The 57072-nt window shown below is 66.5% G+C and carries 55 protein-coding genes and 1 pseudogene (2 of these 56 cut by a window edge); 33 read left to right on the top strand and 23 right to left on the bottom strand.

Annotation, left to right across the window (positions count from 1 at the left end):
• From ABZ942_RS01115 to ABZ942_RS01095, 5 genes are all read left to right on the top strand, one after another.
• Window positions 1-88 carry the end of an acetyl-CoA C-acyltransferase gene (locus ABZ942_RS01115; RefSeq protein ID WP_357377780.1) on the top strand. 1082 nt of this gene lie to the left of the window's left edge, so 88 of the gene's 1170 nt are visible here — the last part of the coding sequence; its start codon lies off the left edge, out of view; it ends in the stop codon at window positions 86-88.
• Between the two features lie 40 nt (window positions 89-128).
• The gene (locus tag ABZ942_RS01110) at window positions 129-1148 is read left to right on the top strand and encodes a phosphotransferase family protein (RefSeq protein ID WP_357377778.1); all 1020 of its coding nucleotides are present in this window, start codon (window positions 129-131) and stop codon (window positions 1146-1148) included.
• Window positions 1145-1885: an SDR family oxidoreductase gene (locus ABZ942_RS01105; protein ID WP_357377775.1), complete on the top strand. Its 741-nt coding sequence runs from the start codon at window positions 1145-1147 to the stop codon at window positions 1883-1885. The genes ABZ942_RS01110 and ABZ942_RS01105 overlap by 4 nt, the downstream gene beginning before the upstream one ends.
• Window positions 1886-1989: 104 nt before the next feature.
• Window positions 1990-2568: a pyridoxamine 5'-phosphate oxidase family protein gene (locus ABZ942_RS01100; RefSeq protein WP_357377772.1), complete on the top strand. Its 579-nt coding sequence runs from the start codon at window positions 1990-1992 to the stop codon at window positions 2566-2568.
• Between the two features lie 53 nt (window positions 2569-2621).
• The gene (locus tag ABZ942_RS01095; protein ID WP_357377770.1) at window positions 2622-2831 is read left to right on the top strand and encodes a TOBE domain-containing protein; all 210 of its coding nucleotides are present in this window, start codon (window positions 2622-2624) and stop codon (window positions 2829-2831) included.
• An 8-nt stretch (window positions 2832-2839) separates the two neighbouring features.
• Here ABZ942_RS01095 and ABZ942_RS01090 read toward each other — a convergent pair whose 3' ends face one another.
• From ABZ942_RS01090 to ABZ942_RS01080, 3 genes are all read right to left on the bottom strand, one after another.
• Entirely contained in the window at window positions 2840-4783 is a 1944-nt protein-coding gene (locus ABZ942_RS01090; RefSeq protein ID WP_357377768.1) for an MFS transporter, read from the bottom strand.
• 315 nt (window positions 4784-5098) lie between these two features.
• Entirely contained in the window at window positions 5099-5422 is a 324-nt protein-coding gene (locus ABZ942_RS01085) for a transglycosylase family protein (RefSeq protein WP_357377766.1), read from the bottom strand.
• A gap of 427 nt (window positions 5423-5849) precedes the next feature.
• The gene (locus ABZ942_RS01080) at window positions 5850-6317 is read right to left on the bottom strand and encodes a YiiD C-terminal domain-containing protein (protein ID WP_357377764.1); all 468 of its coding nucleotides are present in this window, start codon (window positions 6315-6317) and stop codon (window positions 5850-5852) included.
• Window positions 6318-6563: 246 nt separating this feature from the next.
• Between ABZ942_RS01080 and ABZ942_RS01075 the strand changes: the two genes are divergently transcribed.
• The 3 genes from ABZ942_RS01075 (at window position 6564) to ABZ942_RS01065 (ending at window position 11285) form a co-directional block, all read left to right on the top strand.
• Window positions 6564-7511, top strand: a complete 948-nt coding sequence (locus ABZ942_RS01075; protein WP_357377762.1) for a hypothetical protein — start codon at window positions 6564-6566, stop codon at window positions 7509-7511.
• Between the two features lie 141 nt (window positions 7512-7652).
• Window positions 7653-10352, top strand: coding sequence for a discoidin domain-containing protein (locus ABZ942_RS01070; protein ID WP_357377760.1), 2700 nt, complete (start codon window positions 7653-7655; stop codon window positions 10350-10352).
• 54 nt (window positions 10353-10406) lie between these two features.
• On the top strand, window positions 10407-11285 hold the full coding sequence (locus tag ABZ942_RS01065) for a hypothetical protein (RefSeq protein ID WP_357377758.1): 879 nt from the start codon (window positions 10407-10409) through the stop codon (window positions 11283-11285).
• Here ABZ942_RS01065 and ABZ942_RS01060 read toward each other — a convergent pair.
• The 5 genes from ABZ942_RS01060 to ABZ942_RS01040 form a co-directional block, all read right to left on the bottom strand.
• A complete protein-coding gene (locus ABZ942_RS01060) occupies window positions 11267-13033 on the bottom strand; it encodes a gamma-glutamyltransferase (protein WP_357377756.1) in 1767 nt (588 codons plus the stop codon). The genes ABZ942_RS01065 and ABZ942_RS01060 overlap by 19 nt on opposite strands.
• A gap of 122 nt (window positions 13034-13155) precedes the next feature.
• A complete protein-coding gene (locus ABZ942_RS01055) occupies window positions 13156-13773 on the bottom strand; it encodes a PIN domain-containing protein (RefSeq protein ID WP_357377754.1) in 618 nt (205 codons plus the stop codon).
• Between the two features lie 64 nt (window positions 13774-13837).
• On the bottom strand, window positions 13838-14311 hold the full coding sequence (locus tag ABZ942_RS01050) for a helix-turn-helix domain-containing protein (RefSeq protein ID WP_357377752.1): 474 nt from the start codon (window positions 14309-14311) through the stop codon (window positions 13838-13840).
• A gap of 95 nt (window positions 14312-14406) precedes the next feature.
• Window positions 14407-15042, bottom strand: coding sequence for a response regulator transcription factor (locus ABZ942_RS01045; RefSeq protein WP_357377750.1), 636 nt, complete (start codon window positions 15040-15042; stop codon window positions 14407-14409).
• Window positions 15039-16217 carry a sensor histidine kinase gene (locus ABZ942_RS01040; protein ID WP_357379311.1) on the bottom strand — a complete coding sequence of 393 codons (1179 nt, stop codon included), beginning with the start codon at window positions 16215-16217 and terminating at the stop codon, window positions 15039-15041. Before ABZ942_RS01040 ends, ABZ942_RS01045 begins: the two co-directional genes overlap by 4 nt.
• 207 nt (window positions 16218-16424) lie before the next feature.
• On the opposite strand from ABZ942_RS01040, the gene ABZ942_RS01035 reads away from it, so the two are divergent.
• Window positions 16425-17960, top strand: a complete 1536-nt coding sequence (locus ABZ942_RS01035) for a multicopper oxidase domain-containing protein (RefSeq protein ID WP_357377748.1) — start codon at window positions 16425-16427, stop codon at window positions 17958-17960.
• 13 nt (window positions 17961-17973) lie between these two features.
• On the opposite strand, the gene ABZ942_RS01030 is transcribed toward ABZ942_RS01035, so the two are convergent.
• From ABZ942_RS01030 to ABZ942_RS01010, 5 genes are all read right to left on the bottom strand, one after another.
• Complete coding sequence (locus ABZ942_RS01030; protein WP_357377746.1) at window positions 17974-18720, bottom strand: NYN domain-containing protein; 747 nt, start codon at window positions 18718-18720, stop codon at window positions 17974-17976.
• Between the two features lie 89 nt (window positions 18721-18809).
• Complete coding sequence (locus tag ABZ942_RS01025) at window positions 18810-19625, bottom strand: RNA polymerase sigma factor SigF (RefSeq protein ID WP_357377744.1); 816 nt, start codon at window positions 19623-19625, stop codon at window positions 18810-18812.
• Window positions 19615-20046, bottom strand: coding sequence for an anti-sigma factor (locus ABZ942_RS01020; RefSeq protein WP_357377742.1), 432 nt, complete (start codon window positions 20044-20046; stop codon window positions 19615-19617). The genes ABZ942_RS01025 and ABZ942_RS01020 overlap by 11 nt, the downstream gene beginning before the upstream one ends.
• A gap of 129 nt (window positions 20047-20175) precedes the next feature.
• Entirely contained in the window at window positions 20176-21783 is a 1608-nt protein-coding gene (locus ABZ942_RS01015; protein WP_357377740.1) for an ABC transporter substrate-binding protein, read from the bottom strand.
• A gap of 119 nt (window positions 21784-21902) precedes the next feature.
• Window positions 21903-22835 carry a LysR family transcriptional regulator gene (locus ABZ942_RS01010; RefSeq protein WP_357377738.1) on the bottom strand — a complete coding sequence of 311 codons (933 nt, stop codon included), beginning with the start codon at window positions 22833-22835 and terminating at the stop codon, window positions 21903-21905.
• A gap of 115 nt (window positions 22836-22950) precedes the next feature.
• Here ABZ942_RS01010 and ABZ942_RS01005 point away from each other — a divergent pair, with 115 nt between their 5' ends.
• The 10 genes from ABZ942_RS01005 to ABZ942_RS00960 all read left to right on the top strand — a co-directional run bounded on the left by ABZ942_RS01005 (window position 22951) and on the right by ABZ942_RS00960 (window position 32935).
• Complete coding sequence (locus ABZ942_RS01005; protein WP_357377736.1) at window positions 22951-23763, top strand: inositol monophosphatase family protein; 813 nt, start codon at window positions 22951-22953, stop codon at window positions 23761-23763.
• A 38-nt stretch (window positions 23764-23801) separates the two neighbouring features.
• Window positions 23802-24407, top strand: a complete 606-nt coding sequence (locus ABZ942_RS01000) for an NAD(P)-binding domain-containing protein (RefSeq protein WP_357377734.1) — start codon at window positions 23802-23804, stop codon at window positions 24405-24407.
• Window positions 24408-24578: 171 nt separating this feature from the next.
• Window positions 24579-25133, top strand: a complete 555-nt coding sequence (locus ABZ942_RS00995) for a hypothetical protein (protein ID WP_357377732.1) — start codon at window positions 24579-24581, stop codon at window positions 25131-25133.
• Window positions 25134-25247: 114 nt separating this feature from the next.
• Window positions 25248-26174, top strand: coding sequence for a BadF/BadG/BcrA/BcrD ATPase family protein (locus tag ABZ942_RS00990; protein WP_357377730.1), 927 nt, complete (start codon window positions 25248-25250; stop codon window positions 26172-26174).
• Window positions 26175-26247: 73 nt separating this feature from the next.
• On the top strand, window positions 26248-27777 hold the full coding sequence (locus ABZ942_RS00985; RefSeq protein WP_357377728.1) for a sodium:solute symporter: 1530 nt from the start codon (window positions 26248-26250) through the stop codon (window positions 27775-27777).
• A complete protein-coding gene (locus ABZ942_RS00980) occupies window positions 27777-28949 on the top strand; it encodes an anhydro-N-acetylmuramic acid kinase (RefSeq protein ID WP_357377726.1) in 1173 nt (390 codons plus the stop codon). The genes ABZ942_RS00985 and ABZ942_RS00980 overlap by 1 nt, the downstream gene beginning before the upstream one ends.
• Window positions 28936-29811, top strand: coding sequence for a MurR/RpiR family transcriptional regulator (locus ABZ942_RS00975; protein WP_357377724.1), 876 nt, complete (start codon window positions 28936-28938; stop codon window positions 29809-29811). The genes ABZ942_RS00980 and ABZ942_RS00975 overlap by 14 nt, the downstream gene beginning before the upstream one ends.
• Window positions 29812-29858: 47 nt before the next feature.
• Window positions 29859-30761: an N-acetylmuramic acid 6-phosphate etherase gene (gene murQ, locus ABZ942_RS00970; protein WP_357377722.1), complete on the top strand. Its 903-nt coding sequence runs from the start codon at window positions 29859-29861 to the stop codon at window positions 30759-30761.
• 53 nt (window positions 30762-30814) lie between these two features.
• Window positions 30815-31378, top strand: a complete 564-nt coding sequence (locus ABZ942_RS00965; protein WP_357377720.1) for a phospholipase D-like domain-containing protein — start codon at window positions 30815-30817, stop codon at window positions 31376-31378.
• 54 nt (window positions 31379-31432) lie between these two features.
• Window positions 31433-32935 (top strand): alpha/beta hydrolase, encoded by a 1503-nt coding sequence (locus ABZ942_RS00960; protein ID WP_357377718.1) that lies wholly within the window; start codon window positions 31433-31435, stop codon window positions 32933-32935.
• Between the two features lie 10 nt (window positions 32936-32945).
• Here ABZ942_RS00960 and ABZ942_RS00955 read toward each other — a convergent pair whose 3' ends face one another.
• Window positions 32946-33821: an alpha/beta hydrolase gene (locus ABZ942_RS00955; RefSeq protein WP_357377716.1), complete on the bottom strand. Its 876-nt coding sequence runs from the start codon at window positions 33819-33821 to the stop codon at window positions 32946-32948.
• 346 nt (window positions 33822-34167) lie between these two features.
• A complete protein-coding gene (locus ABZ942_RS00950; protein ID WP_357377715.1) occupies window positions 34168-34353 on the bottom strand; it encodes a hypothetical protein in 186 nt (61 codons plus the stop codon).
• A gap of 591 nt (window positions 34354-34944) precedes the next feature.
• On the opposite strand from ABZ942_RS00950, the gene ABZ942_RS00945 reads away from it, so the two are divergent.
• Window positions 34945-35445, top strand: coding sequence for a hypothetical protein (locus ABZ942_RS00945; RefSeq protein WP_357377713.1), 501 nt, complete (start codon window positions 34945-34947; stop codon window positions 35443-35445).
• Between the two features lie 121 nt (window positions 35446-35566).
• On the opposite strand, the gene ABZ942_RS00940 is transcribed toward ABZ942_RS00945, so the two are convergent.
• From ABZ942_RS00940 to ABZ942_RS00930, 3 genes are all read right to left on the bottom strand, one after another.
• On the bottom strand, window positions 35567-35983 hold the full coding sequence (locus tag ABZ942_RS00940) for a hypothetical protein (RefSeq protein WP_357377711.1): 417 nt from the start codon (window positions 35981-35983) through the stop codon (window positions 35567-35569).
• Between the two features lie 178 nt (window positions 35984-36161).
• Complete coding sequence (locus ABZ942_RS00935) at window positions 36162-37130, bottom strand: ATP-dependent DNA ligase (protein WP_357377709.1); 969 nt, start codon at window positions 37128-37130, stop codon at window positions 36162-36164.
• 88 nt (window positions 37131-37218) lie between these two features.
• Window positions 37219-38400, bottom strand: coding sequence for a cytochrome P450 (locus ABZ942_RS00930; RefSeq protein WP_357377707.1), 1182 nt, complete (start codon window positions 38398-38400; stop codon window positions 37219-37221).
• A gap of 94 nt (window positions 38401-38494) precedes the next feature.
• Between ABZ942_RS00930 and ABZ942_RS00925 the strand changes: the two genes are divergently transcribed.
• Window positions 38495-39304 (top strand): SAM-dependent methyltransferase, encoded by an 810-nt coding sequence (locus ABZ942_RS00925; RefSeq protein WP_357377705.1) that lies wholly within the window; start codon window positions 38495-38497, stop codon window positions 39302-39304.
• On the opposite strand, the gene ABZ942_RS00920 is transcribed toward ABZ942_RS00925, so the two are convergent.
• Window positions 39305-39799 carry a DUF5994 family protein gene (locus tag ABZ942_RS00920; protein WP_357377703.1) on the bottom strand — a complete coding sequence of 165 codons (495 nt, stop codon included), beginning with the start codon at window positions 39797-39799 and terminating at the stop codon, window positions 39305-39307.
• Window positions 39796-41088 (bottom strand): acyl-CoA desaturase, encoded by a 1293-nt coding sequence (locus ABZ942_RS00915; RefSeq protein WP_357377701.1) that lies wholly within the window; start codon window positions 41086-41088, stop codon window positions 39796-39798. The genes ABZ942_RS00920 and ABZ942_RS00915 overlap by 4 nt, the downstream gene beginning before the upstream one ends.
• Window positions 41089-41282: 194 nt before the next feature.
• Here ABZ942_RS00915 and ABZ942_RS00910 point away from each other — a divergent pair.
• Window positions 41283-41900 (top strand): annotated as a pseudogene (locus ABZ942_RS00910) (TetR/AcrR family transcriptional regulator C-terminal domain-containing protein); the annotation flags it as partial.
• Window positions 41901-41995: 95 nt separating this feature from the next.
• Here the strand turns inward: ABZ942_RS00910 and ABZ942_RS00905 are convergent.
• Complete coding sequence (locus tag ABZ942_RS00905) at window positions 41996-42727, bottom strand: TetR/AcrR family transcriptional regulator C-terminal domain-containing protein (protein ID WP_357377699.1); 732 nt, start codon at window positions 42725-42727, stop codon at window positions 41996-41998.
• Between the two features lie 177 nt (window positions 42728-42904).
• On the opposite strand from ABZ942_RS00905, the gene ABZ942_RS00900 reads away from it, so the two are divergent.
• Both ABZ942_RS00900 and ABZ942_RS00895 read left to right on the top strand, forming a co-directional pair.
• On the top strand, window positions 42905-43753 hold the full coding sequence (locus tag ABZ942_RS00900; RefSeq protein WP_357377697.1) for a slipin family protein: 849 nt from the start codon (window positions 42905-42907) through the stop codon (window positions 43751-43753).
• Between the two features lie 105 nt (window positions 43754-43858).
• The gene (locus ABZ942_RS00895; protein ID WP_357377695.1) at window positions 43859-44779 is read left to right on the top strand and encodes an aldose 1-epimerase family protein; all 921 of its coding nucleotides are present in this window, start codon (window positions 43859-43861) and stop codon (window positions 44777-44779) included.
• Window positions 44780-44788: 9 nt separating this feature from the next.
• Here the strand turns inward: ABZ942_RS00895 and ABZ942_RS00890 are convergent, their stop codons facing one another.
• Both ABZ942_RS00890 and ABZ942_RS00885 read right to left on the bottom strand, forming a co-directional pair.
• The gene (locus ABZ942_RS00890; RefSeq protein WP_357377693.1) at window positions 44789-45391 is read right to left on the bottom strand and encodes a hypothetical protein; all 603 of its coding nucleotides are present in this window, start codon (window positions 45389-45391) and stop codon (window positions 44789-44791) included.
• Between the two features lie 11 nt (window positions 45392-45402).
• Window positions 45403-46398: a hypothetical protein gene (locus ABZ942_RS00885; protein ID WP_357377691.1), complete on the bottom strand. Its 996-nt coding sequence runs from the start codon at window positions 46396-46398 to the stop codon at window positions 45403-45405.
• Window positions 46399-47131: 733 nt separating this feature from the next.
• On the opposite strand from ABZ942_RS00885, the gene ABZ942_RS00880 reads away from it, so the two are divergent.
• From ABZ942_RS00880 to atpB, 9 genes are all read left to right on the top strand, one after another.
• Window positions 47132-47848, top strand: coding sequence for a hypothetical protein (locus ABZ942_RS00880; protein WP_357377689.1), 717 nt, complete (start codon window positions 47132-47134; stop codon window positions 47846-47848).
• Window positions 47849-47996: 148 nt separating this feature from the next.
• Complete coding sequence (locus ABZ942_RS00875; RefSeq protein WP_357377687.1) at window positions 47997-49139, top strand: metallophosphoesterase; 1143 nt, start codon at window positions 47997-47999, stop codon at window positions 49137-49139.
• Window positions 49140-49277: 138 nt separating this feature from the next.
• Window positions 49278-50372, top strand: coding sequence for a BMP family ABC transporter substrate-binding protein (locus ABZ942_RS00870; protein ID WP_357377685.1), 1095 nt, complete (start codon window positions 49278-49280; stop codon window positions 50370-50372).
• 24 nt (window positions 50373-50396) lie between these two features.
• Window positions 50397-51908, top strand: coding sequence for an ABC transporter ATP-binding protein (locus ABZ942_RS00865; protein ID WP_357377683.1), 1512 nt, complete (start codon window positions 50397-50399; stop codon window positions 51906-51908).
• A complete protein-coding gene (locus ABZ942_RS00860; protein ID WP_357377681.1) occupies window positions 51905-53068 on the top strand; it encodes an ABC transporter permease in 1164 nt (387 codons plus the stop codon). Before ABZ942_RS00865 ends, ABZ942_RS00860 begins: the two co-directional genes overlap by 4 nt.
• Window positions 53068-54345 (top strand): ABC transporter permease, encoded by a 1278-nt coding sequence (locus tag ABZ942_RS00855; RefSeq protein ID WP_357377679.1) that lies wholly within the window; start codon window positions 53068-53070, stop codon window positions 54343-54345. The genes ABZ942_RS00860 and ABZ942_RS00855 overlap by 1 nt, the downstream gene beginning before the upstream one ends.
• Window positions 54346-55197: 852 nt before the next feature.
• Complete coding sequence (locus ABZ942_RS00850) at window positions 55198-55773, top strand: DUF2165 domain-containing protein (RefSeq protein ID WP_357377677.1); 576 nt, start codon at window positions 55198-55200, stop codon at window positions 55771-55773.
• Between the two features lie 404 nt (window positions 55774-56177).
• Window positions 56178-56579, top strand: a complete 402-nt coding sequence (locus ABZ942_RS00845) for a hypothetical protein (RefSeq protein ID WP_357377675.1) — start codon at window positions 56178-56180, stop codon at window positions 56577-56579.
• Between the two features lie 119 nt (window positions 56580-56698).
• Window positions 56699-57072 carry the 5' portion of a F0F1 ATP synthase subunit A gene (atpB, locus tag ABZ942_RS00840; RefSeq protein WP_357379309.1) on the top strand. It continues 301 nt past the right edge of the window, so the window shows 374 of its 675 coding nt (coding positions 1-374); the start codon lies at window positions 56699-56701; the stop codon falls past the right edge of the window.

The raw sequence follows: 57072 nt of genomic DNA, 5'->3' as shown, positions 1-57072 counted from the left end.
CGAGCAGACCGGCGGCCGCTACGCCCTGCAAACCATGTGTGAGGCAGGCGGATTGGCGAACGCCACCATTATCGAGCGCCTCGGATGACGCCCGCTGTCAGGCGACGGCCCCTGGGCAAGGCGAACCGATGACGGCGGCCCTGGCCGGCCTCGATCTGCCCGCGCTGCAACGGTATTTCGAGGCCCACGTGCCGCAGACCGCCGGACCGCTCACCGCTTCGCTACTGAAAGGCGGCAAGTCCAACCTCACCTACCGCCTGAACGACGGAACGAACGACTGGGTGCTGCGCCGCCCACCGCTCGGCCCGCTCACCCCGACCGCGCACGACATGGCCCGCGAATACCGCATCGTCGCGGCCCTGCAGGACACGAATGTCCCTGTCGCACAGGCGATCGCGTTGTGTGAAGACATCGCGGTGATCGGCGTGCCGTTCGCGGTGGTTTCCTTCGTGGACGGCCACGTCCTCCAGGACGGTGATCAGACCGCCGCACTCGGCACCGACCAGGCTCGCGCCTGCTCGGAAGCCCTGATCGACACCCTGGCCGCATTGCACGCGGTGGACTACACCGCCGTCGGTCTCGCCGAATTCGGCCGTCCCGCCGGCTATCTCGCCCGCCAGGTCAAACGCTGGCGTGGCCAGTGGGACCGGGTCGCCACCCGCGAACTCGACGCCCTCGACCGGCTCACCGACGCACTGCGCACCGCACTGCCGGAACAGGCGGCCGAAACCATCGTGCACGGCGACTACCGCCTGGACAATACGATCGTCGACCGCAACGACTTCGGCGCGATCGCCGCCGTGGTCGACTGGGAGATGGCCACTCTCGGCGACCCGCTCGCCGATCTCGGACTGCTCCAGGTCTATTGGGACGCCCGCTGCGAGCCGGTGCTCGGCGTCCGGCACGCCCCGAGCGCCAACCCCGGCTTCCTGTCCGCCGACGAGATCGCCGAACGCTACGCCACCGCAACGGGTTACCCGCTCGAGCACCTCCCCTTCTACCGCGCCCTCGGCTACTTCAAGCTGGCGGTCATCGCGGAGGGTATTCACCAACGCTTCCTCGCGGGCAAGACGGTAGGCGACGGCTTCGCCACCATCGGCGCGGCCGTGCCGCTGCTGCTCGACGCCGGACTGGAGATGCTCGGATGACCGTGCGCAGCGCCCTGGTGACCGGCGGCTCCCGCGGCATCGGCGCCGAGGTGGCCCGCCGCCTGGCCGGCGAGGGGTACCAGCTGACCATCGCGGCCAGGAACAAGGACGTGCTCACCGACACCGCGACCCGGCTGCACGACGAGACCGGCGTCGAGGTGAATCCCGTTGTCGCCCAGATGAACGACCTCGACCAGGTGCGCGCGCTGGTCCAAGCGCACGCCGACCGCTTCGACGGCCTGCACGCCCTGGTTCTCAGCGCGGGCACCGGCACCGCGGGCACCATCGCCGACATGCCGGTGAAAACCTACGAACGCATGCTCGACGTCAACTTCCGCGCACCGATCACCCTCATCCAGGCCGCACTTCCGCTGCTACGCAAGAGCGCACAGGACGAACCGCACCGTGGCGCGAAAATCATTGCCCTGGCCTCCATCACGGGTGTCGCGGGCGAAGCGGGTCTGGCCGCGTACGGCGCGACCAAGGCCGCACTGATCTCGCTCTGCGAAACCCTCTCGCTGGAGGAGTCGGCCAACGGCGTCAGCGCGACCGCCATCTCCCCCGGCTACGTCGACACCGATATGACCGCGTGGAAACGCGACGTCCTCGATCAGTCGGCCATGCTGACCACCGGCGACATCGCCGAGATGGTCCTCGCGATCACCCGGCTCTCCCGCAACGCGGTGGTGCCGAACATCGTCCTCTCCCGCGCGGGAGACCAACTCTGGCGGGCCTAGCCCCCGACCACGTGATTTGAGCCTCAGCCGCCCATCTGGACCTGGCCCGGAGTTACGCTCGAAACTCGAGTCCTGTTCATGGGACGACTAGGGAAGGGGCCCCGATGGCGAAGGTCTTCTCGCATCTCGATGACGCGCTACGCAAGTTCATCAGCGAGCAGTCGATGTTCTTCGTAGCGACCGCGCCGGTCGAAGGCGGACTGGTCAACCTGTCCCCCAAGGGTTATCGCGACACCTTCGCCGTCCTCGACGATCACACCGTCGCCTACCTCGACCTGTTCGGCAGCGGCTCGGAAACCATCGCGCATCTGCGCGAAAACGGCCGCATCACCGTCATGTTCTGCTCGTTCGACCGCACCTCGAAGATCCTGCGTCTCTTCGGCACCGGCCGGGTGGTGCGCCCCGACTCCGCCGAATTCGCTACCCTGCGACCGCATTTCGGCCTGCAGCACCCCGGCTTGCGCGCCGCCATCGTGATCAGCGTCGAGCGCATCGCCGACTCCTGCGGCTACTCGGTCCCCTACTTCGACCTCGTCGACGAACGCCCGGTGCTCGACGCGCTGCACAACCGCCGTACCGACGAGGATTTCGCACGCCGCATCGCGGGCGACAATTCGGTCAGCCTCGACGGCCTGCCCGCGCTCGAGCCGGACCACCCGCTGCCCTCGGCCATTCCGCGGTAGACACCGGTCGCATATCCCGTCCCGCCAGGGGCGGGCTGCGTATGCTCGCCGACATGCGACTGAGCACCCGCAATCAGATGGACGGCACCGTCATCTCGGTCACCCGCGGCGAGGCCATGGCGGTGGTCCGGGTCCGCCTCGCGGGCGGCGACGAGATCACCTCCTCGATCACCCGCGACGCCGTCGACGACCTCCGACTCACCGACGGCGTCCGGGTAAAGGTGCTGATCAAGTCCACCGAGGTGACCCTCGGCGTCGAGTAGTCCAACGGTTACCCGGCGGGTATCGGCGTCAACTCCGCCAGTTCCTGCTGCACCAGCCGGTCGTGCGCCGCCGCCTCGGCCGCCGCCTTCTTCGGGCTCCAATGCCCTGCCATCAGGAAGACGAACGGCAGGAACACGATCTGGGCGATCAGGCAGATCCACCACCAGCGTGCCCACTGATGCGGCGAATCGGCCTTGGCCTGCTGCACCTCGGTCGCGTGCGCAGCGAGGTAGGCCTGGTCGTCGGCGGGGATGGTGCCGACCGACTGGAGTTGCGCGCCCGCCTGCGCGAGTTTCGGGCCGACGGTGCCGAGGACCGCGAGGTCGGCGGGCGGAATCTGCTGCACGGCGGTCAGCCGCGCGATCGCCTGATCGACCGGGATGCCGAACTTCTTGGCGACCTGCCCCACCGCCGCGAGCCCGGCGTTCCCATCACTCGGATTCGCGGCGAGCGCCGCCTGGGTGGCCGGTTCGATGGCCTGCAGTGTCGCGAGTTCCTCCGAGTATCGGGCGGTGAGCCCGAACGCCGTCTGGATCTCGGCGGGTGACGCGCCGGTCAGCTTGGTCAGCGCCGTCACCTGGGCGACCTGGTCGTTCGGGTTCTTACCAAGTGCCGCAAGGGTTTCCGGCCCGACCTGTTGAATGGTCGCCAGCTGCGGGCCGTACTTCGCCTGGATCTCCTGCAGCCGCGGACCGTAGTTGACCAGCGGACCGGCCGCGTTCACCACCACCAGCAGGCCGAACAGCACGACCGTGACGACGCTGCGCAGCGTGCCACCCCACACCGCGAGCCCCACCGCGGTCGCCGCCGGATTGCGCTCCTCGACGGTCTCGGTGAAGCTCGCCATCCAGGTCGAGTAGGCGATGCCGGTGCCGACGGCGATGATCACGAACACCCAGGCGAAGGTGTAGTAGCCGGTGTCCGGTTTGTCGGTGTACCCGATGAACAGATACATGCCGATCACGCTGATCACCGCCCCGACGATCATGAACGGCTTACGCACCTTGAGGTAGTCCGAGGCGATGCCGGCCAGCACCAGCGCGACCGCGTTGGCGGTCCAGTACCAGTTGCCGAGCGCATTGGCCTTGGCCGGGCTGAAGCCGAAGTTGGTCGCCATATAGACGGGCAGGAAGGACACGATCGTATAGAAGAAGGCCAGGAACAGGCTGATCGCCAACGCCGAACCGATGATGTTGGGACGCAGCATCTGGCGCCACTGCCCCTGCTCCAACTTCCCGACGTCGAGTCCGCGAGCCCGCGCCTCGATCAGCGCCCGATCGCGCAGCGACACCATGATCTGGTCGCGCAGCTGCGGGCTGAGCTCACGCAGCCCGATCAGCGCGATCACCGCGATGACGAGGCAGATCACGCCGCACAGCCGGTAGTGGTACTGCCAGTCCGGGTGCGCGTCCAGCGACCGGGTGGAGATCTGGGTGGTGACCAGGGCGCCGATCACCGGGCCGAGGGTCCAGAAGCCCATCGCGGAGGCCCGGCCGAGCTGCGGCGAGAAGTCGCGGATCAGCGCGGGCGTGGCCACCAGCACCGCGCCCTCGACGATGCTCACGACGACGTAGACGAAGAGGTACTGCTCCTTCGTGGTGGTCGCGGGCACCGCGAACAGCGTCAGCAGCGAGCAGATCACCACGCCGTAGGCGACGATGTTGGCCCGGCCCCACCGGTCGAGCAGGCCGGCCAGCACCGAGGCGGCCGCGCCGAACGCGGCGCCGATGATGAAGATCCAGACGAAGTAGGCGAACGACAGGTGGAAATAGGCGATCAGCTCATTACCCACCGCGCCGGTCACGAACAACTGGTAGTAGAGCCCGATCGACGCGATGACGACAACGGTCAGATACCAGGAGCGGGCGGGCGTATCGGGATAGTGCGGTAGCTTGCGCTGCCACAGCCCGGTGAGAATGGTGGGCGGTGCGGCGGTCTGGGTCGAACTCATGGTCGAGATGCCTTTCTAGCCACGGCATCTCGTCCGGCTCTACCTCGAGCCGGCACGAAGGAACCGGGTGGCAACAGGCTAGTGATTGGCACCACTGGCCGCAGGCATTTCGCGACACGAGACCGAAACGTGTTCTAGTTCTAATTCGTGGGATGAAATACTCGAGCATTGAATCAACGCGCCGTGATTCGGAATTATGAATCGCAATTCAACCCGAAGAAGAACCCGCCGAAGTCAGTCAATTTCGCCGAACAATCGGTCGCCCTGAAATAGCCCGGCTCCTACCGCGTTTCGCGATAGGAGCCGGTCAAGCCTTTAGAGGTAGGCGCCGCAGACGGGCCACGCACCGGGGCCCTGAGTGGCGAGCACGTTCTCCGCGACGCGGATCTGCTCGGCCCGGCTGGCGTTGCTCGGGCTGCCGACGCCGCCGTTGGCGGACCAGGTGCTCTGGGTGAACTGCAGGCCGCCGGAGAAGCCGTTGCCGGTCTCGGTGCCCCAGTTGCCGCCGCTCTCGCACTGTGCGACGGCATCCCAGTCGTGGGCCGACGCGGTGGCGGTGGACAGGCCGAACGGGACGGCCACGAGGGCGCCCAGTGCGGCGGTGACGCCGAGGACGCGGGTCTTGAGGTTATGCGACATGAAGGAGTTCCTGCCTGCGCCCACCGGCACGGCACGTGCTCGCCGTGTCCCTGTCCCCAGGTAGGTCGGGGATCCTCGAACCGCGGGACAGGGTTACCGGCATTCAGCGGTTCGAGTTCGGGCCCGTCGTAGATCGGGCTCCGGCGACGGTAGCGAAGAAGTCGCTGCGAATCACGCTTCGATCACATCGAAACTCTCTAGACCGTAAGTCGAGAGTTATCTCGTTTATGCATCACGAGCAGGCAAAAGGAATCGCACAGGTGAACGGTGATTGTTACGTTATGTGCCCGAGATCACTGGGAAATTGTGTCGTCGGTCGCACATCAGGCATCGAGCGTCCCACTCACCGGGACGCTGATGAAAACTTCGCTGTGCACGCCTCGTAATACCCGGCGAACTACGCGATGAACGAGGCTTCGGCAATCTCCTACTTGCCGTGCGCCCGCAGTTGATAAAGCCCCTCGGTTTCCGCGACCAGCACACCGTCGGCATCGGTGACAACGGCCCGCAACGTGAAGTCCGACTTCCCGTTCGCGGCAGCCTCTTCGGCGATCCTGGCGATCTCCTCCGCAGGCAAACTCGCCTCCGCGCGCACATCGGTCTTCGCGGCCTTGCGGAAGAATACGTGCAGATCCTTGACCAGCGGATAGAACGCGGAGTTGTCGAACGTGGCGACCGCGATCGCGCCGCCGAGGATCTCCGCCACCGCGAACAGCACGCCCGCGTACATGGTGCCGAAATGGTTCCCATTCCCCTCGATCGGCGCCGTCGTCGCGGCGAACCCCGGCCGCACCTCGACCGCCGCCACCCCCATCCGGTACGCGCTCGGAATGGTGAATTCCAATGCCCCGTTGATGATCTCCGCGAACGGCGGCGTCGCTACCTCGTCACTCATCCCGCATCATCCTTTCGCGCCGGAGGCGACAAGCACCTCGTCTCGGCCGCCTCACCGAAGCGTAGCCCGCCCGATGGCAAACCCGGTGCGGCGCTGACCGTCTCGCGGATGCCACGCCAGGATCACCGGCGTTGCGTGAATGTCGCACGCCACGGGCGCATACTGCACTGGATTCGCCAGGCCCATTCGGCGATTCGTGCTCCGTCGCGGCGAATCGCACCCATCACCAGACAGCCGAGGTGTGCAATGACCAGCATGGACAAGGCAACGGTCGCCGTAGCGGCGCTGACGTTCGCCGCGTTATCGGCGGTGGCCGCGCCCGCGGCGAGCGCCGCACCGGTGTGCGGCGGGGCGGGCCAGCCGACGGTGGTGGCCGCGGCATTGCCCGGTGCGCTGGAAGGATTGACCGTCGATGCCCGCGGGCGGGCCTATACAACAGACCTGGCGACCGGTCGGGTGTATCGGATCGACGCACCGGGCGCGGCCCCGGTCCCCATCGCGACCGTGCCCAGCGGCGGTGGCGGCGCGCTCGCCTGGACACCGGACGACAAGCTGCTGGTCGGCTACGGCGCGGACGCACGGTCCTTTGTCGGCGACACATTGCGCCATGCCGGGATCATCGAACTCGATCCGGACACCGGCGCGGTCCGCCCCTTCGCCGCGGGACTCAGCGCCGCGAACGGCATGGATGTCGCGCAGGACGGAACCGTCTACGCCACCAACGATTTCGGCAATCTCGTCGGCCGCGTCTACCCGAACGGGGCGGTGCAGGCCGATTGGACGTCGTTCCCGAGTGCGAACGGCGCCGTCCTCGGCAAGGACGACGAATACCTGTACGTCAGTAGGACCTTCGTCAACCCTGGGGTGAGCCGGATCCCGACCGCCAACCCCGGCGCACCCCAGTCACTGCTCGATCTCGGCGGCGGTGACGCGCTCGCCGCACCCGACGGTCTGACGCTGGACTCCCTGGACCGCCCGGTGGTCCCCCTCAACACGGCGGGCCAGGTCATCCGGATCGATGCCCCGAACCAGTACTGCGTCCTCGGCGGCGGCAACCCGATGACCAGCGTCCTCACCTATGGCCGCGGCACGACCGGTTTCTCGGCCGGCCGTCTCTTCGGCGCCACCTTCACCGGCGTGGTCTACGAAATCCCCGGCGGCTTCGACCCGAACGCCCGCACCGCAACCCCCTGACGCCGAGACCTACCGCTATTTCGGAGGCCACGCAGCCGATCATAGGATGGCCGGTGCAGGGCTGTTCCGGGTCGTGGTCGCATGGAAGTCGGGCCGGGTAGCCGAGTACGACATCGTCCATGCGGCACATGGAGGTACGGATTGCGTTCTCGCACCAAGATCCTGATCGGCACCGCATTGGTCGTGGCGATCGCGTTGGTGGCCGGCGGGATCCTGTTCGCCGTTCGAGACGCCGCACGGGACGGGGCCGCGCCGGTATGTCCGGGCGACGACGCCTCGTCCGCACCGGGATGGACGTCGACGAATACCGATGTGGCTGCCGGGTTCGAACAGCATCCGTTCGTCGGCAACGGCTACCTCGGGCTGCGGGTGCCGCCGCGCGGCACGGGATACGTGTCGACCGGTGAGATGAGCGGCTGGCCGCTGTACACGCCCCGGTACGACGGCGCTTTCGTGGCCGGTCTGTACGGGCACACGCCGGGGCTGGCCGACGATCGTGAGGTCGCGGCGGCGCTGCCGAATTGGTCCGCGCTCAACCTGGGCGTCGGCGACGACACGTACTCCGTGAGCACACCGGCCGCCCAGATCACGAACTTCTCGCAGATCGGATATCTGCGCTGTGGATTGGTGCGCACCGCGCTCACCTGGACCAGCCGGGACGGCAAGGCCACCGATCTGGTGTACGACGTCGTCACGGATCGGGTCGATCCGCATGTGGGCGCGGTGCATCTCACGCTCGTCCCGCACTGGTCCGGTGCGATCACGGTGACCGATCTGCTCGACGGCGCGGGCGCCCGCCGGATGACGCAGACCGAGGGCGGCGCGGGTGACGGCGCTATCCGGGTCGGCTTCCGTACCGAGGGCACCGGAGTCGTCGGGGCGGTCGCGTCCGTGCTGAGCACCGGGGCCGCGCGGCAGCCTGCCCCGGCGCGCGATCTCACCGTCAGTCAGCAGAACCGTCTCACCGTGCGGGACGGAAGGACTTACGAGGTAACCAAATTCGTCGGCGTCGACACCGCGCTCACCGCGCGAGATCCCGTCGCCGCGGCTCAGGACGCGGCGCAGCGGGCGGCGCGACAGGGCTGGCCGGAGTTGCTGGCGGGAACGGCGGCGCAGTGGCGTTCGCTGTGGCGCGGTGACATCGAGATACCCGGTAGTGCCGACCTGCAGGCATGGGCTCGCGGCGCGCTCTACTCGCTGTACTCGAGCACGAATTCCCAACAGGACAACAGCATTTCGCCCGTCGGACTCAGCAGCGACAACTATGCGGGGGCCGTGTTCTGGGACGCGGACATCTGGATGTTCCCCGGCCTGCTCCAGCTGGCGCCGGATCTCGCCAGATCCGTGGTGGACTACCGGTTCAAGACCTTGCCCGCGGCACAGGCGAATGCCCAACAGCTCGGTTATCGCGGCGCCTTCTATCCATGGACCAGTGAGAGCCGAGGCGCCCTCGCGGAATGCCACAGCTGGGATCCGCCGCACTGCCTGACCCAGATCCATCTGCAGGGCGATATCTCGCTCGCGGCCTGGCAGTACTACCTGGCCACCGGCGACACCGATTACCTGCGCGGCCGCGGCTGGCCGATCATGCGGAACCTGGCCGAATTCTGGGCCTCGCGGGTGACGCCGAATCCCGACGGCAGCTACTCGATCGAAAACATCGCGGGCCCTGACGAATACAGCAACGGCGTCAATGACGGGGTCTACACCAACGCGGTTGCCGCACTGGCACTGCGCAATGCGGCCCGAGCCGCCGAAATCCTCGGCCGGCCCGCCCCACCCGAGTGGACCACGATCGCCGACCACCTGCGCATGCCCTTCGATCCGGCGCGGCAGATATTCACCCAATACGACGGCTATCCCGGGACGCCCATCAAACAAGCCGATACCGTCCTGCTGATCTACCCGCTGGAATGGCCTATGTCGCAAGATGTTTCGGCCAACACACTGGAATACTATGCCGAGCGAACCGATCCCGACGGTCCGGCGATGACCGACTCGGTGCACGCCATCGACGCCGCGGCGATCGGCACGCCGGGCTGTGCAACGGACACCTACCTCGAACGCGCGGTTCGGCCGTTCGAGCGCGCGCCGTTCGGGCAATTCGCGGAGGCGCGTGGCAACAAGGCGGGCGTCAAGGATGCCTTGGCGGGTGCGCCTGCCTTCACCTTTGTCACCGCCGCAGGCGGATTCCTGCAGACCTTCACCAATGGTCTGCTCGGGTTGCGTTTGCGGGCCGACGAGATTCGCATCGATCCGACGCTGCCGCCGGAACTCAGTGCGGGACTGCATATTCGCGGCATGCATTGGCAGGGACGGACTTTCGACGCGGAGATCGGCCCCGACGACACTAAGATCACGCTGAAAGACGGTGCGGCGATGCAGGTCCGGACCGCGACCGGCACCCAGCTGGTCAGCCTCGACCATCCGCTGAGCGTCAAGACCCGCCGACCTGACCTGACATCCACCGACAACCTCGCCCGCTGCAAGTCCGTGTCCGCGAGTTCGGCCGAACCGGGCCGGTACGCCGAGGCCGCGGTCGACGGCAGCATCGCTACCGGCTGGGCGCCTGACGCCGATCGCGGCACGCTCACCGTCGACCTGGGCGCGGAAACCTCTGTCGGACGGATACTTCCGCACTGGTCGGATCCGGCGCCGACGGCGCCCTCCGTCTCGGTGTCCCCCGACAACAAGACCTGGACGGCAGTCACCGTCGATCCGGCAACCGGGACCCTCGCCAGCCCGATCTCCGCCCGCTACATCCGGCTGGACATCGCGGCCGCGGACCCGACCGTCCATCCGGGTCTGCGCGAGCTGGAGATCGCCGCCCCACCGAAATAGGCCTCGCTGCACGTCCCGAGCCGAGTCCGCGCAGTCTCGGTACAGTGAGCGACGATGAACCCCGATCGTGCCGGCGAGCTTGCCGCGCAACGGGTCGCAGCCGCGCATGCGGACCCCGAGCAGCGGTTGACGCTGGCGGCGAGCTGCTATCCGGCGCAGCTGAGCGCCTATGCGCGCGCCGAATTGACCTTTCTGCGCTGGGAACTGACCCGAGGCGTCCTGCACCCGGTTACGGGTAGTCCGTGGTGGCGTGCGATCAACGATCGTCTGCTGCACGATCAACTGGAAGCCGCACTGCTCGGCGCGGGCGGTCACGCGTCGACGCCCGGTGCGCGACTGTGGCAGCGGTTTCTCGCCGCACCGTCACCGGTCAGCTGGTATCGAGCGCACAACCTCAGCATCGTCGCGGGTTACCTGGAGAACCAGCGGCTGGCCGAGGCCGAACTCGATGTCGAGCAACTCATGATCAACGTGACGCTCGCTCGGGTGCTGTTCACGCACGCCCTGATCGAATGCCCCGGCCTGGCCCTCGGCCGGTTCGCCCGGCTCGGCCCCCGCGTCGCCGATCCGCGCAGCAGTTCGGTCGGGCTGTTCCTGGACCTGCGCAATGTCTTCCCGCGTCGATACCCGTTGCACGACTACTCGATTCACCAACTGCTCGCGGACGAGGGGCGCGCGGCACGGGCCATCGACTTCGGTCTGATCCTGCCGAAACGGGTCCCGGTCTACATGTTCGCCGCGAACAGCCTCGGTGAACCACGGCTAGCGGCGCTCGTCGAGGGCGATCTGTTCCGTTATGGCGGACCGAGTGTCGACCCGACACAACTCGAGGCCGACGCGCTCACCCGTATTGTCGCGGCCGCCACCCGCACTCGTGGCGACCGGCGGATTCGAGCCAAGCGCGCGGACCGGGTTCAGCGGCCGACCGCGTAACCCTGCATGCCGCGCGGGTTCGCCGCCGCGGACAGCATCCCCGACTCCGGGTCACGCGCGACCGCGCACAGGCGACCTTCCGACCACGGTCCGCCGACCGTGACGTCATGGCCGCGACGGCGCAGGTCTTCGATGACCGACTCGTCCATCCTCGACTCGACGACGACCTGCCCCGGCTCCATGGCACGCGGGTAGAACGAGCTGGGGAACGAAGAATTGTGCCAGTTGGGTGCGTCGATCGCGGCCTGCAGGTCGAGGCCGCCGTAGGCGACGGACAGGAAGAAGTGCACCTGCCACTGATCCTGCTGATCGCCGCCGGGGGTGCCGAAGGCCAGCACCGGCACGCCGTCGCGCAGCGCCAGCGCGGGAGTCAAGGTGGAGCGCGGACGATGGCCCGGGACAAGGGTATTCGGCAAACCCTCGTCCAGCCAGGCCATCTGCAGGCGGGTGCCGAGCGGGAAGCCGAGCTCCGGGATGACGGGGTTCGATTGCAGCCAGCCGCCGCTCGGGGTCGCCGAGATCATGTTGCCCCACTGGTCGACGATGTCGAAATGACAAGTATCGCCGCGTGTTTCACCGGCGACGGCGAGAGCCGGTTCACCCGCGCCGACCGCGTCGGACGCCGGGCTCGAGCCATCGATATGCGAGCTGAGCAGCGGTGCACGTCCCTCCGGGCTACCTGGACGCAGCTCATAGGACGCCTTCGCTTCGATCAGCGCTCGTCGCTGCGCGTTGTACGACGCCGAAAGCAGCACGGGCACCGGCACATCGGGCACATCGCCATACCACGCCTCCCGGTCGGCCATCGCCAGCTTGCAGCCTTCGATGAGCAGATGGACGTACTCGGCGGAGCCATACGCGGGCAGCTCCGCAGGCAGCAGGGCGAGCTGCTGCAGGAAAGCAGGCCCCTGGCTCCACGGGCCGACCTTGCAGAGCGTCCACCCCTGCCAGTCGTAAGTCGTCGGCGATTCGTAAGTCGCCGACCAGTCGGCCAGATCCGCCGCAGTAAGTGTGCCGACATGCCGCTCGCCACTGGTATCCAGGGTGGGTCGGGCCGACTGCCGCACGATCGCCTCGGCGATGAACCCGGTGCGCCAAATCCGCCGCGCCGCTTCGATTTCGGCGACTCGGTCGCCACCACCCTCGGCAACGGCCTGGTCGATCAACCGCCGCCAGGTCCGACCGAGCACCGGATTGCGAAACAGCTCACCGAGTTTCGGCGCCGCACCGTCCCGCAAATAGACCTCCGCCGAGGAGGTCCACTCGGTCGTGAACAGCGCACGGACCTTCTCCACCTGCTGCTGAAACTGCGGCACGGGCGGATGCCCCGCCTCGGCATACCCGATGGCATAACGCAGCAGATCAGCCAAAGACCTTGTGCCGTAATCACGCAACAACACCATCCAGGCATCGAACGCGCCGGGCACCGCGGCCGCCAACGGCCCGGTACCGGGCACGAAGTCGAGCCCGAGCCCGCGATAATGCGCCGCGCTCGCACCCGCCGGCGCCGGCCCCTGCCCACACAACACCCGCACCGCTTCCCCCACCGGAGCCAGCATCATCGGCACCTCACCGGCAGGCCCATTCAAATGCGGCTCCACCACATGCAACACGAACCCAGCCGCAACCGCCGCATCGAACGCATTCCCACCCCCCTCGAGCACCGCCATCGCCGACTGCGACGCCAGCCAATGCGTAGACGACACCATCCCGAACGTCCCCCGCAATGTCGGCCTGGTGGTAAACATGCCAACCCCTCCGATCTCACTCCGCACCCGGACAAGCGCGAATCCCCTTGAAAAGTACCCACTCCACCCCTTCACCCATCGCACCCGTCCACACGGCGGCGCGCCCCCTAGCCGCGAGTGACCTATGAGGACGTGGACGCACTCAACAGCGCGGTGAGGTCGAGCGAGTTCAGGTGTTGCCGAACCCGCTCGGCAAACAACGGTGCACCGGCCTTCTTCAACATCTCCGGTAGGGACACGCTGCCGTTGCCGCTCCTTCGAACGTGGTAGACGAGTTGTTCCTTCGTCACAGCAAGCACGGCACGCGGGGCGGTATCGTCGACAAGCTCGAAAAACTCGTCGGCCGAGTAGATCTCGTACGGGAGATCATCGATCTCGCGGAAATGTTTGACGTTTTCGGTCAGCAGGATGTCTACGTTGCCATGGACAGCGGCGCAATGGACGTGTGCATCACCCGGATCCGGATACGTCCCTGCGGCATCAACCGAGTAACCGCTGATCCGTCCGGCTTTGAAGACGCTCTCCAGCCTGCGCCGGATGCCACCCACCTGAGCGTCATCGAGGAACGGGTTCTTCTTACGCAGGTGATAGTGGAACTCGGCCATGACATCGTCGGTCCACATGACCTCGAACATCTCGCCGCCACCGTGTAGATACAGCAAGGCTAGCCAGTCACGGAGCGTGCGCGAGTACAAGATGTTGGCGTCGACTGGAACGTTTGTACCCCACCCGCTGACCATGCCGAGCATGGTACAAGCGATAGGAGGTGCGTTACCGAAATAGGCTGCTACGCAGGCAATTTGGTCAGTCGACCAGGCCCAAGTCGTCTTCGAGTCGACGGAGTTCGTCGAATGCGTGGCGTTGCTCTGCGCTTTGCCTTTCCTTGAATGCGAAAACGTCTTTGCTGAGCAGCCTGGTGTGGGATCGGACCTTATGCGCAGGGATTGCGCCCTCCTTGACCAGCTTCATCAAGGTGGGGCGGGACATGCCGAGAATCTTCGAGGCGGTCGTCGTGGTCAGTTCGTTGGGCACGCTGGCCACGGTGACCGTACAGCCACGGCTGACCAGGTCGAGAATCTGGCCGATGAGCGAGGACAGTTCGGCAGGCATCTCCACGGTGTCGCCGCCGCGGAGCCCGATGAGGACCCCAGCCGCATCCGAGTCTGCGGCGGCCTGCTCGACCTGGTCGACGCGGGCCTTGAACACACGAGCCTGCTCGACTTCACTGGCGGTAATCGACAGGACCGCCCTGTCGTCACGGATGATCGTCTCGCCCATCGGCTCGTGCTCCTCTCCGCAATGCGTGGTCAGCCCAACGCAGCTCCTTGCACTTATAAGTGCAAAGAGCTAGGCCGCAGCGGACCACGCGCGGGTCAGGTGAGTTTGTGGGCGTAGACGGCTAGGCGGACGCGGTTGTCGCAGGCGGTTTTGTCCATCAGGTTGGCTACGTGGGTTTTGATGGTGGTTATGCCGAGGTGGAGGTGGGTGGCTATTTCTTGGTTGCTGAGGCCTTCGCCGATGAGGGTGAGGACTTCCTGCTCTCGGGGAGTCAGGGGTGGTTGGGCGGGTTGGGGTTTGGGGGTGGGACGGGTTTCGATGGCGCGGTCGACCAGGCGGCGCATAAGGGGTGGGGAGAAGAGGATGTCGCCGTCGGCGGTGCGGCGGATGGCGGTGAGCAGGTCGGTGGGGGCGGTGTCCTTGACGAGGTAGCCGGTGGCGCCTGCGGCCAAGGCGGGGAAGAGGTGATCGTCGTCGTCGAAGGTGGTGAGTACCAGGACTTTTGCCCCGGGACGAGCCGCGACGATCTGTTCGGTGGCGGCGACGCCGTCCAGGCCGGGCATGCGCAGGTCCATCAGGATCAGGTCAGGGGACAGTTCCGCGTTCAGGCGGATGGCTTCGATGCCGTTGGCGGCCTCGCCGACGACCGCGAAATCGGGCGTGGATTCGATGAGCATGCGCAGGCCGGCCCGGACCAGACGTTGATCGTCGACCAGGAGCACGGTGATCATTGCGCAGCCTCCGCGCGGATCGATGTCTCGACGCCGGGAAGCCAAGCGTCGACTTCCCAGCCCTGTGCGGTCGCCCCGACCGTGAACGTGCCGCCCGCGAGTTCGACGCGTTCCCGCATACCGATGATGCCGTGACCGGCGGGATTCGTGCCGGAGTCGGCGATGCCGCTGCGGATATGGACGGCGATCCCCTCGGCGCGGCGGTCCACTCGAACCTGAACCGGGCTGGTGGGCTCGGCGTGCTTCATCACGTTGGTGAGCGATTCCTGCACCAGCCGCAGCAGCGTGAGCCTGCCGATGGCGTCGAGTCCGGTCAGCTCCGGTGCGATGTCGTACTCGACCGCGAACCCGGCCACCTCGACTCTGCGCACCGCCGCGGCGAGCTCGGTCCGCACGGCGGCGGCGTCCACCAGCGCGACCTCGCCGAGCGCGGGATCGCGCAGTGCGGCGAGCAACCGGCGGATGTCGGCGAGCGCGTCGGCGGCGGTCGTGCGCACGTCGTCGAGCACCGCGTTCACCCGGGGGTCCTGATCGGCGACGACGTGGCGGGCGATGCCGACGCGCAGCACGATCGAGGCCATATGATGCGCGATCAGGTCGTGCAGTTCCCGTGCCATGGCGCTGCGCTCGGCCGCCCGGGTGCGCAATTCGGCTTCGGCTCTACGGGTTTCGGCGTCGGCAGCGCGCAGGCGCAGGCTCGCGGCGAGGTCGCGCTGGCCGCGCAGGTACAGCCCAAGCAGCAAGGGCACACCGACGTAGGTGCCGGTCTCGACGACGGTGGCCGCGCCCCAGAGGGTCGCTTCGTGGGTGCCCCATTGGCCGAGCAGCACGGCCAGCGCCCAGCAGGCCGTGGCCACCGCGACCCGCCGGTTCTGCCGGGTGCGCATCGCCATTTCGACCAGCGCGACGCCACCGAGAAATGGCACCAGCCCCGACAACCCCCACGGGTGCATGCGGAACATCGGCACGGCGAGGGCGGAGAGCGCGATCGAGACGGCCAGCGGCCACCGATCCCCCACCAGGAACAGCCCGCTCGCGAACATGGCAAGCAGCCAGTAACTCCACGGCACCTGGTACTGGCCGGGGAAGGTGCTCGCCACCAACAGCACCGGGACGAGCACCAGCGGCAGGCAGCGCACGACCAGCCGCACATCGCGCCGCAACCGGATCTCCATCACACGTCAACGGTAGGGGACTGCGGATTCGCCGCCGCCGATGGCATCGGGTGCACCACCGGTCGGCGACACGCCGATAGCACGTCATGCCCGCTGCCACAAGAGTCCGCGGGCGGAGCAAACGACCGCAAAAGGCGACTCCTCGGCCGATCTCCGCAACCCGTCGGCAATCAAGGCTGGATGGGACACCGATCGAAGGAGTAAACCGTGGTCTCGAGACGAGGCTTCCTCGCTGGACTCGCCGTAGTGCCGCTCGCCGGATGTGCGGCGCGCTCAGGCGCGCCGACCCCTGGTTCCGCGACGAACGCCTCGGCCACCAGGCCGCTCCCGATCCCCCCGCTCGCCGCGTCGTCGGTGGGTGCCGACGGCGTCCGCCGCTTCACCCTCGACATCCAGCAGGGCACGTCGGAGATCCTGCCCGGTAAGCGCACCGCGACCTGGGGCTACAACGGCGCGATCCTCGGCCCGACGCTGCGAGCCGAGCGCCACGAGTCGGTCGCGTTCACCATCCGGAACTCCCTGCCGGAGCCGACCACGGTGCACTGGCACGGCATGCACGTACCCGCCCGGTGCGACGGCGGCCCGCACCAGACGATCGCCGTCGGCGGCACCTGGGAACCGGCGTGGACCATCGATCAGCAGGCCGCGATGCTCTGGTACCACCCGCATCCGCACGGCGCCACCGAAAAGCATGTCTACCGAGGACTTTCGGGTCTTTTCTTCGTCGACGACGAGACCACCGACACCTTGGATCTACCGAAAGAGTATGGGGTCGATGACATTCCGCTGGTCATCCAGGATCGGCGCTTCACAGCGTCCGGCGCACTGGACGAATCCGATCCCACCGACGTCGGCCTGCTCGGCGACACCATCGTCGTCAACGGCATCGCGGGCGCGCATCTGGACGTCCGCACCGACCGGGTTCGCCTGCGCGTACTCAACGGCTCATCGGGCCGGATCTACAACCTGGCCTTCGACGACCACCGCGCCTTCCAGCTCATCGGCACCGACGGCGGCCTGCTCACAGCGCCGACCACGCTGAGCAACATTCAGGTGAGCCCTGGCGAACGTGTCGAGATCGTGGTCGAATTACGCAGCGACGAACGAATCATGTTGCGCTCCCTGCCGATCGAGCAGCGCAGGAACATCGACCGGGCCGCCGCCTTCGGGTTCGACGACACCTTCGACATCCTGCAGCTCCGTGCGGGAAAGCTCGAACAGTCTGCCCCCGTGCCGGATTCGCTCACCACGATCCCTGCTCTCGCGGCCCCCGGAACCAAACCGGACTACACCTTTGAACTGAAGTGGTTCATGATCAACGGCCGCCAGATGGACATGAACCGAATCGACATGACCATCCCCGTCGACAGCACCCAGGTGTGGTCGGTGCGCAACAACGACAACTGGCCACACAACTTCCACGTGCACGACGTCCAGTTCCAGGTGGTCGACATCGATGGACAAGCGCCACCGCCCGCCCTGGCAGGCTGGAAGGACACGCTCTACACCGAGCCACAATTCACCTACCGGCTGGCCATGCGTTTCGCACAGCACAGCGATCCCACCTATCCCTACATGTTCCACTGCCACCTATTGCTGCACGAGGACCACGGCATGATGGGCCAATTCCTGGTACTCGCCCCCGGCCAACAGGCCGCGCCGATGCGCATGGACATGCCCGGTATGGACATGCCGGGCATGGGTTCCGGGACCACCGGGAACAAACCGGGTCATCACGGCTGACCCGCGGTGACGGTCAGGAGCGGTTACGGACGTCACGAACGTAAGTGACGGCCTGCTTACCTTCCCCGGGGCTTCGCGTATCCAGATCGAAAAGCGTTGTAGCGGCGAAGAGTTCACCGAGCTTGCTGTAACCGTAGGTGCGCGGGTCGAAGTCGGGCCGCTGCTTGTTGATGATCGAGCCGACGCTGGACAGCGTCGCCCAGCCCGAATCGTCCGAGGCGGCATCGACGGCATTGCGGAGCAGATTCATCAGCTTGGCGTCGCCCTTGAGCTGATTGGCGGCGGGCCGTCGCGTCGGCGTCGGCGACTCCTCCGTTGTGCCGGTGAGGTTTTCGGTATAGATGAACTTGTCGCAGGCGGCGACGAACGGCTTCGGCGTCTTGTGCTGACCGAATCCGTAGACGGTACGGCCGGATTCGCGGATCCGACTGGCCAGGCGGGTGAAATCGCTGTCGCTGGACACGATCACGAAGCCGTCGAGATTACCGGTGTACAGCAGATCCATCGCGTCGATGATCATCGCCGAGTCGGTGGCGTTCTTGCCGGTGGTGTAGCCGAACTGCTGGATCGGCTGAATCGACTGCGCGAGCAGCTGATCCTTCCACCCCTTCAGATTCGTGCTCGTCCAGTCGCCGTAGGCCCGCTTGACGTGCGCCGTCCCGTACTTGGCCACCTCGGCCAGCAACCCGTCGGCGATGCCCGGCTGAGCATTGTCGGCGTCGATCAGCACCGCAAGCCGGGTAGCGTTGTCGCTGCTCAAGGCATTCCCCATTCGTCGGTCGGCTACGAACAACCGTAGCCCGCCGCACCCGCACCGGCGCCCTGACACCGCCGGAGTCGACCGCCGCGTCAGTCGCGCAGGGCTTGCTCCCGCAACGTACTCAGCGTTTTGGACAGGATGCGCGAGACCTGCATCTGCGAGACGCCCAGTTGCTCGGCGATCTGGTCCTGGGTCTTCGACTCGAAGAATCGCATGATCAGCACCTGGCGTTCGCGTTCCGGCAGCGCCGCGATCAGCGGTTTCACCGCGAGATAGTCCTCGACGGTCTGATATTCGGGCTCCTCGGCACCGAGGGTGTCCAGTGGCGAGCGCGGCGCGTTGTCGTCGTCGCTGTCCAGACCCACATCGATCGAGGAGGTCTGGTAGGCGTTGCGGGCGATCAGCGCCTGGGTGACCTCGACGAGGTCGGCGCCGAGCTCCTCGGCGATCTCGCGCGCCTTGGGCATCCGGCCGAGCCGCTGCGCCAGCGTCTCGATGGTCGGCGCGATGGTCTGCTGAATCTCCTTGAGCCGCCGCGGAACTCGCACCGACCAGGTGTAGTCGCGGAAGTGCCTGCGCACCTCACCCATGATGGTCGGCACCGCGAACGCCAAGAACGGCGAACCGTGCGACGCGTCGAAACGATCCACCGCGGCCACCATGCCCACGCGGGCGATCTGCAACAGGTCGTCGAAGTTCTCGCCGCGCCCGGTGAACTTGCGGGCGATGTGCTCGGCCAGCGGCAGGCAGCGGCTGATCAGCTCTTCCCGCACCACCGCGCGCTGCGGATCGTCGGCGTCGAGCTCGCTCAGCTCATGGAACAGCGGCTCGATATTGTCGTAGCTGTCGCCACCGCGTCGGCGCGGCTCATGGCCGACACCGGACGCCGTTGCCTCATTGTTCATCGAGGTCGCCCCGGGCCCAGACGAACTCGACGACAGTCGGGTAGCCGGAGACGGCGGCATCGAACGGCGCCCTGGTCGCGGTGACCGATTCGGTCAGGGTCTGCACGATGTGCCAGCCGAAACTGCCTGTCCCGACCTCGGTTTCGGACTTGCTCACCGCGCGGACGGTGGCCTCGAGCACGCCTTCGCGATAGGAGAACGCGCAATCGATCGTCGAACCCTCGGCCGCGTCCTGCATCAGCACGGTCGCGATCTCGTCGAGCGCGAGCCGGATATCGGTCACCTCGTCGAGCCCGAAATCGGCGATCAGCAGCACGGTCTCGGCGAGCGCGCGCAGCATCGTCAGCTGCTCCGGTGACGCGGGCACTGTGACGGCGACCGTGGTTGTCCCCGTCACGGATTCGGATACCCGTTCACTCATTCCGCCACCACCTCATTTACCTGCGCGTGTCCGATCGACGGGTCAGCCTACCCGGATCGAACCGAACCCGGCAGCGGGCACACCCGTGCCGCCGCGCCGCCGTTGCCGACGGCGCGGCGCATCGGGTTGTTACTTCTCGATATTCTCGAAATCGAACTGACCGTTCCAGGTGAGTTCGGCCTTCTTCACCTGTTGCCCCCGACCCGCGGTGGCGATGTAATCGAGCACCGGAATGTCGGCCATATCGCGGAACAGCAAGCCCTGCGCCTGTGCGACCAGCTTGTCGGACTCCGCCGGAGACGGCGCGGCCAGCGCGGCGTCGATGAGCTTGTCGAACTCGGGGTTGGCGTAGTCGACATTGTTGGTCCCCGCGCCGGTGTAGTACTCCGCCGTGAGGAATTGCAGCATCGTCGGGTAGTCGCCCTGCCAGCCGTAGCGGAACGCCTTGCCGATCGTCCGCGCGGTGATCGCGGTCCGGATGTCCTTGAACGTCGGGTACGGGGCACCGATGGCCTCGATACCGAGGGTGTTCTTGATGCTGTTGGCCACGGCTTCGATCCAGGCCTGGTGGCCGCCGTCGGAGTTGTAGGCGATCTCGTAGCGACCCGACCACGGCGAGATCGCGTCGGCCTGCGCCCACACCTTCTTGGCCTCCTCCGGGTTGTACTTCAATACCTCGGAGCCGGGCAGATTCCCGTCGAAGCCGGGCAGCGTGATCGCAGTGAAGTCGCGCGACGGCACCCTGGTGCCGTGGAAGATGTTCTCGCAGATCTGTTCTCGGTTGATCGCCATCGAGAGGGCCTTGCGGCGCAGCACGCCTTCCGCACCCGCGAAGTGCGGGATATTGGTCTGGCTGCTGATGTGCTGGTTCTGCGCGGTCGGCTTGGTGATCGCTCGGTCGCCGAGGTCCTTCTTGTAGGACGACAACGCGCTGTCCGGGATCGTGTCGAGCGTGTCGAGGTTACCCGCCAGCAGATCCGCGTAGGCGGTGTCGAACGACTGGTACATGGTGAACCGCAGGCCCTTGTTCTTGGCCGGGCGCGCCCCCTTGTAGTCCGGGTTCGGCACCAGATCGACCTTGACGTTGTGCTCCCACGCGCCGGTGCGCGCCATCTTGTACGGGCCGTTGCCGATGGGGTTCTCGCCGAACGCCTTGATGTCCTTGAACGCCACCTCCGGCAGCGGATAGAACGGGGTGAAGCCGAGCGCGAGTTCGAAGTCGATCGACGGGCTCTTCAGCGCGATGGTGAAGGTGCGGTCGTCGACCACCTTCAGGCCCGACATCGTCTGTGCCGTCGGCTTTTCCGCCGCCACCTCGTCGTAACCGACAATGTTCGAGAAGACGTAGCCCTGCAGCTGCGTGTGGGTGCCGAGCGCGGCGTAGTTCCACGCGTCGACGTACGACTTCGCCGTCACCGTGGTGCCGTCGGTGAACTTCCAGTCCGGCTTGAGGGTGATCTTGTAGTTCTTCCGATCCGTCGACTCGATCGACTGCGCCATGTCGTTATGGGCCACGCCATTGGCGTCGTAGTACTTCAGCCCGGCGAAGAGCCGGTCGACGATGCGGCTGCCGTTGTTGTCGTTGTTGTTGGCCGGCAGCAACGGGTTCTGCGGCTCGGTGATATTGGTCGTGACGATGCCCGCGTCGGTGCCGTCGTCCGACGAACACGCGGCCAATCCGAGGCTTGTGGCCAGTAATACCGCCGCCGCCAACGCACCAGCTCTTGTGAATCTCACTGCGTTCTCCCCAGGTCGAGAAGGGGCAGAACCCGCGACACGCGTGAGGTCACCAGCGCTTGCCGACACGATCTGCCTTGAATGTCCTCGGACAGTAGCGATTCCACCGAGCGCTGTCATCAGATCGGCAGCTCCCGGCCCTTCTTGGCGGCGTTCGGACCGTCCACGGCCTGGTAGACAGCGGTACGGATCTGTTCGCGCAGCCAACTGTGGGCCCGGTCGCCGTCGTAGCGCTGGTGCCAGGCCGCGATCACCGGGATCGATATCGGATCCAGTGGGAGCGGCACCAGCCGCAGTCCCAGTTCGGCCACCACCGCACCGGTCATCCGCTCGGGCACGGTGGCGACCAGCCCACCGCGCTGGACGAACCGCAGCGCAGCGGCGACCGTCGGTACGGTGGCGACGACGCGGCGGGTCAGTCCGCGCGCGTGCAGTAGATCGTCGATCGGATCGTGCAGGCGTCCGCGCCGGGACACCGTGATGTGTTCGGCGGCAACGTAATTCTTGATGGTGAAGGGGCTCGCCGGATGATCGTCGGGCACGGCGACCACGAGTAGGTCGCTCGCCATGACCTCGTGCCGAATGTCCGCCGACACAGGCGGATTCGACCCGATCTCGAGATCGACGTGACCGTGGCGCAGTTCGTCGGTATCGGCGTCCGTTTCGGCCAGCAGGCGCAGCCGGACGCCGGGTGCTTGCGCGCGGACCGCCGCGAGCAGGTCGGGTCCGATCGTATTGACCACGGCGTCATGCCATTTCAGCGTGAACGTGCGATCGAGCGTGGTCAGGTCGAGCTCGTGTTCGGCGGACAGCACCAGCTGCGCCTGCTGCACCAGCGCGTGGACCTGTTCGCGAACCGCCAGCGCGCGCGGCGTCGGCGTCATCGTCCGGCCGGTGCGGACCAGGATCTCGTCGCCCATCACCCGGCGGATCCGCCCGAGCGCGCGGCTCACGGCGGGCGCGGTGAGATGCAGCCGGTCCGCCGCACCGGCCACGCTGCCCTCCTCCAGCAGCGCGTCCAACGCGGTCAGCAGGTTCAAGTCCAATTGCATGAGAGTAATTCTATTACTTACTGGAATGCATTTGACGACAACGGTTGTGGTTTCTAGCGTTGAGGTAGCAACTCACGAAAACACTTATCCCGATTTCTCTTTCGAATGGATCACCATGTCGACCTTGCTGAATACCGAGACGGACCGAGACCTGCTCGCCACGGTGGTTACCGCGGTGCACGCCGCAGGGGCGCACCTACGCGAACGCTTTGTGCCGAGCACCGAGCTGGACGATCTCGAGGCCGTAGTCGCCGCAATCCACGCCACCGATGCGGAATCGCTGCCGTTCCTGCGCGAACCGCTGCTGGCGGCCGGGCCGGGCTCCGGCTGGATCGACGACGAACTGGCGGCGGGCGAGCTGCCCGCGGGCGAATGGTGGGTGGCCGATGCGGTGGAGGGGAATATCAACTACATCCACGGCATGACCGACTGGGCGGTGACCGCCACCCTGGTGCGCGACGGCCGGCCGGTGCTGACCGCGATCCACCTCCCGCTGGTGGACGAGACCTACACCGCGGTGCTGGGCGGTGGCGCCTTCCGCAATGGTGTCGCGTTGCACGCGTCGGCCAAGACGCAACTCGACGCCGCCCTCGTCGGCACCGGGCAGGCGAAGCCGGGCGAGGACCGAAATACCTTCCGCCGCATCGGCGAATCGGTCACCGCCATGCTCGACGCCGCCCTCGTCACCAAGGTGTCGGTTCCGGCGACACTGCAGCTGATCCAGGTCGCGGCCGGGCGCTCGGATGTGTTCTGGCAGTACAGCGACGTCCGCTCGGGACTGCTGCCCGGCGCACTGCTGGTGGCGGAGGCGGGCGGCACGGTCACCGACACCCGTGGCAACCCATGGCAGCTGAGCAGCCCCGACTTCCTTGCGGCAGCTCCCGGAGTGCACGCGGCGGCGCAACGCGTCCTCGCCGCCATCCGTTGACCGAAACCCTTTGTCCCACAACCACTGAGGAACACATCATGAGCACCATCGGAATCCTGGGATCCGGCCGCGTCGCGACCGGGCTGGCGAACAAGCTGGCCATCGCCGGACACGACATCGTCATCGGCACCAGAAATGTCGACGCAGTGAACTGGACCGGCTCCCCCGTCACCATCGCCGATTACGAGTCGGCGGCGCGACGAGCAGAGATCATCATCAACGCCACCCCGGGCGACGGCGCGGTCGAACGACTCGGCGCACTGTCGGCCGCATTGACCGACAAGATCCTCGTCGATGTCTCGAACTCCCACAGTCCCAGCGGATCCGAACACAGCCTCGCCGAACGCCTCCAAGCAGCACTGCCCGCGACCCGAGTCGTGAAGACACTCAACACCATGTTCTTCACCGTCATGACCGACCCGCACAGCCTGCGCGTGCCACCCACCGTATTCCTCTCCGGCACTGACACATCGGCGAAAGCAGTGGTCACGACGCTGCTCACCGACCTCGGCTGGCCGGCCGAGTGGATCGAGGATCTGGGCGACATCACCACCGCCCGCGGCACGGAAGCCCTGATGCTGCTCGTCCCTTCGCTGATTCGAAATCGGGGATTCGTCCCGTTCGCGTTGACCGTCGCGGCCTGAATGCCCTGCGCCCTGGTGGTTTCCGACAAATAATTTCGCCGGATTTCGTTGCGCGGAATTCGCGGAATCGATCACTCGACGTCGGCCGCGGAGTGAGAATGGAGATGGCCTGATCCGGCTTCACGGGGACGTATCGGCTGTCGTGGCCGACAGAACATGTGGGGAAACACGATGAGAGTCAAAGGATTTGCCACCGCCCTGCTCGCAGTAGGCGCCACCGGAATCACCGCGGGCATCGTCAACGCCCAGCCAGTAATGCAACCATCGGCCGAGGTCAGCGTGTCCAGCGTCGATCATGGAGTCGGATACACCACGGCAACGGACGGCAGCGGGGTGAGTACCACCGTCGACGCCGGCGTCTTCGCACTGACCAGCGATGCCGCCGCGGTCACCCTGACCGATGGCGTCGGCAATGTCATCGCGACACTGCCCACCTCGTTCACCGCCAACGGCCAAACCTTCGGCCTCCGGCCACAAATCAGCGACACCGGGCGCACCCTGACGATGACACCCGTCAGCGCCCCGGAAATCAGCTCGCACCTGGCACAACTCGTCGATCAGCAAGACGACACGGTCGCCCGCAAGCAGTACAACGCGGGCATCGGCGCCCTGATCGGCGCGGGCATCGGCGCGGTGATCGGCTTCTTCCTCGGCGGCGTCGGCGCACTGGTCACCATCCCCATCGGCGCGGGCATCGGCGCCCTGATCGGTTACTCCACACCGTGATTCCCTGATCCTCGGCTGACGCGGACACCCGCAGACTGTCCGCGTCAGCCGAGCCGTGCGGCGGGGTGCGCGTAGGAACACCGGAAAGCGGGCAACCGCGCGAGGATGGTCGGCATGACCGACCACGTGCTCGCGATCGACCTCGGTAAAACAGGGTGCCGCGGCTCCCTTCGGCTCGACGGACGCGAGACGCGCTCCGCCGATGGGCCCGGCGCACCCGGGCTGGCGTACGCCGGAGGTGTCGCGGCGGCGGAGAGCGCTATCCGCGCTGTGGTCGATCAACTGGCACTGGTCGACACGACATTCACGCTGTTCGTCGGTGCCGCGGGTGCCGCCGCCGCGCCCGATGCGTCCGAACACCTCGCGCGACAGCTGGCCGATATTCCGGGCGCGCAAGCAGTCGCGGTCACCTCCGATGCCGTGACCGCGCACGCCGGGGCGCTCGGTGGCGCACCCGGCGTCGTTTTGGCGGCCGGTACCGGAGCCGTGGCCACCGCGGTCGACGCGACGGGACGATTCACCAGAACCGACGGCTGGGGCCCACTGCTCGGCGACGAAGGTGGCGGCGCATGGATCGGAGTCGAGGGCTTGCGCGCCGCGCTGCGCTGCTATGACGGGCGCGGCGCGCACACCGAGCTCGCGGCGAAAGCCGCCGAGCACTACGGGGTGCGGCTCGACGAACTGCCGAAACACCTCGGCCAGCACGAAAATCCGGCCCTGCTCGCCGCCCGCTTCGCCCCGGTCGTCGCCGCGACCGCCGCGACCGACGACACCGCGGCCGCCATCATGACCGCGGCCGGACGCGCACTCGCGCGTACTGTCCGGGCCGCGATCGACCGCTCCGGCATCGCAACACCAGTGCCCTACGCCATCACCGGCGGACTGGCCAACCTCGGCCGGGCGCTGCTCGACCCGCTCGACGCGGCAATTGCGCAGGTGATCGATCGCCGGACCGCACGCGGCGGCCCGATCGACGGTGCCGCGCTGCTGGCAGTTGACACGACAACAGTGCTGGAAACCATGGTGGTGCGAATCACGTGACACTCATTGACAGAATTCGCATCGACCCTGACACTTACTTTCATTCCGCCAGTCGCGTTACCGAGGAGCTGCGATGAACGCACTCAACGTCGCCGTCATCGTCGTCTACCTGGTCGTCGTCGCGTGGATCGGCCTGCGCCTTTCCGGCAAACAGAAGTCGAGCAACGACTACTTCGTCGGCGAGGGCAAGATGCCGTGGTGGACGGTGTGCTTCTCCGTCGTGGCGACCGAGACCAGCGTGCTCACGGTCATCTCGGTGCCCGGCGGCGCGTATACCGACCAGGCCTTCGGCAACGTCGAGCTGGCCATCGGATACATCATCGGCCGCACCATCGTGGCCACCGCACTGATCCCGCTGTACAAGCGCGGCGGGTTCGTCAGCGCCTACCAGTATCTCGAGCTGCGCTTCGGCCGCTACCTGCAGGGTGTCGCGTCGGTGACCTTCGTGTTCACCCGGCTGCTCGCCGAGGGCGTGCGGCTGTTCGCCTCCGCCATCCCGATCAAGCTGCTGCTCGCCGAGTTCGGCCTGGACCTCGGCTACGACATCATCATCATCGTACTGACGCTGCTGACCGTCGTGTACACCTACCTCGGCGGCATCAAGGCGGTGATCTGGACCGACGCGCTGCAGATGGGGCTGTACCTGTCCGGCGCGATCATCGCGATCGGCGTGCTCACCGGTCACGTCGGGGCCAAGGGCTGGTCGGACGCGTTGCACAACGGCAAGTTCCACATCTTCGATACCGACTTCGGCCTGGCGCATGTGCTCACCAGCACCTTCGCCCTGCCGACGGCGATCATCGGCGGCGCGATCTTCGCGATGGCCTCGCACGGCTCCGATCAGCTGATCGTGCAGCGCATCCTGTCGACGCGGACGTTGCGCGACAGCCAGAAGGCGATGATCGGCTCCGGCATCTTCGTCGCCATCCAGTTCGCCGCGTTCTCACTGGTCGGCGCGCTGCTGTGGTCGTACAACGGCGGTAAGACGCCCAAGGAGCTCGGCCTCGCCACCACCGACAACCTATACCCGAACTTCATCCTGCACGGGCTGCCGGTGGTGATCTCCGGGCTGCTGGTCGCGGGCATCCTCGGCGCCGCGATGGGATCGCTGTCCTCGGCGCTGAACTCGATGGCGAATTCGACCGTCGCCGACATCATCCGCAGCTTCTCCCGCCGCGAGATCTCCGACGACGCGCTGCTGAAGCTGGCCCGCTACATGACGCTCGTCTGGGCGGTGCTGATGGCACTGTTCGCGATGGGCTTCAGCGCGACGACCGGCAACGTGTACCTCACCGCGCTGACCATCGCCGGGTACACCTACGGCGCGCTGCTCGGCGCGTTCCTGCTCGGCCGACTTGTCAAGCGCGCCAATCAGTTCGACGCGGTGCTGGCGTTCGTGGTCACGGTGATCGTGATGACGTTCGTGGTGCGGGTGATCAAGATCGATGTGACCGTCGCGGGGAAGGTGACCGAGAAGGGCATCGCCGCGCAGTGGCTGGTGCCGATCGGCGTGCTCGTCACGCTGGTCGTCGGCGGTGTGTCGAGCCTGTTCCATCCGGCGCCCGAACCCACGCCGGCCGAGCCGGTCGAGGCGGTGGCCTAGTGCGCGTCATCGGTCTGATGTCCGGCACGTCGCACGATGCGATCGATGCGGTCGGCGCGGATATTCACCTGCGGGACAACACCATTCACCTCGAGGTGGTCGGGCAGCTCAGCCGCACCTACCCCGATCGACTGCGCGCCGAACTCATCGGCGCACTGCCGCCGGGCACGGTCGATATGGCTACGGTATGCCGACTCGATGCCGCGATCGGACAGGAATTCGCGGCGGCCGCCGATGCGGCGGTACGCGAGTTCTTCGGCGGCGCCGCCGATCTCGTCGCGTCGCACGGGCAGACAGTCTACCACTGGGTGGCCGACGGAAAGGCTTACGGCACACTGCAAATCGGCCAACCGTCGTGGATCGCGGAGCTGACCGGACTACCGGTCGTCAGCGATTTCCGCTCGCGCGATATCGCCGCGGGCGGGCAGGGCGCGCCACTCGTGGCGCTGTTCGATGTGCTGTGGCTCGCGGGTCGGCCCGGACGTTCGGCCGCACTCAATATCGGCGGCATCGCGAACGCGACCGTCACCGGCGCCTCCCCCATCGCCTTCGACACCGGCCCGGGCAACGCCCTGATCGACGCGGCCGTCGAACTGGCGACCGGCGGCGCGGAACACTTCGACCGGGATGGCGTACGCGCCGCCCGGGGAACGGTCGACGAACAGCTGCTGAAAGCCCTTCTCGCCGACGGTTACTACCGTGCGGCGCCGCCGAAGACGACCGGCAAGGAGCTGTTCAACCGCGCTTATGTCGAACGAGTGTTGCCGGACTACCCGCTGACCGCGGACGATATCGTCGCCACCATGACCGCCCTGACCGCACATACCATCGCCGACGCAGTGGCCCCCTTCGAGCCGGACGAAGTGATCGTGTCCGGCGGCGGGACCCGAAATCCGACGTTGATGGGCATGCTCGGCGCGCGATTGGGTACCGCGACGCTATGTACCTCCGACGAGCTCGGGCTGCCATCGGCCGCCAAGGAGGCCGCGGCGTTCGCCGTGCTCGGTTTCCTCACTATGCACGGGCTGCCCGGTAGTCATGCGGCGTGCACCGGCGCGACGCATGCGACGGTGCTCGGTTCGATCACGCCGGGCGCGGGCAGGCTGATGCTGCCCGAAACACCCAGCGCGGCACCGCGACAGCTGAGGCTGGTGAGCCATGTCCGAGGGTGACGACGTTCGCACGCGCTTGCTCGGGGCGATCCCGCGGCTCACGCCGACCGGGCTGCGGGTCGCCCAGGTCATCCGCGACAATCCCGCCGCCGCAGCGCAATTGACGGTGAGCGAGCTCGCCGAGCGCGCCTCGACCAGCACCTCCGCGGTCGTCCGGTTGTCCAAAGCCCTTGGCTACGAAGGTTATCCGCAGCTGCGGCTGGCGCTGGCGGCCACCAGCAAGGACGACGGCTCGCCGGTGTTCGCGACCGACATCGCCGTCGACGATCCGCTGTCGAAGGTGCTGCACAAGCTCACCGCCTTCGAGACCGAGGGCATGGTGGCCACCGCCGACCTCGCCGATCCGGCGACCATGGGCGCGGTCGTCGACGCCCTGGTGCACGCGCGGCGGGTGCAGCTCATCGGGATCGGCGCATCCGGTCTGGTCGCGATGGACATGGCGCAGAAGCTCACCCGGATCGGCATGTGGTGTTTCGCGTGCACCTCGGAGGACGACGCGCTGGTCCAGGCCAGCCTGCTCGAAGCCGACGACGTGATCATCGCCTTCTCCCACTCGGGCGAGACCGCCGCCGTCATCGACGCCGTGGACCGCGCCGCAGGCAGGCAGACCACGACCGTCGCTGTCACGGCCGGCGCGCAGTCCAGGCTGGCCCGATCGGCGGCGCACACGGTGCTGGTGGCCGGGCGCGAGGACGGCTTCCGTTCCGCCGCGATGGCGAGCCGGATGAGCCAGTTGCTCATCGTCGATGCCCTCTACATCGGAGTCCTGCAACGCACACCTTCGGCCGCGATCGCGCTGCGCCGAACCTACGACGCCGTGGCGGATCGCCGGATCTCGCGCGGCACCAGAAAGGCGCCATGACTGCTCCACTCGTTCGACCGGCATTGCCGTATGACCCAGGAGGCGATATGAGCGAACTCAGCACTTTGACAACCGAGGAAGCGAATCCGCGGACCACCGCGCTCGATTCCATGTCGGTCGAAGAGTTGTTGCGCACCATGAACTCCGAGGACGCGGGCATCGCTTCCGCTGTCGCACAGGCGATTCCGGAGATCACCAGGGCGGTCGAGCTGATCGTCGCCGCGCGCGGGCACGGCGGCCGGTTGATCTATGTCGGCGCGGGAACCAGCGGCAGGCTCGGCGTGCTCGACGCGGTCGAGTGCCCGCCCACCTTCGGCACCGCGCCCGACGAGGTCATCGGGATCATCGCGGGCGGCTCGGTCGCGTTCGCGCACGCGGTCGAGGGTGCCGAGGACGACCCGGCGCGGGCCGTCGACGACCTGTCCGACATCGACCTGACCGCCGACGACGTGATCGTGGCACTGGCGGCCAGCGGCCGCACCCCGTACGCGATCGGCGCACTGCGGCACGGTCGTGCCATCGGTGCCGCCACCGTGGGCGTCTCCTGCAATCGCGGCGCCGAGCTGACCGCATACGCCGACGTCGGCATCGAAATCGAAACGGGCCCCGAGGTTTTGACCGGGTCCACCCGGCTGAAGGCGGGCACGGCACAGAAGATGGTGTGCAACATGCTGTCGACCGCGACCATGGTGCAGTCCGGCAAGGTCTACGGCAACCTCATGGTCGACCTGAAGCCGACCAACGCCAAGCTCGTCGACCGGTCCCGCCGCATCATCGCCGATGCCACCGGCGTCGACCTCGCCACCGCGGCCGCGCTGCTCGACGCGGCCGACGGGCATCCGAAGACCGCGATCGTCATGCAGCTGGCCGGCGCCGACGTGGCGACGGCCCGGCGGCTGCTCGCGGGGTCCGGTGGGTTCGTCCGGACCGCCGTCCGCAGCGACGGGTAGGCGCGCCAGCTCGCCTCCGGCTCCGGTGGCGCACCCGCCGGTACGGTGCAGTCATGTCCTTCGTGATCGATGGTCCGATGACGTGCTACCTGATGCCCGACGACCACGCCGACGCCGAGCGACGGTTCCTCGAGCTGGTCGCCGGGCCCGGCGAAACCTGGCTCATCGCCTACGGTTTCACGCTGACCGACGCCGCCGACAACCTGATCGCCGCCCATCAGAAGGGCGTACCGCTGCACCTGTATCTCGACTACACCCAATCCTCGGGCCACACCCAGCGGCCGATCGTGCAGCGGCTCGTCGACGCGGGCATCGAGGTCACCATCGGCACCAGCACCAGCGGCCGCAAATACATCTGCCACACCAAGGGGCTGGTGGTGGACGCGCCGAGCGGCCCGCAGTGCTGGGAGGGCTCGGTCAACTTCAGCACCAGCGGCTGGTTGCAGGTCAACACCGCGATGAACTTCGGCGCCCAGACCTGGCGCGACCACTTCGTCGCCCAGTTCAACACCCTGCGTCACTACGCCTGGACCGAGGAACGCGAATTACAGCTCATGAAAGCGCCGCCGGTCGATTTCGGCGACGAGTCCATCCCGATGCTCCCGCTCTCGGTCTGAGCGCGACACAATCGATCGGGCTGAGCCGATCTCACCGATATGGAGGGGGTATCCGTGACGGGTATCAAAACCGCTGCGCGCCTGGCACTTTCCGCACTGGCCGCGGTCGCGTTCTGCGCCGGATGTAGCTCCGACGGGAAGTCCGACAACACCCAGCCCATCAGGTGGGGCCCCTGTCCACCGGACTATGGCAGCGCGGTGCAGTGTGCGACCGTCGATGTGCCGCTCGACTGGAACAACCCGGGCGGCAAGAAGATTCAGGTCGGCGTCAACCGGCTCCCGGCGAACGACCCGGCGCAGAAGATCGGGGATCTGGTGTTCAACCCGGGCGGCCCCGGCGGCGCGGGCACCGAGATCGTGGCCGCCGAAGGCGCCCGGCCCGGCCTCTTCCCGACCAGCGTCCGGCAGCGCTTCGACCTGATCGGGTTCGACCCGCGCGGGGTCGGCACCAGTCGACCGTCCATTCATTGCGACCCGGACCTCGCCAACCGGCCGCCGAACCAATTTCCGAGCAGCCAGCAGGAATTCGACAATCTGGTGGCCGCGAATCGCGCGCTCGGCGAGTCCTGCCAGCGCCTGACCGGTGATCTGCTCGACCACGTCGACACCGTGCACGTCGCCCGTGATCTGGAGGTGCTGCGCCAGCGCCTCGGCGGCGCGCCACTGAACTACCTCGGCCTGTCCTATGGCACCGAGATCGGCGCGGAGTACGCCCGCCTCTTCCCGGACAAGAGCCGCACCCTGGCGTTGGACGGAGCCCTCGTCCATTCGCAACCGGCGGGCACCATGAGCTACTACGAATCCATCGCGTTCGAAGACAGCTGGAACCGCTTCGCGCAGTGGTGTCGTTCGGCCGCCGAATGTGTACTGCGCGACCAGGATCCGTCCAAGGTGCTCGATGATCTGGTCACCCGAGCCGGGCAACAACCGCTGCCCGCTCCGGGCTGCCAGACCTCCGGCGCGTGCCGCAACGGCGTCGGCGCCTTCGATCTGCTGACCAACATCCAGGCGCAGCTGATCTTCAAGGACGCCATCCCGAATATCGGCACCCCGGGCTGGCCCGGCCTGGCCACCGCGCTCGACCAGGCCCGCAACGGTGATGCGAGCGGGTTGGCCCCGCAGCTGCAGACCGCCGAGAGCAACCATGCCGACCTCGCCGTCGGCTGCGCCGACTTCAAGGCCGGGTTCGACACTTACCCGGCATTGCAAGCCCAGCAGACGCTGCTCGGCACCATCGCGCCGCACACTCGCGGCGTCAGCCAGTCCTACGGCTACGTCGCGCAATGCCAGGGCTGGCCCGCCGAATTCTCCAATCCCCCAAGGGAATTCAGCGCCAAGCCGACGATCACCCCGCTGCTCGTCAACGCTACCCACGACCCGTCGACGTCCTACGGCTGGGCACAGCTGATGCTGACGCAGCTTCAGGGAGCCATCCTGGTGACCCGGGATGGCGATGGACACACGTCCTTCCTCCACCCGGGCCGAACCCAGGACACCATTGCCCGCTACCTCATCGACGGCACACCGCCCACCACCGGCCTCGTGCTGCCCGACTAGCTCGCTCCGGTCAGTCCTTCGGCCAGTGCCGGTCGAGGAAGTCGGCGATCAGCGGCGCGATGTCGGGCAGCTTTTCCTCGAGCGCGAAGTGGCCGGTGTCGAAGAGGTGCAGTTCGGCGTCGGGCACGTCGTAGCGGTAGGCATGCGCGCCGGGCTCTATGAAGAAGGGATCGTTGCGGCCCCAGATGATCAGGGTCGGCGGGGTCGCCGTGCGCAGCCAGTTCTGCCACTGCGGATACTGCGCGACGTTGGCGTGGTAGTCGAAGGCAAGGGCCACTTGGGCTTCCTTGCGTCCGGGCAGGTCGAGGAAGTGCTGGTCGAGAGTCCAGCCGTCCGGCGCGAGCAGGTCGGGATCGAAGACGCCGTGTTCGTACTGGCCGCGAGTGCCGGGCAGGGTGAGCAGGTCGCGGATGGCGGGCTCGGCGGCGGGCTGGTCCGGACGCAATGCGACGAAGTCGCGGGCCCCGTCGGAAAGGCCTTCTTCGTAAGCGTTTCCGTTCTGCACCACCAGCCCGGCCACCCATTCCGGGTGCCTGGTCGCGATGCGGAAGCCGACCGGCGCGCCGAAATCGAAGGCGTACAGGAAGAACCGGGTAAGTTCCAGGCGCTCCAGGAATCCTTCGACGATGTCGGCCAGCCGATCGAAGGAGTAGGTGAACGACTCGGGCGCTTCCGTGTGCCCGAAGCCCGGATAGTCAGGGGCGATGAGCCGGTAGCTGCCGCCGAGCGCGTCGATCAGCCGACGGAACTGGTGCGAGGCCGACGGAAAACCGTGCAGCAGGAGCAACACCGGCGCGTCGTCGGGCCCGGCCTGCCGGTAGAACACCCGAACACCATCGACCTCGACGAACTTGTGCTCGACCCGAGGCAAATCATTAACCGACATCGCTGATCCTTCTCCTGATAGCCCGATCCCGGCGCCGCAGCACCGGAACCTGTAAAACCACCGGGAGTACGCGGGCATTCCTTTACCGATGAATGTGTTCGAGCTGCCCGTTATCGGTAGCCGCGCATCCGGAGTTGCCGCCACCCCGTCCGTCCGGCCCGCCGCGACCGATGGGCGGCGGTCGATCTCGCGAACATCCGTTACTGCGGACGTGGGTATCCGCGCCGAGGCGGGCGCAGGCTGGTCTTCGCTGCGCCGCGTCGCCGACGGTCTCCATAACGACCGGACTATGGTGCGCGCGGTCGCTCCCGTTCGCCCACGATACCGACTGCCGTTGGCCTGATGATCAGGGGGAACTGGTACCGGCATCGGCCGTCATTTGCTCGGCGAGTTCCGCCGCGTCCTCACTATCCAGGCTGTCCATGTCTTCGTCCCTGATGCGCAAGAATTTTGCAGCAGACTTTCTGGCCATTTCCGCAACAATCCTCTCGACATCTTCGGGAGCTTCGAGCACATCGAGGTCTATTGCCATTTGCGCCTTCTTATCAAGGAATCCTCCATACCAGCGTTGGTGGAGCAGCGGTCTGCGGCAGTCACTTACCGTGCAGATGGCACGGAGACGAGACCTGAACATTCGCAGACCGGCCTTCCCCGCTGTCGAAAACAAAGCTGGATGGACCCTTCACCGACAAATATTCGGACCGGACACCGGGACGGATTGGTGCCGGTTCGGGAAACTTTTCGTTGGAAGCGTCGGATCGCCGTCGCAACGGTTCGGCGCCCCTGCCAGCAGCCCGCATTTTGCACTCCCAATTGTGCCTGCCGCAAGCAGTAGCGCTTATCGCAGGAGCGGTCGGCACAGATGCGGCCGAGGGAGGAGCAGCCGACGTGTCGCACACCATACCGAACAATCCTGCGCACGTTACTCGTGCGCGTTCGGCCGACCATGTTCAAGCGGTTGGCCGAACGTTTGGCGAACATCCGCTCCTGACTGCGGGTTACAGCTCGGGTCGGTTTCCTCGCAGTCGCCCCATCCGGATTGCCGACGGTATCGAATACCGGGTGAGCCCTGGCTGCTCGGTAAGAGATCGCTCGAAATCCCACGAGAGGAAGACGAACGGATATGCGGACACGAATCCCCCGAGGACGAGGAGCTTTGCTTGCTGCGGCTGTCTTCGCGATCGTCAATGTGGCATGCGTCGCGGTCTCTCCTCGAGCTATCGCGATTACCGAAGACGAACGCGAACAGCAGGCCGTCATGGCCGTCCACAACTCCATGTGCGGGCCAGACGGATCGGGCTCAGATGAGCGCTCAGCGGCGTGGTATGCCGGTTGGATGGAGATCGAGAAGCGGTCCCCGTATGTAATGAAGAACGACGGCAACCCATCGGCATCCGCTCGAAAGGCACTCTACGACGAGCCAGATTTCAATGCCGATACCCGTCAAGCGATGTGCATCGGCCTGGCCAAATATGCGGAGAAGGTCAAAGAGTTCGTCGTAAGCATGAAGGGCAGCATCAAGAGTTGCTGCGTCAACGAGGCCGGTCTGAAAAAATTCTTCAAAGACAAGATCGACGCCTTCCAGAAGTTGACCGTAGCCGAGGAAAACGGCACGCTCAGATGAGCAGAGCCAGGCCACCGCACGGTCAAGGCTGAGGCGGCTCGGCAGCCTCAACCGAAGTCCTGACATGACACAACCCCGAAGGCCCCAGCCACACCGTGGCTGGGGCGGATCGCCGGATCTCCTACTGCGACACCGAACCCATCGCGACCCGGTTCAGGGTGAAAGTGCCCAGATCGGTCTTCTTGTGATCGGTGGTCGTGTTGACCACGTCGGCGGTGAAACTGATCGGCTTGTTGTTCGCGTCGCACTGCACCGTCGACACGATGGCGTCGACCGTGCTGCCGTCACCGATAAGCTGCGTTCCGCTCCATTTTGTCAGCAGGTTTTTTGCGTCCACCGTGAATTGGCCGAGCCAGACCACCGGCTCGGACCCCGCTTTGGTGTACTTCGTCTCCCCGAAACCGATCATGCCATTGAATCCGGTCACCAGCGTATTGTGCTCGCCCCCTTTCCAACCCCCGTCATAGGCGTTGCGATCCGACACAGCCGCACAGGTAGCCGCATGTGCGGCCGGCGCAACCCCGACCAGCATTCCCACCCCGAACACTCCGGCCAACACCAGTACGAAGCCCTTGACGGACCTCAGGATATTTCCAGGTAGCACGTTTTCGAGTCCCTTCCATTTCCGGTAGCCGAGATAACCGACCAGCCAGTATTGCAAGAGAATTCGCACGCACCCGCGCGGGCACGCGGAGGAATTGACCCGGCAATCCGATTTACGACTCCGGTGACGGATTTTCGCGGCGGGCGCGGGCGCGGCGTTTGCCCTCGTGCATTGCCTGGACACGCGCGACGGGAATGGTGTGCCCTTCCTCGACGAGATCGGCGGGCAGCGTTTGCGGTTCGGGCATTTCGTCGGCCCACGGGTCTCGGTCGCCGAGTTGAGTCGCCGCGCTGCGGACGGTGAAATCGCGGGGGCTGACGTTGTCCAGGTCGGACCAGCCGACGGGGAACGACACGGTGGTGCCCGGCCGAATCCGCGGACTGTAGGCCGCGACGACGGTCGCGCCGCCCGCACGGGTCGAGTCGAGGAAGACGCGGCCACCGCGGTCCTCGACGATGAAGGCGGTGGTGGCGAGGTCCGGATCAAGGCGCTCGGCGCGCGCCGCGACCGCGCGGGTCGCCGCGGCGACGTCATCGATGGCGAGGCCGGGTACCAGCGGCACGAAGACGTGCACGCCCTTGGCGCCACTGGTTTTCACCGCACCGGCGAGCCCGTCGTTGGCGAGCGCCTCGCGGATCAGCTTCGCGGCGAGCACGGCCTGACGGAACGGCTGCTCCGGCGGCGGGTCGAGGTCCATGATCAGGTGTGTCGGGCCCTGGCTGCGATCGGCGAGCAGCAGCGTCGGGTGGTACTCGACCGCCCGCTGATTGCCGAACCACAGCAGCGTGCGAACGTCGTTGCCCAGCGCGTAAGTCACCTCGCGGTGCGAACTCTCGGCCCACACCGCCACCCGGGGCAGCCAGTCCGGCGTGTATTTGGGCAGGTTCTTCTGCATGAACGGTTCCTGCCCCGGCCGCACCCGTTTCACCGACAGCGGGCGATCCCGCAGCTGCCGCACGAGCCGCTCGCCGACGGCCCCGAGGTAATCGACCAGATCGCGCTTGGTCGCCTCGGCACCGTCGAACAGTGGCTTGTCGAGATTGGTCAGCGTTACTCCGTCGCGGACCTCTTCACTGCCCATCGGCTCACCTTGCCCGCCCCGGCCGACGCGGTCAACCCGGCTGTTTTACCAACGGCAACGCAGCGCAGACCGTGCGGGTTCGGTCCACTCAGCGGGCCGTGATGGTGGTGGGTAGGGCGGCGAAGCCGCGGTTGTTGGACGCGTGGATGCGGCGCACGCCGTCGGGATCGATCTCGTAGTCGGCGACCTTGGCGACGATCTCCTCCAGCGCGACGCGCAATTCCAGCTGGGCAAGATTGCTGCCGAGGCAGTGGTGACGACCGCTGCCGAAGACCAGGGACGCGCTGGTGTCACGGTCCAGGTCGAAGGTGTCGGGGTCGGTGAACACCTCGGGATCGCGGTTGGCGGAGCCGAGCAGCAGCAGCATCCGCGCGCCCGCCGGAACCGTCACCCCGTGCAGCTCGAACTCCTCGGTGGCGGTGCGCAGCGAGGTCTGGCTCGACGGTTCGTAGCGCATCGATTCGGCGATCCAGGCGTCGATCTGCCCGTCGAATGCCTTGCGGCGCTGGTCGGGGTGCAGCCACGCGGTGTGCCAGAGGTTGCCGAGGGTCAGCATGGCGGTCTCGATGCCCGCGCCGATCAGCAGGATCAGCACGCTGACGATCTCCTCCGGAGTGAGGCGGTCGTCGCCGTCGGCCGCGTCGAGCAGCCCGGAGAGCAGGTCGTCGCGCCGATCCTGACTGCGTTCGATGGTCAGCTCGGTGTAGTAGCCGATGATAGCGCCGATCGCCTGGATCGCCTCGGGGCGCAGGTCGGTGGACTCCTCGTCGTTGTACATGATTTCCATGCCGAGCTTGCGCAGCATGTCGCGGTCGCGCTCGGGCACGCCGACCAGTTCGGCGATCACCTCGGTCGGGTACGGACCGGCGAAATCGGTCATGAAATCGAAGCTGCCGCGCGCGACAAGGGGGTCCAGCAGCCGGCGAGCGATCTCGCGCAACCGAGGTTCCAACCCCTGCACCCGGTGCTGGGTGAAGGCCCGGGTGACCAGCCCACGCAGCCGGGTGTGTCGCGGCGGGTCCATCGCGACGAAGGAGAACATCTGCTCGGCCTGCGGTCCCCAGAACGCCGGTTCCATCCGGATGGCACCGTTCGCGTTCGAGAATCGGTCCGAATCACGCAGCGCGGCAAGCACATCCGCATGGCGGGAGAGCGCCCAGAAGTCGTCGGTATCGTTACGGTAGACCGGCGCCTCGACACGCAGCCTGGCGTAGTACGGATATGGGTCGCGGTGTACGTCAAAATCATATGGGCTGTACTGCAGTGGCATGGCGGAGCCTTCCGGGAGGTGCGACATCACCATCGCTACCGGTTCGCAACTCGAGCTGACATGATGACAATAGTCGAGATGAATTGAGGGCGTTGTGGACTCGGAACCGGTAGCCGCGAAGATCGATGTGTCGAAACCGCATCCGGCGCGCCGGTACGACTACTGGCTGGGCGGCAAGGACAATTTCCCGGCCGATCGGGAGTCCGCCGACATGGTCGCCGAGGCGTTTCCCACCATCCGGCTGGCCGCGCTGGAGAATCGCAGCTTCCTGCGCCGCGCGGTGGCCTACCTGGCCGACGCGGGCGTCCGGCAGTTCCTCGACATCGGGGCGGGCCTGCCCACCGCGGGCAACGTGCACGAGATCGCGCAGAGCATCGCCCCCGAGTCGCGCGTCGTCTACGTGGACAACGACCCGATCGTGCTGGTGCACGCCCGCGCCCTGCTCGACAGCTCACCCGAGGGCGCGACCGCCTATCTCGACGCGGATATCCGCGATCCCGACCGCATCCTCAACCACCCCGACGTGACCCGGGTGCTGGACATGAACCAGCCGGTGGCGCTGATGCTGGTGGCGATCATGCACTTCATGACCGACGACGACGGCCCCTACGAGTTGGTGCGCAAGCTGTGCGACGCGCTGCCCTCAGGCAGCTACCTGGTGATGACCCATGCCACCAGCGACCATATGTCCGCCGAGGAACTCGCGGAGACGAACGCCGCCAACTTACGTAGCGGGGTGCCGTTCCGATTACGTACCACCGAGGAATTCACCCGCTTCTTCACCGACTTCGACGTCGTCTCGCCGGGCATCGGCTCGGTGATGACGTGGCGGCCGGGCGAATGGCGACCGCATCCCAGGCCAGAGGCGGTCTCCATGCTCGGCGCGGTGGCCCGCATCCCCTGATCACCTGCGGTCGGCGCCGCCCTCGGAGACCCAACGCTGCACCGCGGTAAGTCCGTCGGCGCGATCCCCGCGCTCGCGGGTGCCGATGGTCAGCAGCTCATCGACCGCCGACTCGTTGTCCGCGGCGGACGCAGACGTCATCGTCGCGGCGGCGTCACCCTCGACGGTGTCGGGCGGCACGACCAGCAGCACCACGCGGCGGTTCTTCAGACCGAGCAGCTCGACGGTGTGCACGGTCCCCTGACGAATGCCTTCGACCTGCACGGTTTGTCCGCCGACGACGAGTTCCCCGGACGTTCTGGCCCATTCGCCGAGCGGATAGGCCACGTGATGGATGGGCCCGATCCGCCCGGCGACGGCCGTGAGCAGCGCGGGCAGTTCGGCCGCCAGCTCGTCGCTGTGCGGCCACCAAGCTCCGTCGACGTAGCCGGTCTTCGGCGCTTTGGGCTTGAGCTGCAGGCGCAGTGTGCGTGCAGCGACGCGAGTCTTCGTCATGGCCGATCCTCCTGCCTGGGCCGGGTGTCGGCCGGGTTGATCCGAATCGGGCGACGCGGCGAACGGCGAACGGCCACGCGGGATTTCTCAGCGCGGCGTAGCGCGGTCCGCAGGCCGTTGCGGCCTAGCGGCCTGCCGGCCTCGAGTACGTCGAATGCTTTGTCGCCGTCGAACTTTCGTTCCGAGGCGGTTTCCGGTGCGTCGTCGGACGTCGCGGTCAGGAAGCTGTCCGGCAGCGCCAGTTTGTGGATGGTGCGCAGGGTCAGCAGGTATTGGTGCAGCAATGACCCACTGGTGTAAGGCAAGTCGTACTTTTCGCAGAGTGCCCTTACCCGTAGCGCGATCTCGGCGTATCGGTTGCTCGGCAGGTCGGGGAACAGGTGGTGTTCGATCTGGTAGCAGAGGTTGCCGCTGAGGAAGGCCAGCATCGGGCCCGCGTCGAAGTTCGCGGTGCCGAGCATCTGCCGCAGGTACCACTCCCCCTTGGTCTCGTCCGCCACCACGGTCGGCTCGAATTTCTCTGCGCCGTCAGGGAAGTGGCCGCAGAAGATCACCACATAGGCCCACAGGTTACGCAGCACATTCGCACTCGCGTCCGCGGCCAGCGTGCGCCGCCACCGTCGCCCGCTCATCGCGGGGAAGAGCAGATAGTCCTTGCCCGCCTGCCTGGCGATCTTGCCGAGGAACACCTTGGTCTGCGCGGCCTTCTCCGCCGCACCCTCCGCCCGGTCGCGTTCCGAATACAGGCCGTGCAGCGCGATGCCCCACTCGAAGGTGGCCGCCAGCAACAGGTTTCGCAGCGGCTGCAGCAGATGCCCCGGCTTCCAGCGTTCATCGCGGGTCACCCGCATGACGCCGAACCCGATGTCCTCGTCCATGCCGAGCACGTTCGTGTAGATGTGGTGGCGATAGTTGTGCGAATAGCGCCACTGCGCCGACACCCCGGCCATGTCCCACTCCCAGGTGCTGGAGTGGATCTCCGGGTCGTTCATCCAATCCCACTGACCGTGGCAGACGTTGTGGCCGATCTCCATGTTCTCGATGCTCTTGGCCAGGGCCAGCCCGACGGTCCCGGCGAGCCAGCCGGTGCGGCTGCGGCTGAGCCCGATGGTCAGCCGGGCCGCGGCGTCGAGAGCCCGCTGGAAGGCGATGGTGCGACGGATGTAGCGCGCGTCGCGAGCACCGCGCTGCTCCTGGATGTCGCGGCGAATCGCGTCGAGCTCCAGCCCGAGGGCCTCGACATCCGCCGCGCTCAGGTGCGCGTAGGCAGTGACTTCAGTAATTGCCATTCTTGGTGTCCTCGAGTTCCCGTCACAGCGTATGTCTACAGCGTAGGCTTACATCGTTGACAACGCACCCTTTAGATGGCGAGGTGCTCGATTCCATGAATCGGACCAGGGCCGGACCCGACGACCCCGCGGATGCCGCGGCCGTCCCGCCCACACGGAAGAACCGCAAGAACACCCCACTGACGCGCGCCGCGATGCTGGCGGCCGCCCTGGAGATCATCGACAGGGACAGCGTCGACCAACTGTCGATGCGCCGGCTCGGCGCGGCGCTCGGGCGCGACCCGATGGTGCTGTACCGGCATGCCGCGAACAAGGCCGCGGTGCTCGACGGTGTCGCCGAGATCGTGTTCGCCCAACTGTCGGTCGATGCCACCGATCCCGACTGGCAGCACCAATTGCGGGTCGTCGCACGCGATTTCCGCAGGCTGGCCGTCGCCCATCCGAATGTCGTTCCGCTGCTGGTCACCCAGCCGCTGGCGACACCGATCGGGTTGCGCCCGACGGGCACCCTGCGGCCGCTGGAACACCTGCTCGAGTTGCTCGCGCACGCCGATTTCAGCGGCACCGACGCACTGCACATCTATCGCGCGCTGTTCGGATTCCTGTACGGCCACATCCTCACCGAGCTACAGGAAGTGGTGGAGCGACCGGAGGAAATCACTGATCTACTACGCATGGGTCTCAACCGCCTGCCCATCGGCGAATTCCCCTTGCTGCGCAGCCTCGCCTCGGACCTCGCCGCCTACAACGGTCTCGCCGAACTCGAACTGGGCCTCGATATTCTGATCAACGGTCTCAACACGACCATAACCCCGGTCTCCGACCGATCGAGCGGAATCGACAACGACGCCCGGGCCGCCGAAATGGTTGCCGCTCTGCAGCGTTGGGATTCCGAGGGCGGAGCCGGTCAGCCGGGACCTGGCAGGGTGGCGGCGAGCCCGTTGAGCAGGATGTCGAGCCCGCGTTCGAGCTCGACGGAGCCGTCATAGGCGGCCAGCACCGGCGCGAGCTCACGCAGCAGCGGGAATTCGGCGATCGGCAGCCGATGCAGCCCGAGCCGCAGCACCTCGTCGGTTTCCTCGGGGCGTTCGACGATCTCCTGCAACTCGTTGAGCACATGCCCGTAGAGGAACCCGAACAACGCGCGATAGATGTGCAGCGCATCGGCTCCCGCGAAACCGGCCCGGGTGAGCAGGGCGAGCATGTCCTCGAGCGGCCGGACCACCGATGTCGGGCGCAAACCGAGCGGCGTCGCCAACGGACGAGTCACCAACAGCGGCACCACCTTCGGATGCGCCAGCGCCAGTGCGCGGAAATCACGGGCGACCGTGCGCAATTGGGCGACCCAGTCCGAGTCGGTGGCATCGACCGTCAACTGCGCGAACACGATCTCGGCGACACCGTCGAGCACGGCGGCCTTGTTCGGCAGATGCCGGTAGATCACCATCGGATCCCGGCCGACGGCATCGGCCAGCCGCCGCATGGACAGCCCGTCCACACCGTCGCTGTCGATGATCGCCAGCGCCGCGTCCAACACCGCGGCCCTGGTGACCGGACTCTCGCCCCGACCCGGCGTCGCGCCGTCGGTGCGCGTGTTTCCCGATCGAGAATTGCCGCGTTTCGCGGGGGGCTCGGTCATCTGCGTAGGCCTCATTCCCTCAGCGTTTTCGGTAGGTCTCAGGTGTAGGCCTACGACGTTGACACTATGCCACATGCGGTGTCTACTGGAGGCAACCCACAGATCCGAGGATCGCCATGGTCAGGACTGATGGCCGCGATCACCCCTGAACCCGCAGCCCTGAGTTAGGCGCAAGTCATGAATGTATTCGTCATCGTCGCGGTGGTAGTCGTGCTGGCGTTGATCGGCGCGGCGCTATCGATTCGGATAGTGACCCAGTACGAAAAGGGCGTGCTGTTTCGCCTCGGGCGGGTGATCGCGGTCCGCGAGCCGGGGCTGAACTTCATCATTCCGGTGGTCGATCAGCTGCGGAAGGTGACGATGCGGATCATCACCATGCCGATCCAGTCGCAGGGCATCATCACCAGGGACAACGTCAGCGTCGATATCTCCGCCGTCGCCTACTTCCGCATCGTCGACGCCGAAAAGTCGGTCGTCGCCATCGAAAACGTCTACGCGGCGATCGATCAGATCGCGCAGACCACGCTCCGCAAGGTCGTCGGGCAGCACACCCTCGACGAGGCGCTCTCCGAGACCGACGTCATCAACGCCGGTATCCGGGAGATCCTCGACCGGACCACCCTGGAATGGGGTGTCGAAGTCACCCTGGTCGAGTTGAAGGACATCCAGCTGCCCGAAAGCATGAAGCGGGCGATGGCCAGGCAGGCCGAGGCCGAGCGCGAGAAGCGCGCGAAAATCATTGCCGCGGAGGGCGAATCGATGGCAGCGGCGGCACTCGGCGACGCCTCCGACACGATGATGGCGCACCCGTTGGCGCTGCAGCTGCGCAACCTGCAGACCCTGATCGAGCTCGGAGTCGACAAGAACACCACCGTCGTGTTCCCGGCGCAGCTGATGAGCGCGATCGGCGACGTCGGCACCTTCTTCGCCCGCGAAACCACCGCGGCGGGCGCGCTCCACGCGGTAACTCAAACCCGTTCGGCTACAACGCTACCCAACGGAGCACCCGCGACCGCGGCGGAATGACGCCGCTCGGGCCGAAGAGTCTGCCGTACTTTCGGCACATCCCGGCCTGCCCGATCACCGAGGTGGTCGAGAACGGCCGAGCGGGCGGCGGTAGCGTCCTCGGTTATGACTCCGCCACCGTCCGGACAGCAGTTCTCGATCAGCCACGGCGACCAGCGGGCCGTGCTAGTCGAGGTCGGCGGCGGCATCCGGGAGTTCCGGGTGGGTGGCCGGGACGTGCTGGAACCCTATGACGTGCAGGCGATGGCCGACGGCGGACGCGGTGGCGCGCTGATCCCGTGGCCGAATCGATTGGCGGACGGCAAATATCGCTTCGACGGCATCGACCAGCAGCTGCCGCTGACGGAACCGGCGAAGCGCACCGCCATCCACGGGCTGCTGCGCTGGCGGCCGTGGCGGGCGACCGACGCGCAGGAGAACGAGGTCACCATGCGGACCACGCTGCACCCGCGCAAGGGTTACCCGTTCTATCTCGACGTCGCCATCTGCTATGCGCTGTCCGACGACGGCCTGACGGTCACCACCACCGCCACCAATCTCGGCGATACCGCGGCACCATACGGTTGCGGTCATCACCCGTATCTCTCGCCAGGGGAAGGCGGGATCGATAGCGCGGTCCTGCATTTCGACACCGCGACCCGGATCGTCACCGACCCCGACCGGCAGCTGCCGGTCGGCACCGAAGCCGTCGATGGCACCCCGTTCGACTTCAGCACACCGAAGCCGCTGGGCGCGTTGACGATCGATCATCCGTTCACCGACCTTGCCCGCGATGACGACGGGCGGGCCTGGGTTCGGTTGCGGGGCAACGACGGAGCGACAGCCGAGCTCTGGGCGGATGATTCCTATTCGGTGATCCAGTTGTTCACCGCCGATACACTCGCCCCGTCACATCGTCGGACCGGCCTGGCCGCCGAGCCGATGACCTGCCCGCCCAATGCTTTTCAGAGTGGAGTCGGGCTGATCCGGCTGACGCCGGGCGCCACCGTGCAGACCAGGTGGGGCGCACGGCTCACTCGTCCATGACCCGGCACATCAGGCCGTGATGGTTCCGCGCTGGAACTGCTGCGCCACCCGGCCGTCGGCGACGGGGTATTGGTCGCCGATCGGGTAACCGTAGGAGCCGCTCTCATATCCGGACTTGCTCCAGATGTCGTAAATGGTGCCCGAGACCGGGTGTGCGCCAGTGCCTTCGGTCCAATAGATCACCCCGTGCTCGAACTTGCTCCAGCGGCCGGGAGTGTCGCCGAAGTAGCCGATCAACGGCACGGCGAAGCCGCCGGTGGACAGCTGGTACACGTTGCTGGTCGGATATCCGAGGGCGCCGCGCTCCCAGCCGAGCTCGCCCCATTTCGCGAGAATCGGCCCGTTCACGGCATAGGCCTTGCCGCCGTTGATGTTCGGCTCGGTGTAGAAAACGCCGTGTTGGAACCGCTGGAACTGTCCGTCGGCGGTGTCGCGCGCGTCGTCCAGCGGGACGCCCCACACAGCCGGTCCGCCCGTTTCGAGGAAGGTCTGCTCGATCTGCCCGGCGACCGTGAACTTGCCGACGGCCGTTTCAGCACCTGCGGGCGCGGCCAGTATCGCGCCGCCACCGATGGTGAGCACCACCAGTGCACGAATCACAGTGTCCCGCATTGCCATACCTCTCAGAGCTGCCATTGGTCGGCTTTGGTGTTGCGCCGGACGTTCAGGTAGTTCGGTTCGTCCGGCAGCCGCCAGTCCGGGCCGGCGAAGAACCGACTCGCCACCGGATCCCGCAGGCCCGCGGCGAGCAGCCAGGCCAGTGCGAGGCTGTGCTCGCCGTTCAGCGCGAGCAGCGCGTTCTCTACATCGTTGTGCGTCACCGCTTTACGGGTCGCCACATAAGCCGGGGCCTCGCTGAGCCCCGGGTACTGATACCAGTCCACCCACCATCCGGCGGGTACCACTGAATCCCTGGCGTTCTGGATGATCAAGGTGGGCGTTGGCACGAAGTTGGTGGGCGCCAACGGACCCGGCTCGAGCGCCAGCGATCCGACCACCTGAAAAGCGGGGTCGAGCGCGCGGAAGCGCGGCGCGATATTCGAGGCGAGCAGCGCGCTGCCGCCGCCTGCGGACTGACCCGCCAACAGGATTCGACTGAAGTCGACCTTCCCGGCCAGCGGCGAGGCCAGATCGAGGTCGCGTTCCTTCAGCCCACCGAGGCCGACGAACTGCATTTCCGACAGCGTGTTGAAGTAGTCGAAGGACACGGCGACGACGAATCCGTAACTGGCCCACTGCTTCAGCATCGCGTCGTAGAACCCGGGATCGGCGAGGATGCCGGGGGTGAAGACGACCGCAGGCGCCTTGCCCAACCGGTCGATGTCGGCGGGGTAGTAGTACTGGAGGCCGACCGGCGATCCGGACCCGAACGGGAAGGTGCCCTGGCAGCGGCGGGGAACAACCATATTTTCACCGCTGAGAGCCCCTGGCCCTGGACAGGGCACCGTCGCTGCGGTCTGCACCACCTGGTGCGGCCCCATCCCACCGAACAACGTGTCCAGATCCTGCGTATCAGGGTCGGCGTGCGCGACGTTCACCGCCAACACCGAAATGACGGAAACAACTACGCCCAGAACGAATCCGGGCAGACGCGGTAGTGCAGCGGTTCGAACATCCATCGTGCTGATACCTCGTCCGAGAGAAAAGATTTGGAACGCCACGCTAGGGCTATATTGCAAGACACGTCAACATAGGAAAGGGTCGCTCGCACGGTAATAGTTGTCACAAACAGGCATCCTGCCGACCATCCGCTATTAACCGCCCAGACATCCGATTACGCCTCTACCAGTGCAAGCGCAGCGGTCTCGATTCGATCCAGCAAAGTTGCCGACGCCGCAAGCAATATCCTACCCATTTCTCGAATATGCCATGTGAAAATACATAATTCGCTTTATCGGGCAAACGCTCTGTAGCAATCGACCCCCAAAGGGCGTAGGATGAATTTGCTGCTCCAGCCCATGGCGACATCAGATTGATGTCCTCTGCTGGCAGATGAGTCAAAGCATGGATGAATGTTCGCAAGTTTCAGAGCTTCATTACCGGCACCGAGACGTTCCACCGCGATGATGGCCACGCACTGCGACCATCCGTAACTGCCTCGGTAGCAACGGATTACAACATGACAGCCCGAACTCGGCGACGATCACGTCCACTGCAGAGTTCCAGCCTTCCCACGCGCCGACGAAACCGGCGGAGTAATTCGGCTCGCGATCGATTGCGAGCCGGTGAATATGCGCCGCGACGCGCCGCATATTCACCACACTTCGCACGGAAGCAGCGAAATAGAAGACGCACGCCACCATGGCCGATTTCCTTTCGACCGCAGCACATAAGCTATATAGGAGAATTATCATGACCAACAATCGCACCGCACGTACCCGTATCGCCGCACTGTTCGGCGGCATCATCCTCACCACCGGCGCCATGATCGCCATTGCCCCACCGGCTTTCGCCACTTGCAATGCCATGGACGGCGCCAACGGTGCCCCCGGCACGGCCTCCCAGCCAGCAGGCGGTGCGGGCGGCAACGGCAGCACCGGCACCCTGGATTGTCCCGGTGGCACAGGCGGCAACGGCGGCAACGGCTTCGGCGGCGCGGCCGGCGGCGCGGGCGGCATCGGCGGAAATGGCGGTCTCGGCCTGCACGGCACGGGTGGCGCAGGCGGTATCGGCGGCCTCGGCGGACCCACCGGTGGCTCCGGTGGCGCAGGCGGTGCGGGCGGCAACGGTGGCGCGGGCGCTACCGGCGGCGCGGGTACCGCAGGCGCGGCAGGCGGCGCGGGCGGCCTCGGCGGTGTTTCCCAGGCTGTTGATACCGGCGGACGTGGCGGCAAGGCCGGTAACGGCGGCAACGCCTCCGGTGCGATCAACAATGGCGGCGCGGCCGCACGCGGCGGCGACGGCGGCGCCAGCCCACTCGGAACCGGCGGTGCCGGTGGCGATGGCGGCAACGGCGGGGCCAAGACCGGCACCGGCACGCTCGGTGCCTGCGGCAACGGCGGCAGCGGCGGCGCGGGCCTGAATATCGGCGCGGGCGGCACCGGCGGCAGCGGCAGCGGCTCCTGCTGATCCGGACCGGATCGACCCGAACCACATCGCACAAACCGTGCGGTGTGGTTCGTCGCTGGGCCGACCCGGCCACGCTGTTATCGTCGGTATTGCCCGCGCCGGGCGGAGGGACCGCGCGAAGCACACCCCCGCCGACGAGGATGGTCTCTTGAAATACGTGCCCCGCGTTGCCCTTTTCCTGGCGATCCCCGCCATCCTGTTCCTGGTCCCCTGGTGGACCTTGGTCGGCGCGCCCACCGAGGGCACCGGATTGTTGTTCTGGCTCGGTACCGCGGTGTTCGCGCTGACCTTCGTCGGCCTGCCCGCATCGATGTTCCTCGGGCACGGACCCGCGCAATCGGATGCCGCGTCCATCGTCGGCGACACGTTGCTCGGTATCGCGTGGGTGGTGTTCAGCTGGTCGGTGATCGGCAACGTCGTCGGACTGGGACTGGCCGTCGGCGGTGTGCACGATCCGGCCCGCTCACGGGTCGTGGCAGTGGGTGTACTAGCGGTGTCGGTCGCCCTGGTGGTCTGGGGAATCATCGAGGCGCGACGGGTGCCCCGGGTGCGCACGGTCGATGTGTCGATCCCCGGGCTCGGACGCGGCCTCGACGGACTGCGCCTGGTGGTTGTCACCGACACCCACTTCGCCGCACTCGACCGGCTGCGCTGGTCGGCGAAGGTGGTCGCGGTCGTCAACGAGCAGCGACCCGACATCGCCTGTCACGCAGGCGATCTCGCGGACGGCTCGGTCGCGAAGCGGCACCCGCAGGTCGACCCGCTCGGCAAGGTCGACGCGGCACTCGGCCGCTTCTACATCACCGGCAATCACGAGTACTTCGGCGACGCCCAGGGCTGGATCGACCACATGGCCTCGATCGGCTGGCAGCCACTGCACAATCAGCACCAGACGGTGACCCGCAACGGCGACAGTCTGGTGATCGCCGGCATCGACGACCCCACCGGCGTCGGCCTGCCCGGCCACGGCCCAGACCTGCCCACCGCGCTCGCCGGCGCCGACCCGCACCTGCCGGTGGTGCTGCTGGCCCACCAGCCCAAGCAGATCACCGCCGCCGCCGAGGCGGGCGTCGCGCTGCAGATCTCCGGCCACACCCACGGTGGTCAGATCTGGCCGTTCCACTACCTGGTCCGCCTCGACCAACCCGTCGTCGCGGGCCTGAGCCGCCACGGCGACCACACCCAGCTCTACACCAGCCGCGGCACCGGCTTCTGGGGTCCCCAACTGCGCGTTTTCGCTCCGAGCGAGGTCACCGTCCTGATCCTGCGCTCGGCCCCTGCCAGCAGCTAGCCCGCCGGAACCCGATATCGGAGATGACGCGGAAACCGAGCCAAGATCGGTTCCGCGTCTTAAACTCCCACCACCACTGCACTCGCCCAGCAGGTTCGGTGAGTTGGGTTGCGGGGTATCGCGTTTCAGGAGGCAATTATGGGTAGGTGGCTGCACACCCTCACCGCTGCCGGTGTTCTCGTGCTGACCGTCGGGGCGTGCGGTAGTCCGCCGGCCGAGCAGAGCAAGAGCGGCGAGGCGGGCACCAAGGACTTCAAGGCCTGCATGGTGTCGGACTCCGGAAAGTTCGACGACAAGTCGTTCAACCAGACCTCGCTCAAGGGCGTCACCGACGCGGTCGCCGCCCTCGGCATCGCGAAGGCGCAGCTGGAGTCGAAGTCGGACAACGACTATCCGACCAACATCAACACGATGGTCCGGCAGAAGTGCAACATCATCGTCACGATCGGTTTCAAGCAGGGCGACGCCACCTACGCCGCGGCGAAGGCCAATCCGGATATCAACTTCGCGATCGTCGACTACGCCTACACCGACACCAAGCAGAACCCGCCGCTGCCGAACTTACAGGGCCTGACCTTCAACTCCGCCCAGCCGTCGTTCCTGGCCGGCTATCTGGCCGCGGCGCAGACGAAGACCGGCAAGGTCGGCACCTTCGGCGGAATCAACATCCCCACCGTCGCCATCTTCATGGACGGTTTCGCCGAGGGCGTCGCCTACTACAACAAGGCGAAGGGCAAGCAGGTCCAGCTGCTCGGCTGGGACGAGGCCACCCAGCAGGGCGTGATCACCAACGACTTCCAGGACAAGAACATCGGCAAGACCAAGGCCAACGATCTGATCAGCCAGGGCGCCGACATCATTCTCCCGGTGGCGGGTCCGGCGGGCCTCGGCGCGCTGGAGGCCGCACACTCCTCCGGCGGCAAGGTCACCGCGATCTGGGTGGACACCGACGGTTGCGTGAGCGCCGCCGAATACTGTTCGTCGCTGCTGTCCAGCGTCGAGAAGGCGATGGATGTCGCGGTGACGAAGACGATCACCGACGCCTACAACAAGCAGTTCAGCAACCAGGCCTACGTCGGCACCATCGCGAACAAGGGCGTCGGCCTGGCCCCGTACCACGACTTCGACGCCACCATCCCGGCCGAGCTGAAGAGCGAAATCACCGCGCTGACAGCCGATCTCGCGAGCGGAAAGATCACCCTCACGTCGAAGGCCCAGCCCGCAGCCAAGTGAGCCGCGGCCGTCACCGGGAGCGATATGCGGCTCGAACTACGCGGTCTCACCAAAAGATTCGGCACTCTGCTGGCCAACGACCACATCGACCTGATGGTCGAACCGGGCGAAATCCACTGCCTGCTCGGCGAAAACGGCGCAGGTAAGAGCACGCTGATGAACATGCTCTACGGGCTGTTGCAGCCCGACGACGGCGAGATCCTGCTGGATGACAAGCCGGTCACCTGCCTGTCGCCCAGCGACGCGATCGCTGCCGGCATAGGCATGGTGCACCAGCACTTCATGCTGGTGCCGGTGTTCACCGTCGCGGAGAACATCATCCTCGGCCGGGAACCCACCAAGGGTTTCGCCGTGCTCGATCGCGCCGCGGCGCGCAAGCAGGTGCGCGAGCTGTCGCAGCGCTACGGGTTTCCGGTGGACCCCGACGCGCTGGTGGCGAACCTGTCGGTGGGCGAGCAGCAGCGGGTGGAGATCCTGAAGGCGCTGGCCAACAACGTCGAGGTGCTGATCCTGGACGAGCCGACCGCCGTGCTCACCCCGCAGGAGATCGACGAACTGATCGGCGTGCTGCGCGCCATCGCCGCGAACGGCACCTCGATCATCTTCATCACGCACAAGCTCAAGGAAGTCACCAGGATCGCCGACCGGATCACCGTCATCCGCCGCGGCGCGGTGGTCGGCACCGTCGAACCGACCACGCCCGAGGCCGAACTCGCGGAGCTGATGGTCGGCCGGTCGGTCGAGCTCGTGGTGGCCAAGACGCCCGCCGCGCCCACCGGCCCCACCCTGGTCGTCACCGATCTGACCGTGCTGGACGCGGCCGGAACCGTGGTGGTCGACGAGGTGTCCTTCCGCGTCGACGGCGGCGAGATCGTCGGCATCGCGGGCGTGGTCGGTAACGGGCAGTCAGAACTGGTCAGCGCGCTGCTCGGGCTGCGGACGCCGGTGGCGGGCACCGTCACGGTGGGCGGGTGGGAGGTGGTCGGCCGGTCGCCGCGCCAGCACCTGGACGCCGGCATCGGCTATGTGCCCGAGGATCGTTCACACGACGGCTGCATCGGCACGTTCAGCGTCGCCGAGAACCTCGTGCTCGATCTGATCGACCGCCCGGAGTTCTCCCGGCACGGGGTACTGTCCCCCACCGCGGTGAAACGCAATGCCGCGCAACGGGTCGAGGAGTTCGACATTCGCGTCCGGTCCACCGCCGATCCGGTCAGCACCCTGTCCGGCGGCAATCAGCAGAAGGTCGTCCTCGCGCGGGAGCTGTCCCGGCCGCTGGAGGTGCTGATCGCCGGTCAACCCACCCGCGGCCTGGACGTCGGCTCGATCGAGTTCGTGCACAAACGCATTGTCCGCGAACGGGATCAGGGCACCGCGGTGCTGATCGTCTCGACCGAGCTCGACGAGATCTACGCGCTGTCGGACCGGATCATCGTGATGTATCGCGGGCAGATCGTCGGCATCGTCGGCCCGGACACTCCGCGTGATCAGCTCGGCCTGATGATGGCCGGCGCGGCACCGGGGAGTGATCGATGACGGGGACATCGGGCAGCCGGGTGGCGGGTTGGCTCGACCGGCCCTGGGTGCGCGAACTGATCGTCAGCGCGCTGGCGGTACTGCTCGCGCTCGTCGTCGGCGCGCTGCTCATCATCGTCAGCGACCCGAAGGTGACGGGCGCGTTCGGCTATTTCTTTGCGCGGCCGATGGATACGGTGTCGGCGGCGTACCACGCGGTGGCGGACACGTACCAGGCGCTGTTCCTCGGCGCGTTCGGCGGCAAGCATCAGATCGCCGAAACATTGGTGGCGGCAACGCCGTTGATCTGCACGGGCCTGGCGGTCACGCTCGCGTTCCGCGCCGGGTTGTTCAATATCGGCGCGCAGGGCCAGCTCATCGCCGGTGCGCTGTTCGCGGGCTGGGTCGGTTTCTCGGTGCATCTGCCGCCGGTGCTGCACGTGGTGGTCGCCCTGCTGGCGGGTATCGCCGGTGGCGCGCTGTGGGGCGGGATCGTCGGGCTGCTGAAGGCGCGCACCGGCGCGCACGAGGTGATCTCCACGATCATGGGCAACTACGTCGCGCTGTACGCGCTCACCTGGCTGCTCACCACCTCCTGGTTGCAGCGGCCCGGTCGTAACGAGCCGATCAGCCCGGTGGTCGACGACACCGCGCAACTGCCCCGATTCGGTGACACCCGACTGCATCTCGGGCTGTTGGTCGCGGTCGGCGCGGCGGTGTTCGTGTGGTGGCTGCTGTCCCGATCGACGCTCGGTTTCCAGCTGCGCGCGGTTGGCGCCAACCCGGACGCGGCGCGCACGGCAGGCATGAATGTCGGGCGCGCGTATGTGCTGGCGATGCTCATCGCGGGCGGCCTCGCCGGACTCGGCGGCGCGCAGCAGGTGCTCGGCACCGACCTGCCGCTGACCAACGGAATCGCCGGGTCGTTCGGCTTCGACGGCATCACGGTGGCGCTGCTCGGCCGCGGCAGTCCGATCGGCACGGTGTACGCGGCACTGCTCTTCGGCGCACTGAACGCGGGCGGCAACGAGATGCAGGCGGCGACCGGCACCCCGCTCACCCTGGTGACCGTGCTGCAGGCGGTGATCGTCGTGCTGGTCGCGGCACCGGCGTTGGTGCGCACCGTCTTCCGGATCCGGGCCGAGCGCGCGGACGCGGTACTCGCGAAAGGGTGGAACTGATGGTGACGACCACAACCGGCGCCGCCCGCGGGCTCGAGTCGCCGGAGAAGCATCAGCAGCGGCTGCGCCTGGGAATCTTGCTGTTGATCCTCGCGGTCACCGCGGTCGCCCTCGCGGTGTTCACCACATCGGGCGACGTCGACTTCCGCTTGGCCACACCGGATGCCGCGGGTCCGTCCGATATCAACGTGCCCGCCAAACCGGCGGCGCTGCTGCTGTCGGTGGTCGCCCTCGCGATCGCGATCGCGCACCTGTGGCGTGGACTGACCGGGCGGTGGGCCGCGGTGCTGTTCACCGTCTTCGGTGTCGCATTCGTGGTGACGTTCGTGTGCTGGGCGGCCTCGGGCAAAATCTTCCCGCTCACCAACCAGATTCAAGGCACCCTCGCCCTGTCGACGCCGCTGATTCTCGGTGCGCTGGCGGGCGTGCTGTGCGAACGGGCCGGTGTCATCAACATCGCCATCGAGGGCCAGCTGCTGGCCGGTGCGTTCGCGGCCGCGATCATCGCCACCGTCAGCGGCAGCTTCCTCGTCGGGGCGCTGGCCGCGGTGGTCGCCGGCGTGTTCATCGCCTGGCTGCTCGCGGTGTTCTCGATCCGCTATCTGGTGAATCAGATCGTGCTCGGTGTGGTGCTCGTGGTGTTCGCGACCGGCATCACCGGCTTCCTTTTCGATCAGCTCGCCGGTCTGACCGACGGCCCGGCCCGGTTCAACAACCCGGGAACCATGCAGCCGCTGGCCATTCCGGTGCTGTCCTCGATCCCGATCATCGGTCCGACGGTCTTCGATCAGACCGCGCTGGTGTACGCGATGGTCGTCGCGGTCGCCGTGCTCGGCTTCGTGCTGTATCGGACGCGCTGGGGACTGCGGGTGCGTGCGGTCGGCGAGCATCCGCGCGCCGCGGCGACCGTCGGCATCAAGGTGCTGCGCGTCCGCTATCAAGCCGTGCTCCTCGCGGGCGCGATAGCGGGCCTCGGCGGCGCCTACTTCACCATCGGCTCGACCGGCGGTTTCACCAAGGAGATGACGGCGGGCAACGGCTTCATCGCGCTGGCCGCGGTCATCATGGGCCGCTGGCACCCACTCGGCGCCACCTGTGCCGCACTGTTTTTCGGCTTCACCAAGGCCCTGCAGGGCCAGCTCCAGGTACTGGCAACCCCCATCCCCACCGAAGTCCTCCAGATGACCCCCTACCTGCTCACGGTGATCGCCGTGGCAGGCGCGGTCGGGCAGGTACGGCCACCGAAGGCCGACGGCGAACCCTACGCCCCCGGCTGATCCCAAACGAACACCCCAGCAGGCTGACGACAGAATCTGCACTCCCTCTCGGGATCTGCACCGCCTCTAGGGCCCTATTCCGAGTGCAGATCCCGAGAGAAAGTGCAGACCTTCGGCAGTACTGATCGGGGAACACCGGACGGGGTCTGAGCGAGCACCGAAACCCCCCTGACCCCACTCTTGTCCAAAGTGCTTGTGACGTAACCGCAACCCGATGACCACCTCGGGAACGCGACACCGCGCACCTGACGCACACCTAAAGCCGGGTACGGCACACGACGCGCCCACACTACTCACAGGAAAACAGGGATCGGTCTTCAGCTCATTGAGCTGGTCACGTTGGGAAATCCTTAGGTGCACTTGCCCGGAAAGGTGTACCTATCCAAGGGAATGACCGAATAGTGCTGAGCACGTCGGGTGGGGTCCCCGACCTTCTCTTCCGCAGCTTTGGGATCGGCAACGCTCAGTGCCAGCGTGAGGACTGGCTGTGGTCCGGTCTAGTGACCTTCCGGCATCGAAGCGAGTCAAAAGGTCGTTGCCCGTCATTGAGGCGAGTCAAATGGTTGCTGTTGAAGATCATTTAGCGACCATATGACTCGCCTCAATGGTGGGGTGGGTATCGGAAGGACTGCTGCGACCACCTATGGCGCGGGCGCTGGCTGCGGGCTGCTGCGGAACATTTGGGGGTATGCGACCGATCGCGTGTCACTGCTAGACCGTGTGCGACTCAGTCGCACCTAAGATGGGGCTGCTCCCGGTTGTTGATCTCGATCACGCGCTCGGTCGCGACCGGCACGCGAAAACCGGGGCGTTCCCGCACTTCTCGTCGATAGTCGATCCGAGGCAGGACAGATGACACTCAGTGGTTCCCGAATGCTCGACGTGGTCGGTAGTCGCCGGATGGTGGTCGCGGTGCTGGCGGCGATCACCGGCTTCTACTACTTGTTCGTCGCGGTCACCAATTGCACCGACACCGTCACCAACCGGCGCGGGGTGGCCGCCGTGCTGTCCATGCGGTCCACCATTCACAACTCGGGGACCGACTGGCGGGCGATCACCAGCGGTAACGTCGCCCTCGTCGCCTACATCCTCATCGTGATCTGGGAGTTCCTGATCGCCTTCGTGCTGCTGGCCGCCGCGGTGGCGTGGCTGCGCGAACTGAGCGGGTGGCCGCGCCGCCTTCGAGTCGGTCCGGGCGTGGCCGCGAAACTGTCCAGCCTCGGCTGGACCATGGTGGTGCTGCTGTTCCTCGGCGGATTCTTGACGGTGGCCGGGGAATGGTTCCGGATGTGGGCAAACAAAGAGGTCAATGCGTCCTCTGCGGCGCTGCAGAACTTCCTGATCGCCGCGGTTGGGCTCATTCTTGTGCACTTGCCCGAGCGGGACCTGCCGCGACCGGCAGAACAGGCCGTCTCCGATAGCAAGTAATCAGCATCCAAAATTCGGACAAAAGGGATGAAACGGATAAGTTGGGCAAATAGAAATTTGTACTGACACATCACAGACAAGTCCTCAGACAGATACCACCGAGTTGCCACTGATTCACCAGCCTAGTGGCTATACTCCTCGCACGCAGAACCCGGCTCCACCGACTGCTTCGACGATGATTCCGTGGTCGACAGACTTTTCCCACGTCAGCCCGTTCCTAATAGGTTCTGCGGCACTTCGGGAATGGCGCTGTGCACGCGCCGAGATCGACCCGAGACAGTAACCAGATGATGTCTGTCGCCAATATCAAGATCCAGTCAAGAAAGATCAAAAACCTTGCCACGCAGGGTGGTTGGCATGTGTATGCTATCGATTCATCACGTCCCCCACTATGAGGTGGGGGTATGGGCGAGGGCGGTGTCGGTGTGGACGTGAATAGGATCCAGATACGTCGCGCGGCTATTGCCGCGATCGCTCTGGGTGTGCTGGCTCTGGGGATAACGGGCCTGATAGACCGACTGTTGCTCGGTACCTTCATCTGCACGGGACTCGCGGTCGGTTGGTTGAATGCCCAACTCACATTGTGGGCCATCACCCGAATTGCCAGTTCGGAAGTACCGAGCAAGCAGCGTTTGGTAGGTTCCTCGGCACTGAGGCTGCTCGGCATAACCGCCGTCGCCATCCTGGTTGCATTCCTTGCACGCCCCAATGGCATCGGCATGTTCTTCGGCTTGGCCCTCTTTCAAGTCACCCTGGTCCTCAACACTGTCCTGCCTGAATTGAAAGGGCTTCGCCAAACGCCATGACGATCCCAGCCATTTCATTTGCCCAGCTGGCCCCGACCGTCACGCTGCTCGCACAAGAGGCTCCCGCCGAGGAACCGAAGATCAAGGTCGGTCACCACGCGGTCGCACATGCCTTCGGCATGTCCTTCAATGTCGACACCATCGTGTCCACGTCGGTCGCCGCGCTGATCGTGCTCGGGCTGGCCTTCTTCCTGCGGCTCAAGATCACCTCCGGGGTACCGAACGGCGTGCAACTGTTCTTCGAGGCCGTGACGGTCCAGATGCGCATCCAGGTGGAAAGCGCCATCGGCATGAAGGTCGCGCCGTTCGCCCTTCCGCTCGCGGTCACCCTGTTCGTCTACATTCTGCTGTCGAATTGGCTCTCCGTGCTTCCGGTACAGATCGGCGACGGGGAGTTGCTCGCACCGCCCGCCTCGGACGTCAACTTCGTCTACGCGCTCGCGTTGTTCGTGTTCATCGCCTACCAGTCCGCCGGCATCGCGCGGCGCGGTCC

Source organism: Nocardia sp. NPDC046473 (assembly GCF_040645995.1).
GTDB lineage: Bacteria > Actinomycetota > Actinomycetes > Mycobacteriales > Mycobacteriaceae > Nocardia.
The sequence above is the reverse complement of the archived record's forward strand: the minus strand, read 5'-3'. Positions and strand labels throughout refer to the sequence as shown.

Coding starts and splice junctions, on each gene's coding strand:
- ABZ942_RS01050 (WP_357377752.1), bottom strand. CDS start 14,311: ATGGGCGAGACGATCATCCGTGACGACAGGGCGGTCCTGTCGATTACC.
- ABZ942_RS01000 (WP_357377734.1), top strand. CDS start 23,802: ATGAGCACCATCGGAATCCTGGGATCCGGCCGCGTCGCGACCGGGCTG.
- ABZ942_RS01110 (WP_357377778.1), top strand. CDS start 129: ATGACGGCGGCCCTGGCCGGCCTCGATCTGCCCGCGCTGCAACGGTAT.
- ABZ942_RS00865 (WP_357377683.1), top strand. CDS start 50,397: ATGCGGCTCGAACTACGCGGTCTCACCAAAAGATTCGGCACTCTGCTG.
- ABZ942_RS01085 (WP_357377766.1), bottom strand. CDS start 5,422: ATGTCGCATAACCTCAAGACCCGCGTCCTCGGCGTCACCGCCGCACTG.
- ABZ942_RS00945 (WP_357377713.1), top strand. CDS start 34,945: ATGCGGACACGAATCCCCCGAGGACGAGGAGCTTTGCTTGCTGCGGCT.
- ABZ942_RS01095 (WP_357377770.1), top strand. CDS start 2,622: ATGCGACTGAGCACCCGCAATCAGATGGACGGCACCGTCATCTCGGTC.
- ABZ942_RS00900 (WP_357377697.1), top strand. CDS start 42,905: ATGAATGTATTCGTCATCGTCGCGGTGGTAGTCGTGCTGGCGTTGATC.
- ABZ942_RS00920 (WP_357377703.1), bottom strand. CDS start 39,799: ATGACGAAGACTCGCGTCGCTGCACGCACACTGCGCCTGCAGCTCAAG.
- ABZ942_RS01020 (WP_357377742.1), bottom strand. CDS start 20,046: ATGAGTGAACGGGTATCCGAATCCGTGACGGGGACAACCACGGTCGCC.
- ABZ942_RS00955 (WP_357377716.1), bottom strand. CDS start 33,821: ATGTCGGTTAATGATTTGCCTCGGGTCGAGCACAAGTTCGTCGAGGTC.
- ABZ942_RS01060 (WP_357377756.1), bottom strand. CDS start 13,033: ATGTTTACCACCAGGCCGACATTGCGGGGGACGTTCGGGATGGTGTCG.
- ABZ942_RS01025 (WP_357377744.1), bottom strand. CDS start 19,625: ATGAACAATGAGGCAACGGCGTCCGGTGTCGGCCATGAGCCGCGCCGA.
- ABZ942_RS00870 (WP_357377685.1), top strand. CDS start 49,278: ATGGGTAGGTGGCTGCACACCCTCACCGCTGCCGGTGTTCTCGTGCTG.
- ABZ942_RS00890 (WP_357377693.1), bottom strand. CDS start 45,391: ATGCGGGACACTGTGATTCGTGCACTGGTGGTGCTCACCATCGGTGGC.
- ABZ942_RS00990 (WP_357377730.1), top strand. CDS start 25,248: ATGACCGACCACGTGCTCGCGATCGACCTCGGTAAAACAGGGTGCCGC.
- ABZ942_RS00895 (WP_357377695.1), top strand. CDS start 43,859: ATGACTCCGCCACCGTCCGGACAGCAGTTCTCGATCAGCCACGGCGAC.
- ABZ942_RS00950 (WP_357377715.1), bottom strand. CDS start 34,353: ATGGCAATAGACCTCGATGTGCTCGAAGCTCCCGAAGATGTCGAGAGG.
- ABZ942_RS00915 (WP_357377701.1), bottom strand. CDS start 41,088: ATGGCAATTACTGAAGTCACTGCCTACGCGCACCTGAGCGCGGCGGAT.
- ABZ942_RS00930 (WP_357377707.1), bottom strand. CDS start 38,400: ATGCCACTGCAGTACAGCCCATATGATTTTGACGTACACCGCGACCCA.
- ABZ942_RS00845 (WP_357377675.1), top strand. CDS start 56,178: ATGGGCGAGGGCGGTGTCGGTGTGGACGTGAATAGGATCCAGATACGT.
- ABZ942_RS00855 (WP_357377679.1), top strand. CDS start 53,068: ATGGTGACGACCACAACCGGCGCCGCCCGCGGGCTCGAGTCGCCGGAG.
- ABZ942_RS00860 (WP_357377681.1), top strand. CDS start 51,905: ATGACGGGGACATCGGGCAGCCGGGTGGCGGGTTGGCTCGACCGGCCC.
- murQ (WP_357377722.1), top strand. CDS start 29,859: ATGAGCGAACTCAGCACTTTGACAACCGAGGAAGCGAATCCGCGGACC.
- ABZ942_RS01105 (WP_357377775.1), top strand. CDS start 1,145: ATGACCGTGCGCAGCGCCCTGGTGACCGGCGGCTCCCGCGGCATCGGC.
- ABZ942_RS01040 (WP_357379311.1), bottom strand. CDS start 16,217: ATGGAGATCCGGTTGCGGCGCGATGTGCGGCTGGTCGTGCGCTGCCTG.
- ABZ942_RS01065 (WP_357377758.1), top strand. CDS start 10,407: ATGAACCCCGATCGTGCCGGCGAGCTTGCCGCGCAACGGGTCGCAGCC.
- ABZ942_RS00885 (WP_357377691.1), bottom strand. CDS start 46,398: ATGGATGTTCGAACCGCTGCACTACCGCGTCTGCCCGGATTCGTTCTG.
- ABZ942_RS01010 (WP_357377738.1), bottom strand. CDS start 22,835: ATGCAATTGGACTTGAACCTGCTGACCGCGTTGGACGCGCTGCTGGAG.
- ABZ942_RS00975 (WP_357377724.1), top strand. CDS start 28,936: ATGTCCGAGGGTGACGACGTTCGCACGCGCTTGCTCGGGGCGATCCCG.
- ABZ942_RS01100 (WP_357377772.1), top strand. CDS start 1,990: ATGGCGAAGGTCTTCTCGCATCTCGATGACGCGCTACGCAAGTTCATC.
- ABZ942_RS01090 (WP_357377768.1), bottom strand. CDS start 4,783: ATGAGTTCGACCCAGACCGCCGCACCGCCCACCATTCTCACCGGGCTG.
- ABZ942_RS00995 (WP_357377732.1), top strand. CDS start 24,579: ATGAGAGTCAAAGGATTTGCCACCGCCCTGCTCGCAGTAGGCGCCACC.
- ABZ942_RS01075 (WP_357377762.1), top strand. CDS start 6,564: ATGACCAGCATGGACAAGGCAACGGTCGCCGTAGCGGCGCTGACGTTC.
- ABZ942_RS00985 (WP_357377728.1), top strand. CDS start 26,248: ATGAACGCACTCAACGTCGCCGTCATCGTCGTCTACCTGGTCGTCGTC.
- ABZ942_RS00905 (WP_357377699.1), bottom strand. CDS start 42,727: ATGACCGAGCCCCCCGCGAAACGCGGCAATTCTCGATCGGGAAACACG.
- ABZ942_RS01045 (WP_357377750.1), bottom strand. CDS start 15,042: ATGATCACCGTGCTCCTGGTCGACGATCAACGTCTGGTCCGGGCCGGC.
- ABZ942_RS00880 (WP_357377689.1), top strand. CDS start 47,132: ATGACCAACAATCGCACCGCACGTACCCGTATCGCCGCACTGTTCGGC.
- ABZ942_RS01080 (WP_357377764.1), bottom strand. CDS start 6,317: ATGAGTGACGAGGTAGCGACGCCGCCGTTCGCGGAGATCATCAACGGG.
- ABZ942_RS00935 (WP_357377709.1), bottom strand. CDS start 37,130: ATGGGCAGTGAAGAGGTCCGCGACGGAGTAACGCTGACCAATCTCGAC.
- ABZ942_RS01055 (WP_357377754.1), bottom strand. CDS start 13,773: ATGGTCAGCGGGTGGGGTACAAACGTTCCAGTCGACGCCAACATCTTG.
- ABZ942_RS01005 (WP_357377736.1), top strand. CDS start 22,951: ATGTCGACCTTGCTGAATACCGAGACGGACCGAGACCTGCTCGCCACG.
- ABZ942_RS00965 (WP_357377720.1), top strand. CDS start 30,815: ATGTCCTTCGTGATCGATGGTCCGATGACGTGCTACCTGATGCCCGAC.
- ABZ942_RS00850 (WP_357377677.1), top strand. CDS start 55,198: ATGACACTCAGTGGTTCCCGAATGCTCGACGTGGTCGGTAGTCGCCGG.